This is a genomic window from Enterobacter sp. SORGH_AS_0287 (assembly GCF_031453695.1).
GTDB classification, from domain to species: Bacteria; Pseudomonadota; Gammaproteobacteria; order Enterobacterales; family Enterobacteriaceae; genus Enterobacter; species Enterobacter ludwigii.
Map to the genome: position 1 here is coordinate 461374 of NZ_JAVIZW010000001.1, position 57671 is coordinate 519044.

General features: G+C 49.2%; 56 protein-coding genes and 1 other annotated feature (2 of these 57 only partly in view). Of the genes, 45 read left to right on the plus strand and 11 right to left on the minus strand.

Annotation, left to right across the window (positions count from 1 at the left end; translation table 11 throughout):
* From QE396_RS02070 to ugd, 39 genes are all read left to right on the plus strand, one after another.
* Positions 1–920, plus strand: partial view of a polysaccharide export protein gene (locus QE396_RS02070; RefSeq protein WP_014170829.1) — the 3' portion only. 220 nt of this gene lie to the left of the window's left edge; the window shows 920 of its 1140 coding nt (coding positions 221–1140); its start codon lies off the left edge, out of view; it ends in the stop codon at positions 918–920.
* A 6-nt stretch (positions 921–926) separates the two neighbouring features.
* Positions 927–1370, plus strand: a complete 444-nt coding sequence (wzb, locus tag QE396_RS02075; RefSeq protein ID WP_014170828.1) for a low molecular weight protein-tyrosine-phosphatase Wzb — start codon at positions 927–929, stop codon at positions 1368–1370.
* Between the two features lie 2 nt (positions 1371–1372).
* Entirely contained in the window at positions 1373–3535 is a 2163-nt protein-coding gene (gene wzc, locus QE396_RS02080; protein WP_020883260.1) for a tyrosine-protein kinase Wzc, read from the plus strand.
* A 22-nt stretch (positions 3536–3557) separates the two neighbouring features.
* Entirely contained in the window at positions 3558–4400 is an 843-nt protein-coding gene (gene wcaA / locus QE396_RS02085) for a colanic acid biosynthesis glycosyltransferase WcaA (RefSeq protein ID WP_020883261.1), read from the plus strand.
* Complete coding sequence (gene wcaB, locus QE396_RS02090; RefSeq protein ID WP_014170825.1) at positions 4400–4891, plus strand: colanic acid biosynthesis acetyltransferase WcaB; 492 nt, start codon at positions 4400–4402, stop codon at positions 4889–4891. The genes wcaA and wcaB overlap by 1 nt, the downstream gene beginning before the upstream one ends.
* Entirely contained in the window at positions 4888–6105 is a 1218-nt protein-coding gene (wcaC, locus tag QE396_RS02095) for a colanic acid biosynthesis glycosyltransferase WcaC (protein ID WP_014170823.1), read from the plus strand. Before wcaB ends, wcaC begins: the two co-directional genes overlap by 4 nt.
* Entirely contained in the window at positions 6080–7300 is a 1221-nt protein-coding gene (gene wcaD, locus QE396_RS02100) for a colanic acid polymerase WcaD (RefSeq protein WP_020883262.1), read from the plus strand. Before wcaC ends, wcaD begins: the two co-directional genes overlap by 26 nt.
* Before the next feature lie 16 nt (positions 7301–7316).
* Positions 7317–8063 (plus strand): colanic acid biosynthesis glycosyltransferase WcaE, encoded by a 747-nt coding sequence (gene wcaE / locus QE396_RS02105; protein ID WP_014170821.1) that lies wholly within the window; start codon positions 7317–7319, stop codon positions 8061–8063.
* Positions 8064–8078: 15 nt separating this feature from the next.
* The gene (wcaF, locus tag QE396_RS02110; protein WP_020883264.1) at positions 8079–8627 is read left to right on the plus strand and encodes a colanic acid biosynthesis acetyltransferase WcaF; all 549 of its coding nucleotides are present in this window, start codon (positions 8079–8081) and stop codon (positions 8625–8627) included.
* A 24-nt stretch (positions 8628–8651) separates the two neighbouring features.
* Positions 8652–9773 carry a GDP-mannose 4,6-dehydratase gene (gene gmd, locus QE396_RS02115; RefSeq protein WP_014170819.1) on the plus strand — a complete coding sequence of 374 codons (1122 nt, stop codon included), beginning with the start codon at positions 8652–8654 and terminating at the stop codon, positions 9771–9773.
* Positions 9774–9775: 2 nt separating this feature from the next.
* Positions 9776–10741: a GDP-L-fucose synthase gene (locus tag QE396_RS02120; protein WP_014170818.1), complete on the plus strand. Its 966-nt coding sequence runs from the start codon at positions 9776–9778 to the stop codon at positions 10739–10741.
* Positions 10742–10743: 2 nt separating this feature from the next.
* Positions 10744–11223 (plus strand): GDP-mannose mannosyl hydrolase, encoded by a 480-nt coding sequence (locus QE396_RS02125; RefSeq protein WP_072126435.1) that lies wholly within the window; start codon positions 10744–10746, stop codon positions 11221–11223.
* Positions 11220–12443 carry a colanic acid biosynthesis fucosyltransferase WcaI gene (wcaI, locus tag QE396_RS02130; RefSeq protein ID WP_014170816.1) on the plus strand — a complete coding sequence of 408 codons (1224 nt, stop codon included), beginning with the start codon at positions 11220–11222 and terminating at the stop codon, positions 12441–12443. Before QE396_RS02125 ends, wcaI begins: the two co-directional genes overlap by 4 nt.
* Positions 12444–12446: 3 nt before the next feature.
* A complete protein-coding gene (gene cpsB / locus QE396_RS02135) occupies positions 12447–13883 on the plus strand; it encodes a mannose-1-phosphate guanyltransferase (RefSeq protein WP_014170815.1) in 1437 nt (478 codons plus the stop codon).
* Positions 13884–13992: 109 nt separating this feature from the next.
* On the plus strand, positions 13993–15363 hold the full coding sequence (gene cpsG / locus QE396_RS02140) for a colanic acid biosynthesis phosphomannomutase CpsG (RefSeq protein ID WP_020883265.1): 1371 nt from the start codon (positions 13993–13995) through the stop codon (positions 15361–15363).
* A gap of 62 nt (positions 15364–15425) precedes the next feature.
* Positions 15426–16820 (plus strand): undecaprenyl-phosphate glucose phosphotransferase, encoded by a 1395-nt coding sequence (gene wcaJ, locus QE396_RS02145; protein ID WP_014170813.1) that lies wholly within the window; start codon positions 15426–15428, stop codon positions 16818–16820.
* A gap of 1 nt (position 16821) precedes the next feature.
* The gene (wzxC, locus tag QE396_RS02150; protein WP_020883266.1) at positions 16822–18300 is read left to right on the plus strand and encodes a colanic acid undecaprenyl disphosphate flippase WzxC; all 1479 of its coding nucleotides are present in this window, start codon (positions 16822–16824) and stop codon (positions 18298–18300) included.
* Between the two features lie 17 nt (positions 18301–18317).
* The gene (gene wcaK, locus QE396_RS02155; protein ID WP_020883267.1) at positions 18318–19598 is read left to right on the plus strand and encodes a colanic acid biosynthesis pyruvyl transferase WcaK; all 1281 of its coding nucleotides are present in this window, start codon (positions 18318–18320) and stop codon (positions 19596–19598) included.
* Positions 19595–20815 carry a colanic acid biosynthesis glycosyltransferase WcaL gene (gene wcaL, locus QE396_RS02160; protein WP_014170810.1) on the plus strand — a complete coding sequence of 407 codons (1221 nt, stop codon included), beginning with the start codon at positions 19595–19597 and terminating at the stop codon, positions 20813–20815. The genes wcaK and wcaL overlap by 4 nt, the downstream gene beginning before the upstream one ends.
* 12 nt (positions 20816–20827) lie before the next feature.
* A complete protein-coding gene (gene wcaM / locus QE396_RS02165) occupies positions 20828–22219 on the plus strand; it encodes a colanic acid biosynthesis protein WcaM (RefSeq protein WP_020883268.1) in 1392 nt (463 codons plus the stop codon).
* A 177-nt stretch (positions 22220–22396) separates the two neighbouring features.
* Positions 22397–23293, plus strand: a complete 897-nt coding sequence (gene galF, locus QE396_RS02170; protein WP_020883269.1) for a GalU regulator GalF — start codon at positions 22397–22399, stop codon at positions 23291–23293.
* A gap of 349 nt (positions 23294–23642) precedes the next feature.
* Positions 23643–24728: a dTDP-glucose 4,6-dehydratase gene (rfbB, locus tag QE396_RS02175; RefSeq protein WP_020883270.1), complete on the plus strand. Its 1086-nt coding sequence runs from the start codon at positions 23643–23645 to the stop codon at positions 24726–24728.
* The gene (gene rfbD, locus QE396_RS02180) at positions 24728–25627 is read left to right on the plus strand and encodes a dTDP-4-dehydrorhamnose reductase (protein WP_020883271.1); all 900 of its coding nucleotides are present in this window, start codon (positions 24728–24730) and stop codon (positions 25625–25627) included. Before rfbB ends, rfbD begins: the two co-directional genes overlap by 1 nt.
* Before the next feature lie 51 nt (positions 25628–25678).
* On the plus strand, positions 25679–26557 hold the full coding sequence (rfbA, locus tag QE396_RS02185; RefSeq protein ID WP_020883272.1) for a glucose-1-phosphate thymidylyltransferase RfbA: 879 nt from the start codon (positions 25679–25681) through the stop codon (positions 26555–26557).
* Positions 26558–26560: 3 nt separating this feature from the next.
* Complete coding sequence (gene rfbC, locus QE396_RS02190) at positions 26561–27106, plus strand: dTDP-4-dehydrorhamnose 3,5-epimerase (RefSeq protein WP_086532312.1); 546 nt, start codon at positions 26561–26563, stop codon at positions 27104–27106.
* 2 nt (positions 27107–27108) lie between these two features.
* Positions 27109–28299 (plus strand): UDP-N-acetylglucosamine 4,6-dehydratase, encoded by a 1191-nt coding sequence (locus tag QE396_RS02195; RefSeq protein ID WP_020883274.1) that lies wholly within the window; start codon positions 27109–27111, stop codon positions 28297–28299.
* 10 nt (positions 28300–28309) lie between these two features.
* Complete coding sequence (locus tag QE396_RS02200; RefSeq protein ID WP_020883275.1) at positions 28310–29458, plus strand: LegC family aminotransferase; 1149 nt, start codon at positions 28310–28312, stop codon at positions 29456–29458.
* Positions 29459–29469: 11 nt separating this feature from the next.
* Complete coding sequence (gene neuC / locus QE396_RS02205; RefSeq protein WP_020883276.1) at positions 29470–30624, plus strand: UDP-N-acetylglucosamine 2-epimerase; 1155 nt, start codon at positions 29470–29472, stop codon at positions 30622–30624.
* A 5-nt stretch (positions 30625–30629) separates the two neighbouring features.
* Complete coding sequence (gene neuB, locus QE396_RS02210) at positions 30630–31706, plus strand: N-acetylneuraminate synthase (RefSeq protein ID WP_020883277.1); 1077 nt, start codon at positions 30630–30632, stop codon at positions 31704–31706.
* Positions 31699–32310: an acetyltransferase gene (locus tag QE396_RS02215; RefSeq protein WP_020883278.1), complete on the plus strand. Its 612-nt coding sequence runs from the start codon at positions 31699–31701 to the stop codon at positions 32308–32310. Before neuB ends, QE396_RS02215 begins: the two co-directional genes overlap by 8 nt.
* 33 nt (positions 32311–32343) lie before the next feature.
* Positions 32344–33402: a nucleotidyltransferase family protein gene (locus tag QE396_RS02220; RefSeq protein WP_020883279.1), complete on the plus strand. Its 1059-nt coding sequence runs from the start codon at positions 32344–32346 to the stop codon at positions 33400–33402.
* Positions 33402–34091 carry a cytidylyltransferase domain-containing protein gene (locus QE396_RS02225; RefSeq protein WP_007949888.1) on the plus strand — a complete coding sequence of 230 codons (690 nt, stop codon included), beginning with the start codon at positions 33402–33404 and terminating at the stop codon, positions 34089–34091. Before QE396_RS02220 ends, QE396_RS02225 begins: the two co-directional genes overlap by 1 nt.
* Before the next feature lie 12 nt (positions 34092–34103).
* Positions 34104–35357 (plus strand): lipopolysaccharide biosynthesis protein, encoded by a 1254-nt coding sequence (locus tag QE396_RS02230; RefSeq protein WP_007949889.1) that lies wholly within the window; start codon positions 34104–34106, stop codon positions 35355–35357.
* Entirely contained in the window at positions 35354–36364 is a 1011-nt protein-coding gene (locus QE396_RS02235; RefSeq protein ID WP_007949890.1) for a polysialyltransferase family glycosyltransferase, read from the plus strand. The genes QE396_RS02230 and QE396_RS02235 overlap by 4 nt, the downstream gene beginning before the upstream one ends.
* Positions 36315–37487 (plus strand): glycosyltransferase family 4 protein, encoded by a 1173-nt coding sequence (locus QE396_RS02240; RefSeq protein WP_007949891.1) that lies wholly within the window; start codon positions 36315–36317, stop codon positions 37485–37487. Before QE396_RS02235 ends, QE396_RS02240 begins: the two co-directional genes overlap by 50 nt.
* On the plus strand, positions 37480–38562 hold the full coding sequence (locus QE396_RS02245; RefSeq protein WP_020883280.1) for a hypothetical protein: 1083 nt from the start codon (positions 37480–37482) through the stop codon (positions 38560–38562). The genes QE396_RS02240 and QE396_RS02245 overlap by 8 nt, the downstream gene beginning before the upstream one ends.
* On the plus strand, positions 38562–39638 hold the full coding sequence (locus QE396_RS02250; protein WP_020883281.1) for a DUF1972 domain-containing protein: 1077 nt from the start codon (positions 38562–38564) through the stop codon (positions 39636–39638). Before QE396_RS02245 ends, QE396_RS02250 begins: the two co-directional genes overlap by 1 nt.
* 149 nt (positions 39639–39787) lie before the next feature.
* Positions 39788–41194 carry an NADP-dependent phosphogluconate dehydrogenase gene (gndA, locus tag QE396_RS02255; RefSeq protein ID WP_020883282.1) on the plus strand — a complete coding sequence of 469 codons (1407 nt, stop codon included), beginning with the start codon at positions 39788–39790 and terminating at the stop codon, positions 41192–41194.
* A gap of 227 nt (positions 41195–41421) precedes the next feature.
* Positions 41422–42588 (plus strand): UDP-glucose 6-dehydrogenase, encoded by a 1167-nt coding sequence (gene ugd, locus QE396_RS02260; protein ID WP_020883283.1) that lies wholly within the window; start codon positions 41422–41424, stop codon positions 42586–42588.
* Positions 42589–42639: 51 nt separating this feature from the next.
* On the opposite strand, the gene QE396_RS02265 is transcribed toward ugd, so the two are convergent.
* Positions 42640–43644 carry an NAD-dependent epimerase gene (locus tag QE396_RS02265; RefSeq protein ID WP_020883284.1) on the minus strand — a complete coding sequence of 335 codons (1005 nt, stop codon included), beginning with the start codon at positions 43642–43644 and terminating at the stop codon, positions 42640–42642.
* A 193-nt stretch (positions 43645–43837) separates the two neighbouring features.
* Between QE396_RS02265 and wzzB the strand changes: the two genes are divergently transcribed.
* Positions 43838–44818 (plus strand): LPS O-antigen chain length determinant protein WzzB, encoded by a 981-nt coding sequence (gene wzzB / locus QE396_RS02270; protein WP_020883285.1) that lies wholly within the window; start codon positions 43838–43840, stop codon positions 44816–44818.
* 41 nt (positions 44819–44859) lie between these two features.
* Here wzzB and hisIE read toward each other — a convergent pair whose 3' ends face one another.
* The 9 genes from hisIE to hisL form a co-directional block, all read right to left on the minus strand.
* Positions 44860–45471, minus strand: coding sequence for a bifunctional phosphoribosyl-AMP cyclohydrolase/phosphoribosyl-ATP diphosphatase HisIE (gene hisIE, locus QE396_RS02275; protein ID WP_020883286.1), 612 nt, complete (start codon positions 45469–45471; stop codon positions 44860–44862).
* Complete coding sequence (hisF, locus tag QE396_RS02280) at positions 45465–46241, minus strand: imidazole glycerol phosphate synthase subunit HisF (RefSeq protein ID WP_014170794.1); 777 nt, start codon at positions 46239–46241, stop codon at positions 45465–45467. The genes hisIE and hisF overlap by 7 nt, the downstream gene beginning before the upstream one ends.
* Positions 46223–46960 carry a 1-(5-phosphoribosyl)-5-[(5-phosphoribosylamino)methylideneamino]imidazole-4-carboxamide isomerase gene (hisA, locus tag QE396_RS02285; RefSeq protein WP_020883287.1) on the minus strand — a complete coding sequence of 246 codons (738 nt, stop codon included), beginning with the start codon at positions 46958–46960 and terminating at the stop codon, positions 46223–46225. Before hisA ends, hisF begins: the two co-directional genes overlap by 19 nt.
* Positions 46960–47550: an imidazole glycerol phosphate synthase subunit HisH gene (gene hisH, locus QE396_RS02290; RefSeq protein WP_020883288.1), complete on the minus strand. Its 591-nt coding sequence runs from the start codon at positions 47548–47550 to the stop codon at positions 46960–46962. Before hisH ends, hisA begins: the two co-directional genes overlap by 1 nt.
* On the minus strand, positions 47550–48617 hold the full coding sequence (gene hisB, locus QE396_RS02295) for a bifunctional histidinol-phosphatase/imidazoleglycerol-phosphate dehydratase HisB (RefSeq protein WP_020883289.1): 1068 nt from the start codon (positions 48615–48617) through the stop codon (positions 47550–47552). Before hisB ends, hisH begins: the two co-directional genes overlap by 1 nt.
* Positions 48614–49675, minus strand: a complete 1062-nt coding sequence (gene hisC, locus QE396_RS02300; RefSeq protein WP_020883290.1) for a histidinol-phosphate transaminase — start codon at positions 49673–49675, stop codon at positions 48614–48616. Before hisC ends, hisB begins: the two co-directional genes overlap by 4 nt.
* Positions 49672–50976 carry a histidinol dehydrogenase gene (gene hisD / locus QE396_RS02305; protein ID WP_020883291.1) on the minus strand — a complete coding sequence of 435 codons (1305 nt, stop codon included), beginning with the start codon at positions 50974–50976 and terminating at the stop codon, positions 49672–49674. The genes hisC and hisD overlap by 4 nt, the downstream gene beginning before the upstream one ends.
* 5 nt (positions 50977–50981) lie before the next feature.
* The gene (gene hisG, locus QE396_RS02310) at positions 50982–51881 is read right to left on the minus strand and encodes an ATP phosphoribosyltransferase (protein WP_000886595.1); all 900 of its coding nucleotides are present in this window, start codon (positions 51879–51881) and stop codon (positions 50982–50984) included.
* A gap of 45 nt (positions 51882–51926) precedes the next feature.
* Positions 51927–52050: a sequence feature (His leader region), on the minus strand.
* A complete protein-coding gene (gene hisL, locus QE396_RS02315; RefSeq protein ID WP_001364200.1) occupies positions 52026–52076 on the minus strand; it encodes a his operon leader peptide in 51 nt (16 codons plus the stop codon). It overlaps the preceding feature by 25 nt.
* A 174-nt stretch (positions 52077–52250) precedes the next feature.
* Here hisL and QE396_RS02320 point away from each other — a divergent pair, with 174 nt between their 5' ends.
* From QE396_RS02320 to plaP, 4 genes are all read left to right on the plus strand, one after another.
* Entirely contained in the window at positions 52251–53075 is an 825-nt protein-coding gene (locus tag QE396_RS02320) for an SDR family oxidoreductase (protein ID WP_020883292.1), read from the plus strand.
* A gap of 41 nt (positions 53076–53116) precedes the next feature.
* Positions 53117–54046: a LysR substrate-binding domain-containing protein gene (locus QE396_RS02325; RefSeq protein ID WP_020883293.1), complete on the plus strand. Its 930-nt coding sequence runs from the start codon at positions 53117–53119 to the stop codon at positions 54044–54046.
* Between the two features lie 218 nt (positions 54047–54264).
* Positions 54265–54327, plus strand: coding sequence for a membrane protein YoeI (gene yoeI / locus QE396_RS02330; protein ID WP_099458931.1), 63 nt, complete (start codon positions 54265–54267; stop codon positions 54325–54327).
* A complete protein-coding gene (plaP, locus tag QE396_RS02335; protein ID WP_014170786.1) occupies positions 54317–55675 on the plus strand; it encodes a putrescine/proton symporter PlaP in 1359 nt (452 codons plus the stop codon). Before yoeI ends, plaP begins: the two co-directional genes overlap by 11 nt.
* Positions 55676–55733: 58 nt before the next feature.
* Here plaP and sbcB read toward each other — a convergent pair whose 3' ends face one another.
* On the minus strand, positions 55734–57134 hold the full coding sequence (gene sbcB, locus QE396_RS02340) for an exodeoxyribonuclease I (protein ID WP_309952568.1): 1401 nt from the start codon (positions 57132–57134) through the stop codon (positions 55734–55736).
* A 236-nt stretch (positions 57135–57370) separates the two neighbouring features.
* Here sbcB and dacD point away from each other — a divergent pair, with 236 nt between their 5' ends.
* Positions 57371–57671 carry the start of a serine-type D-Ala-D-Ala carboxypeptidase DacD gene (gene dacD, locus QE396_RS02345; RefSeq protein WP_014170783.1) on the plus strand. It continues 866 nt past the right edge of the window, so the window shows 301 of its 1167 coding nt (coding positions 1–301); it begins with the start codon at positions 57371–57373; its stop codon lies off the right edge, out of view.

The following is a 57671-nucleotide window of genomic DNA, read 5'->3' on the forward strand; positions in this document are numbered from 1 at the left end:
TGTCTCTGGATCAGGAGATTGCCTCCTACCAGTACCGCGTGGGGCCGGGTGATGTCATCAACGTCACCGTCTGGGACCACCCTGAACTGACCACACCAGCGGGCCAGTACCGTAGCTCAAGCGACACCGGTAACTGGGTACAGTCAGACGGCACCATGTTCTATCCCTATATTGGCAAGGTACACGTTGCCGGGAAAACGCTCGCCGAAATCCGCAGTGATATTACCGGCCGCTTAGCGCAGTACATCGCCGATCCGCAGGTGGACGTTAATATCGCCGCATTCCGCTCGCAAAAAGCCTATATCTCCGGACAGGTGAATAAATCCGGTCAACAGGCCATCACCAACGTACCGCTGACCGTTCTGGATGCCATTAACGCCGCCGGCGGTTTAACCGACGGTGCCGACTGGCGCAACGTGGTTCTGACGCACAACGGCAAAGAGCAGCGCATTTCGCTGCAGGCGCTGATGCAAAACGGTGACCTGACTCAGAACCGTCTGCTCTATCCGGGCGACATTCTTTACGTACCGCGCAATGACGATCTGAAAGTGTTCGTGATGGGCGAAGTTAAGAAACAGAGCACCCTCAAAATGGACTTCAGCGGCATGACCCTGACCGAAGCGCTGGGTAATGCAGAGGGTATTGATCTGACCACCTCCAACGCCACCGGTATCTTCGTGATCCGTCCGCTGAAAGGTGAGGGCAGTGCGAAAGGTAAGATTGCCAACATCTACCAGCTGGATATGTCCGATGCGACGTCTCTGGTGATGGCAACGGAGTTCCGTCTCCAGCCATACGATGTGGTGTATGTCACCACCGCACCGGTTGCCCGCTGGAACCGTCTGATCAACCAGTTGCTGCCAACCATCAGTGGCGTTCGCTACATGACGGATACGGCGCGCGACATTCATACCTGGTAATCCGCGATGTTTAACAAAATTCTGGTGGTATGCGTGGGGAACATTTGCCGTTCCCCCACGGCTGAACGGCTGCTGAAACTCTACCAGCCCGAACTGACCGTTGAATCCGCAGGGCTGGGTGCGCTGGTCGGTAAAGGTGCCGATGAGCGCGCAACGAGCGTGGCCCGCGATCATAACCTTTCTCTCGACGGGCACATCGCCCGTCAGGTCACCGGCCGTATGTGCCGGGAGTATGATCTGATCCTGACGATGGAAAAACGCCATATCCATGCGCTGTGTGATATCGCACCGGAGATGCGCGGCAAGGTGATGCTGTTTGGTCACTGGGACAATGAACGCGAAATCCCCGATCCATATCGCAAAAGCCATGAGGCCTTCGAGGCGGTATACACCTTACTTGACCAGTCTGCCCGTCAGTGGGCGCAGGCACTGAAAGCTCAGCAGGGATAACAATGACAGAAAAAACAAAACCTTCTGCCGCCCCGACTTCGGGCAGTGATGAAATCGATATTGGTCGCCTGGTCGGCACCGTCGTAGAGGCAAAGTGGTGGGTGCTTGGGATCACCGCCGTGTTTGCCGCGGCGGCCGTCGTCTATACGCTGTTTGCGACGCCCATCTACAGTGCCGATGCGCTGGTGCAGATTGAGCAGAATACCGGTAACTCGCTGGTGCAGGACATTGGCTCCGCACTGGCGAACAAACCGCCGGCCTCCGATGCGGAAATTCAGCTGATCCAGTCGCGCCTGGTTCTGGGTAAAACCGTTCACGACCTCGGCCTTGATATCTCCGTCACCAAAAATACCTTCCCGATCTTTGGTGCCGGCTGGGACCGTTTGATGGGACGCAGCAACGACACGGTCAAAGTGACTGACTTTGTGCTGCCAAAAGGAAGCGCGGATCAGACCTTTACCCTGACGGTGTTAGGCCCGAAACAGTACCAGTTGACCAGCGATGCGGGCTTTAGCGCGCGCGGTGAAGTGGGGCAGATGCTGACGAAACAGGGTGTCAGCATGATGGTCAGCGCGATCCACGCCCAGGAGGGCGGTGAATTTACCGTGACCAAATTCTCCACGCTGGGAATGATTAACAATCTGCAGAACAACCTGACCGTCACCGAAAACGGCAAGGACACCGGTGTCCTGAGCATGACCTTTACCGGTGAAGATAAGGATCAGATCCGCGACATCCTCAACAGCATCACCCGTAACTATCTTGAGCAGAACGTTGAGCGTAAATCGGCTGAAGCGGCGAAAAGCCTGGCATTCCTCGCCAAACAGCTTCCGGAAGTCCGCGCCCGTCTGGATGATGCCGAGAACAAGCTGAACGCCTATCGTCAGGATAAAGACTCTGTCGACCTGCCGCTGGAAGCGAAATCCGTTCTCGACTCGATGGTTAACATTGATGCCCAGCTTAACGAGCTGACCTTCAAAGAGGCGGAGATTTCCAAGCTTTATACCAAGCGTCACCCGGCCTACCGTACGCTGCTGGAGAAACGCCGCACGCTGGAAGAAGAGAAGGCGAAACTCAACGACCGCGTCACTGCGATGCCTAAAACGCAGCAGGAAATCGTACGTCTGACCCGCGATGTGGAATCCGGACAGCAGGTGTACATGCAGCTGCTGAATAAACAGCAGGAGCTGAAAATCACCGAAGCCAGTACCGTTGGTGATGTGCGCATCGTTGACCCGGCCATCACCCAGCCTGGGGTGCTGAAGCCGAAGAAAGCCCTCATCATTCTCGGCAGCATTATTCTGGGTCTTATCCTCTCTATCGTTGGCGTGCTGCTTCGCTCGCTGTTCAACCGTGGAATCGAAAGCCCGCAGGCACTGGAAGAGAGCGGTATCAACGTCTACGCCAGCATCCCGCTGTCGGAGTGGCAAAAATCGCGTGACAGCGTCAAAACCACCAAAGGCGTTAAGCGTTACAAACAAAGTCAGCTGCTGGCCGTGGGTAACCCAACCGATCTGGCCATCGAAGCGATTCGTAGTCTGCGTACCAGTCTGCACTTCGCCATGATGCAGGCCAAAAACAACGTCCTGATGCTGACCGGTGTCAGCCCGTCAATTGGTAAGACCTTTGTCTGTGCCAACCTGGCGGCGGTAGTGAGCCAGACCAATAAACGGGTGCTGCTGATCGACTGTGATATGCGTAAGGGCTATACCCACGAACTGCTGGGTACCAATAACGTCAACGGGCTGTCGGAAATCCTGCTGGGCAAAGGTGAGATTAGCCAGAGTGCAAAACCGACGACGGTGCCGAAGTTTGACCTTATTCCGCGTGGTCAGGTGCCGCCAAATCCATCAGAGCTGCTGATGAGTGAACGTTTTAGCGAGCTGGTGGAGTGGGCGAGCAAAAACTATGACCTGGTGTTGATTGATACCCCACCGATTCTGGCGGTGACCGATGCCGCCATTGTGGGCCGCCATGCCGGCACCACGCTGATGGTGGCGCGTTACGCAGTGAACACGCTGAAGGAAGTGGAAACCAGCCTGAGCCGCTTCGAGCAAAACGGAATTGAAGTGAAAGGGGTGATCCTGAACTCCATCTTCCGTCGTGCGACCGGTTACCAGGACTACGGTTACTACGAGTACGAATACAAGTCTGACAGTCACTAATCGTTAGCTTTCGGGGAAGACCATGACTACACAACGCCCTTTAGTTTCTATTTATATGCCGACATGGAATCGTCAGCAGCTGGCGATCCGCGCAATAAAATCTGTGCTGCGACAGGATTACGATAACTGGGAACTGATCATCGTTGATGACTGTTCTTCCTCGTACGAACAGCTGCAAAAGTTTGTGACTGACCTTAACGACCCGCGCGTGGTTTACACGCACAACGAGATTAACTCCGGTGCGTGCGCGGTGCGTAACCAGGCGATTATGCAGGCTAAAGGCCAGTATCTGACCGGCATCGACGATGATGACGAATGGACGCCGAACCGTCTGTCGGTCTTCCTGTCGCACAAAGCACAGCTGGTGACGCATGCGTTTTTGTATGCCAACGACTATGTCTGTCAGGGGGAAGTTTACTCGCAGCCTGCCAGCCTGCCGTTGTATCCGAAATCGCCTTACTCACGCCGCCTGTTCTATAAACGCAACATCATTGGTAATCAGGTCTTTACCTGGGCGTGGCGCTTTAAGGAGTGCCTGTTCGATACCGAGCTGAAGGCTGCGCAGGATTACGACATCTTCCTGCGCATGGTGATGGAGTATGGCGAGCCGTGGAAGGTGGAAGAGGCGACGCAGATCCTGCATATCAATCACGGGGAGATGCAAATCACCTCGTCGCCGAAGAAATTCTCTGGTTACTTCCACTTTTACCGCAAGCACAAGGACAAGTTCGACCGTGCCAGCCGGAAGTATCAGCTGTTTACCCTCTATCAGATCCGCAATAAGCGCATGAACTGGCGCACGTTGCTCACGTTGTTGTCCGTGCGTAACGGCAAGCGTCTGGCTGATGGACTTCGGGGGAAATAATGTTTCTGGAAGATTGCCGCGCTAACAGCTGGAGCCTGCGCCCGTGCTGCATGGTTCTGGCGTACCGCATCGCGCATTTTTGCTCGGTGTGGCGCAAGAAAAATGTTTTAAACAATCTCTGGGCAGCACCGGTGCTGGTGCTGTACCGCATCATTACTGAATGTTTTTTTGGTTATGAAATTCAGGCCGCTGCCACCATTGGTCGCCGTTTTACCATTCATCACGGTTATGCCGTGGTGATCAACAAATTCGTTGTAGCCGGTGATGATTTCACTATTCGCCACGCGGTCACCATCGGTAACCGTGGGCCCGACAGCCTGGCCTGCCCGGTGATTGGCAATAACGTCGAGCTGGGCGCGAACGTGGTCATCATTGGCGACATCACGATTGGTAACAACGTCACGATAGGCGCAGGGAGCGTGGTGCTGGACAGTATTCCGGATAACGCGCTGGTGGTGGGTGAGAAAGCCCGCGTGAAGGTGATCAAATGAACATTCTGCAATTTAACGTCCGTCTCGCAGAGGGCGGGGCGGCCGGTGTGGCGTTGGATCTTCATCAGCGCGCGCTGCAAAAAGGACTTCAGTCTCGTTTTATTTACGGTTATGGCAAAGGCGGTAAGAAAAGCGTCAGCCACGATAACTACCCGCAGGTGCATAAGCACACGCCGCGCCTGACTTCCGTGGCCAACATTGCCTTGTTCCGCCTGTTTAACCGCGATCTGTTTGGCAATCTTAATACCCTTTATCGCACCGTGACGCGCTCCCAGGGGCCGGTTGTACTGCATTTCCATGTGCTTCACAGCTACTGGCTGAACCTGGAAGAGGTGGTGGCGTTTTGCCAGAAGGTGCAGGCCCACAAACCGGATACCCGCTTCGTCTGGACGCTGCACGATCACTGGAGCGTGACCGGTCGCTGCGCCTTTACCGACGGGTGTGAAGGCTGGAAAAGCAACTGCCAGAAGTGCCCGACGCTGAGCAACTACCCGCCGGTGAAAGTGGATCGTGCCCATCAGCTGGTGGCCGGAAAGCGCCAGCTGTTCCGCGACATGCTCTCGCTCGGCTGTACGTTTATCTCCCCAAGCCAGCACGTTGCCGATGCCTTTAACAGTCTGTATGGGGCAGGGCGCTGTCAGATCATCAATAACGGTATCGACGTGGCGACGGAAGCGATTCTGGCCGAACTTACCCCGGTTGCAGAAACCCCGGGTAAACCAAAAATCGCTATCGTTGCGCATGACCTGCGTTACGACGGCAAAACCAATCAGCAGCTGGTGCGCGACATGATGGCGCTGGGTGACAAGATTGAACTGCACACCTTCGGCAAGTTCTCGCCGTTCGAAGGGGCTAACGTGGTGAATCACGGGTTTGAAACCGACAAGCGCAAACTGATGAGCGCCCTCAATGGGATGGATGCGCTGGTATTCAGTTCGCGCGTGGATAACTACCCGCTGATCCTGTGCGAAGCGCTCTCCATCGGTGTGCCGGTGATTGCCACCCACAGCGATGCGGCACGCGAAGTGCTGGAAAAATCGGGCGGGACCACGTTTGCGGAGCATGAGGTGCTGCCCCTGGTGCAACTGCCGAAGGCGCAGATCGCGCAGGCCGTTTTTGGCACCGACCTGGAATCGTTCCGCAACCGCAGCCGCAAGGCCTACAGTGGACAACAGATGCTGGAGGAATATGTCTCGTTCTATCAGAGTCTGTAGTTATCTGCTGCTGCCGCTGATTTACCTGCTGGTCAACGTCAAAATTGCCCAGCTTGGCGAAAGCTTCCCGATAACCATAGTGACCTTCTTGCCCGTTCTGCTTCTGCTGTATGTCGACAAAATCAACCTCAAGAAGCTGATGATGGCCTTAGGGCTGGGCGTGGGTCTGACGCTATTTAACTACATCTTTGGTCAGTCTCTGGATGCCAGTAAATACGTCACCTCCACCATGCTGTTTGTTTATATCGTCATTATTATTGGCATGGTCTGGAGTATTCGTTTCAAGGTTATTTCGCCACACAATTATCGGAAAATCCTTAGGTTCTTTTATATTGCCGTTGCGTTAATTGTTATGCTTGCTGCACTGGAAATGGCACAAATTATTTTGACCGGTGGCAGTAGCCTGATGGAGATAATTTCGAAATATCTCATTTACAGTAACAGCTATGTATTGAACTTCATCAAGTTTGGCGGAAAACGTACGACAGCCCTCTATTTTGAACCGGCGTTTTTTGCTCTGGCACTAATCTCAATTTGGCTCAGCATCAAACAGTTTGGTATCAAAACCCCTAAGACCGATGCTATGATTCTTGCAGGAATTGTTCTGTCAGGATCGTTCTCAGGGGTAATGACATTTATCCTGTTTTACCTGCTGGAGTGGGCGTTCCAGTACCTGAACAAAGATGCGATTAAGAAAAAACTGCCGCTGGCGATTATCTCTCTGACGGTATTTATGGTTGGCGTGATATTTGCCTTCCCATACATCTCAGAACGTCTGGGAGATTTGGGAACCGAAGGCTCGTCATCCTATTATCGTATCATTGGTCCGCTGGTGATGGTGGGTTATTCCTTAACCCATATCGATGGTGTAGTAAGATTCGGCTCACTTTACGAATATGTTGCATCATTCGGAATCTTTAACGGTGCGGATGTCGGTAAAACCATAGACAATGGCCTGTATCTGTTAATTATCTATTTTTCGTGGTTCGCCGTACTGTTGACACTGTGGTATCTGTTTAAAGTTTTCAAAATGATGATTAACGCGTTTGGTGATAACCAGAACTTTCGCGTGCAGCTTTATCTGTTTACACCGGTGTCGTTGTTTTTTACCGGGTCAATATTTAGCCCGGAATATGCTTTCTTGATTGTCTGTCCGTTTATTCTGCGCAAAGCGCTTAATATTACGAACGTATGACGAAATGAGGTGATTTATGTTTCTTAGCGTCATTACTGTCGCTTTTCGTAATTACGAAGGGGTGGTAAAAACCTGGCGCTCGCTGCGCAACCTGGCGCGCGATCCAAGTCTCACCTTCGAGTGGATTGTGGTCGATGGCGGCTCGAACGATGGTACGGCGGAGTTTCTGGAAAAACTCAACGGTGAGTTCAACTTACGTTTCATCAGCGAGAAAGATAAAGGCATCTACGATGCGATGAATAAAGGCATCGACATGGCGCAAGGCCGTTATGCCATCTTCCTGAATTCCGGTGACGTATTCCATGAGGATGTGGCGTTATTTGCCCGTCAGCTGGCGCGCCAGAAAGAGGATGCGATGTACATTGGCGACGCGCTGCTCGATTTTGGCGATGGGCATAAAGTTTGCCGCAGTGCGAAACCCGGCTGGTATATCTACCACAGTTTGCCTGCCAGCCATCAGGCCATTTTCTTCCCGGTAAAAGGTCTGAAAAAACAGCCTTACGATCTGCAGTATAAAGTTTCTTCAGATTATGCGCTGACCGCCAGCCTGTATAAATCAGGTTACCCGTTCCGTCGAATTAAAGGGCTGGTATCTGAATTTTCAATGGGCGGTGTGTCAACGTCTAATAATCTGGAACTGTGCCAGGATGCCAGAAATGTGCAGCGTAAAATATTAGGCGTGCCGGGGTTCTGGGCGGAATTATCTTATTTATTACGTCTGCGTACCACGGGTAAAACGAAAACCTTATATAACAAAGCCTGAATATAAGGAAACGTAATGCAGGATCTTAAAGGTTTCTCCGTGCCGAAAGGCTTTCGGGGCGGGAGCGGTATTAAAGTGCAGTTGTGGTGGGCCGTACAGGCCACCTTATTTGCCTGGTCACCGCAAATACTGTACCGCTGGCGAGCTTTTTTATTGCGTCTGTTTGGCGCAAAAATCGGAAAAAACGTAGTTATTCGCCCGTCGGTAAAAATTACCTACCCGTGGAAATTAACGCTTGGGGATTATGCGTGGGTAGGGGATGACGCGGTGTTATATACCCTTGGCGATATTACGATTGGCGCAAATTCAGTGGTTTCACAGAAGTGTTATTTGTGCACCGGCAGTCACGATTTTATGAGTCAGCATTTTGATATTACCGCCACTCCGATTGTGATTGGCGAAAAATGCTGGCTGGCGACAGATGTTTTTGTTGCACCTGGTGTTTCTGTTGGCGATGGCACGGTAGTCGGTGCCCGCAGCAGCGTTTTTAAATCGCTACCGGCAAATAAAATTTGCCGTGGCAACCCCGCAGTGGTGATACGCGAACGCGTTGAAACTGATTAAATTCATAAGTAGAGGAATATAAACATGTCTAAAGTCGCTCTCATCACCGGCGTTACCGGACAGGATGGTTCTTACCTGGCAGAACTGCTGCTGGAAAAAGGTTATGAAGTACACGGTATTAAGCGTCGTGCTTCTTCATTCAACACCGAACGTGTGGATCACATTTATCAGGATCCTCATGCGGCGAACCCGAAATTCCATCTGCACTACGGCGACCTGACCGATACTTCCAACCTGACCCGTATTCTGCAGGAAGTGCAGCCGGATGAAGTGTACAACCTGGGCGCGATGAGCCACGTTGCGGTCTCCTTCGAATCTCCGGAATACACCGCTGACGTTGACGCAATGGGTACGCTGCGTCTGCTGGAAGCGATTCGCTTCCTCGGCCTTGAGAAGAAAACCCGTTTCTACCAGGCATCCACGTCTGAGCTGTACGGTCTGGTGCAGGAAATTCCTCAGAAAGAGACTACCCCGTTCTATCCACGTTCTCCGTACGCCGTAGCGAAACTGTACGCGTACTGGATCACCGTGAACTACCGTGAGTCCTACGGCATGTATGCCTGTAACGGCATTCTGTTCAACCACGAATCCCCACGTCGCGGTGAAACATTCGTTACCCGTAAAATCACCCGCGCTATCGCTAACATCGCACAGGGTCTGGAATCTTGCCTGCACCTCGGCAACATGGATTCCCTGCGTGACTGGGGCCATGCCAAAGACTACGTAAAAATGCAGTGGATGATGCTGCAGCAGGAAAAACCAGAAGACTTCGTTATCGCAACCGGCGTGCAGTACTCCGTACGTCAGTTCGTTGAGATGGCTGCCGCTCAGCTGGGTATCAAACTGCGCTTCGAAGGTACCGGCGTGGAAGAGAAAGGCATCGTGGTTTCCGTAACGGGCCATGACGCACCGGGCGTGAAACCGGGCGACGTGATTGTACAGGTTGACCCACGTTACTTCCGTCCTGCTGAAGTGGAAACCCTGCTGGGCGACCCAACCAAAGCACACGAAACACTGGGCTGGAAACCAGAAACGACTCTGCAGGAGATGGTTTCCGAGATGGTTGCCAAAGATCTTGAAGCAGCGAAAAAACACTCCCTGCTCAAGTCTCATGGCTACGAGGTTGCCATCGCGCTGGAGTCCTGAGAATGACAAAACAACGTATTTTTGTCGCGGGTCATCGCGGAATGGTGGGTTCCGCGATTGTTCGCCAGCTTGAACAGCGCGGTGATGTCGATGTGATTGTCCGTACCCGTGACGAGCTGAACCTGCTCGACAGCAAAGCGGTACAGGACTTCTTCGCCAGTGAACGTATTGACCAGGTGTATCTGGCGGCGGCGAAAGTGGGCGGCATTGTTGCCAACAACACGTATCCGGCGGATTTCATCTACGAGAACATGATGATTGAGAGCAACATCATTCACGCAGCGCATCTGCACAACGTGAATAAGCTGTTGTTCCTCGGCTCATCCTGTATCTACCCGAAAATGGCGAAGCAGCCGATCGCTGAGAGCGAACTGCTGCAGGGCACGCTGGAAGCAACCAACGAGCCGTATGCGATTGCCAAGATTGCCGGGATCAAGCTGTGCGAATCCTACAACCGTCAGTATAACCGCGACTATCGTTCGGTGATGCCGACCAACCTGTACGGACCGCATGACAACTTCCACCCGAGCAATTCACACGTGATCCCGGCGCTGCTGCGTCGTTTCCACGAGGCAACGGCCGAAAATGCACCGGATGTGGTGGTGTGGGGCAGCGGGACGCCAATGCGTGAATTCCTGCATGTGGATGACATGGCGGCTGCCAGCATTCACGTAATGGAGCTGGATCGTGAGGTGTGGCAGGAAAACACCGAACCGATGCTGTCACACATTAACGTCGGTACTGGCGTGGATTGCACCATTCGCGAGCTGGCGCAAACCATCGCGCAGGTGGTGGGTTACAAAGGCCGCGTGGTCTTTGACGCCACCAAACCGGACGGCACGCCGCGCAAACTGCTGGACGTGACCCGTCTGCATCAGCTGGGCTGGTATCACGAGGTATCTCTGGAGCAGGGGCTGGCAAGCACCTACCAGTGGTTCCTTGAAAACCAGCACCGCTTCCGGGGGTAATGATGTTTTTAAGTCAGGAAGATTTTGCCACGGTAGTGCGTTCCACTCCGCTCATCTCAATTGATTTGGTGGTGGAAAACGAACGCGGCGAGTTCTTGCTGGGAAAACGAACCAACCGTCCTGCACAGGGCTTTTGGTTCGTGCCCGGCGGGCGCGTGCAGAAGGATGAGACGCTGGAAAATGCTTTTGAGCGTCTCACTCTGGCGGAACTGGGCCTGCAACTGCCGATGGCGGCAGGCCAGTTTTACGGGGTCTGGCAGCACTTCTATGACGATAACTTTTCGGGCACCGGTTTCACCACGCACTATGTGGTGCTCGGTTTTCGCCTGAAGGTGAGTGAGGCAGACCTGCGTCTGCCTGATTCTCAGCATGACGACTACCGCTGGCAGACGCCAGAGGCGTTGCTGGCCAGTGACAATGTGCATGACAACAGTCGTGCCTATTTCCTGGCCGATCGTCAGTCCGGAGTGCCGGGCTTATGAAAATTCTGGTGTACGGAATCAACTATTCGCCGGAGTTAACCGGCATCGGTAAATACACCGGCGAAATGGTCGAGTGGATGGCGAGCCAGGGACATGACGTACGGGTCATTACCGCGCCGCCATACTACCCGGAATGGAAAGTAGGTGAGCGCTATTCAGGCTGGCGCTACCGTCGCGAAGAGGGTGCCGCGACCGTCTGGCGTTGCCCGCTGTACGTGCCGAAACAGCCCTCAACGCTGAAGCGGTTACTTCATCTGGGCAGCTTTGCCCTGAGCAGTTTCTTCCCGCTGATGGCGCAACGTCGCTGGAAGCCGGATCGCATTATCGGTGTGGTGCCAACGCTGTTCTGCACCCCAGGCATGCGCCTGCTGGGCAAACTCTCCGGCGCGCGCACGCTGCTTCACATTCAGGATTATGAAGTGGACGCCATGCTCGGCCTGGGAATGGCCGGCAAAGGTAAGAGCGGGAAGGTGGCGAAACTCGCCAGCGCCTTCGAGCGCAGCGGCCTGCATAACGTGGATTATGTCTCGACCATCTCGCGCTCAATGATGAACAAAGCGCAGGAGAAGGGCGTACCGGCGGAAAAAGTGATCTTTTTCCCCAACTGGTCTGAAGTGGCGCGTTTTCGCGACGTAACAGACAGTGACGCTCAGGCGCTACGCGCTCAGCTCGGTCTGCCTGACGACCAAAAAATCATTCTTTACTCAGGCAACATCGGCGAGAAGCAGGGGCTTGAGAGCGTCATCGACGCCGCACAGCAACTGAGCCATCAACCCTGGATGTTTGTCATCGTCGGGCAGGGCGGCGGAAAAGCGCGACTGGAAAAAATGGCCAACGAACGCGGCCTGACGAACGTGAAATTTTTCCCGCTTCAGTCTTACGAGGCACTGCCTGCGTTGCTGAAGATGGGCGACTGCCATCTGGTAGTACAAAAGCGCGGCGCGGCAGACGCGGTGCTGCCGTCCAAGCTGACCAACATTCTGGCAGTGGGCGGTAACGCGGTGATCACGGCGGAAGCCGAAACAGAATTAGGCCAGCTGTGCGACAGCTATCCGGGGATCGCCGTTTGCGTGGAACCGGAATCGGTCCCGGCGCTGGTCACTGGCATTGAACGGGCACTTGCCATGCCAAAAACGAACACGGTGGCACGTGAATATGCCGAACGCACGCTCGAGAAAGAGAACGTGCTGAGCCAATTTATTGCAGATATACGGGGATAAATCATGAGTCAAACCACTTTGTATCCGGTTGTGATGGCAGGTGGCTCTGGTAGCCGGTTGTGGCCGCTGTCCCGCGTGCTCTATCCAAAACAGTTCCTCTGCCTGAAAGGGGAGCTCACCATGCTGCAGACGACGGTTAACCGCCTGCAGGGTGTGGAGTGTGAAAGCCCGGTGGTGATTTGTAACGAACAACACCGCTTTATTGTCGCCGAGCAGCTGCGCCAGCTGAACAAACTCACAGAAAATATCATTCTGGAGCCTGCCGGACGTAACACCGCCCCCGCGATTGCGCTGGCGGCGCTGGCGGCCAAACGCAGCAGCCCGGATTGCGATCCGCTGATGCTGGTTCTGGCGGCAGACCATGTTATTCAACAGGAAGAGTCGTTCCGCGAGGCGGTACGCGCGGCTATTCCTTACGCCGAAAACGGCAAACTGGTGACTTTCGGCATCGTGCCTGACCTGCCGGAAACCGGCTACGGGTATATTCGTCGTGGCAATGTGACCCCGGGCGAAGGCGACAGCGTAGCGTTTGACGTGGCGCAGTTTGTCGAAAAACCGAATCTGGAAACCGCGCAGGCGTATGTGGCCAGCGGTGAATATTACTGGAACAGCGGGATGTTCCTGTTCCGCGCTGGCCGCTACCTGGAAGAGCTGCGCAAATATCGCCCGGATATTCTGGACGCCTGCGAGAAAGCGATGGCGGTAGTGGATCCGGATCTCGATTTTATCCGTGTTGACGAAGCGTCTTTCCTCGCCTGCCCGGAAGAGTCAATTGACTATGCGGTAATGGAACGCACGGCCGATGCCGTTGTGGTACCGATGGATGCGGGCTGGAGTGATGTTGGCTCCTGGTCCTCCCTGTGGGAGATCAGCGCCCATACCCCGGAGGGTAACGTCCACCACGGTGATGTTATCAGCCACAAAACGGAAAACAGCTATGTCTACGCCGAGTCCGGTCTGGTGACCACAGTTGGCGTGAAGGATCTGGTGGTCGTACAGACGAAAGACGCCGTGCTGATTGCTGACCGTAATGCCGTGCAGGACGTTAAAAAAGTGGTGGAGAAGATCAAGGCCGATGGTCGCCATGAACACCATATCCACCGCGAAGTGTATCGTCCGTGGGGCAAATATGACTCCATCGATGCCGGTGAACGTTACCAGGTGAAACGCATCACCGTGAAACCGGGTGAGGGGCTGTCGGTACAGATGCACCACCACCGTGCCGAGCACTGGGTCGTGGTGGCGGGTACCGCCAAAGTCACGATTGATGGCGAAGTGAAACTGCTGGGCGAAAACGAGTCAATCTATATTCCGCTGGGGGCCACGCACTGTCTGGAAAACCCGGGGAAAATTCCTCTCGACTTAATTGAAGTGCGCTCCGGTTCGTACCTGGAAGAAGACGATATTGTCCGTTTCCAGGACCGTTACGGGCGGGTATAGCGCCGTCTCTAAAGCCGGATAGCGTTTCGCGCATCCGGCCTGCGAATGAATAAAAACAAATTTGCCTGTTAATCGGGCGGGCCAACTGTTGCCTGAAAAAGGGGTCATCATGGAAAAATTAACCTGTTTTAAAGCCTACGATATTCGCGGCAAGCTGGGCGAAGAGCTGAATGAAGACATTGCGTGGCGCATTGGCCGCGCATACGGCGAATATCTTAAGCCACAAACGATTGTCCTGGGCGGCGATGTGCGCCTGACCAGTGAGTCCCTGAAGCTGGAGCTGGCAAAAGGGCTGCAGGATGCGGGAGTGGACGTGCTGGATATCGGCTTGTCCGGCACCGAAGAGATTTACTTTGCCACCTTCCACCTCGGCGTGGACGGCGGTATCGAAGTGACAGCCAGCCATAACCCGATGGACTACAACGGTATGAAGCTGGTGCGCAAGGGCGCGCGTCCTATCAGCGGCGATACCGGTCTGCGTGACGTGCAGCGTCTCGCCGAAGCTAACGATTTCCCGCCGGTGAATGAAGCGAAACGCGGCAGCTATAAGCAGATCGACCTGCGTAAAGCGTACATCGACCATCTGCTGGGCTACATCAACGTTGCAAACCTGAAACCGCTGAAGCTGGTGATCAACTCCGGTAACGGCGCGGCCGGCCCGGTGGTGGATGCGCTCGAAGCCCGCTTTATGGCCCTGAACGTCCCGGTAACCTTCGTTAAGGTCCATAACACCCCGGACGGCAACTTCCCGAACGGTATCCCGAACCCGCTGCTGCCGGAGTGCCGCGACGACACCCGTAACGCGGTCATCGAACACGGTGCCGATATGGGTATCGCCTTTGACGGCGATTTCGACCGCTGCTTCCTGTTCGACGAAAAAGGCCAGTTCATCGAAGGCTACTACATTGTCGGTCTGCTGGCGGAAGCGTTCCTCGAGAAGAACCCGGGCGCGAAGATCATTCACGATCCGCGTCTGTCCTGGAACACCGTGGATGTGGTGAACGCCGCGGGCGGCCAGCCGGTGATGTCCAAAACCGGTCATGCCTTCATCAAAGAGCGTATGCGCGAAGAAGACGCCATTTATGGCGGCGAGATGAGCGCCCACCACTATTTCCGTGATTTTGCCTACTGCGACAGCGGGATGATCCCGTGGCTGCTGGTGACCGAGCTGCTGTGTCTGAAAGGGCAGACCCTTGGCGAGCTGGTACGCGACCGCATGGCGGCCTTCCCGGCAAGTGGCGAAATCAACAGCAAACTGGCGCAGCCGGCCGAGGCCATTGCCCGCGTGGAGCAGCATTTTGCCCTCCATGCGCTGGAAATTGACCGTACCGACGGCATCAGCATGGCGTTCCCGCAGTGGCGTTTTAACCTGCGCTCTTCAAATACCGAGCCGGTGGTGCGCCTGAACGTGGAATCCCGCGCGGATACCGCGCTGATGGAAGCGCGAACGAAGGACATTCTGGCGCTGTTGAATCAGTAAATAGCTTTCCCCCTCACCCTGATGTGGGGTGAGGGGGCAGGTGTTGAACTAAAGGAACAACGATGACGAATCTAAAAAAACGCGAACGAGCGAGAACGAATGCATCGTTAATCTCCATGGTGCAGCGTTTTTCTGATATCACCATCATGGTCGGCGGATTATGGGTGGTGAGTTGGGTAAGCGGGCAATCCTTCTTCTACATGCATCTGCTCATGGCGCTGATTGCGCTGGTTGTGTTCCAGATGATCGGGGGGATGACCGACTTCTACCGTTCGTGGCGTGGTGTGAAAATGACCACCGAACTGATGCTGTTGCTGCAGAACTGGACATTAAGCCTGATCTTCAGCGCAGGGCTGGTGGCATTCAGCCATGATTTTGATAATCGCCTGGTGACGTATCTGTGCTGGTACCTGATTACCAGCGTCGGCATGGTCGTATGCCGCACTCTGATCCGTTTTGGCGCCGGCTGGCTGCGTAACCGCGGTTATAACCGTCGCTTTGTCGCCGTGGCGGGGGATTTGCCGGTAGGGAAGGTGCTTCTCGATAGCTTCCGCAAAGAGCCATGGTTAGGTTTTGAAGTGGTCGGGATTTATCACGACGCGAAGCCTGGCGGCGTGCCTTCAGACTGGGCCGGTAATTACGAACAGCTTATTGAGGACGCGAAAGCCGGCAAAATTCATAACGTCTACATCGCGATGCAGATGAAAGATGAATCCCGCATTAAGAAACTGATGCGTGAACTGGCCGATACCACCTGTTCGGTGATCCTGATCCCGGACGTCTTTACCTTTAACATCCTCCATTCCCGTATTGAAGAAGTGAACGGCGTGCCGGTCGTGCCGCTGTATGACACCCCGCTGTCGGGTATCAATCGCGTGCTCAAGCGCCTGGAAGATATCGTGCTCTCTTCACTGATCTTACTGCTGATCTCCCCGGTGCTGTGCTGCATTGCTCTGGCGGTGAAGCTGAGCTCTCCGGGCCCGGTTATTTTCCGTCAGACCCGCTACGGCATGGACGGTAAGCCCATCATGGTGTGGAAATTCCGCTCAATGAAGGTGATGGAGAACGACAAGGTCGTGACCCAGGCGACGCAGAACGATCCTCGTGTTACGCGGGTGGGGAACTTCCTGCGCCGTACCTCGCTGGATGAGCTGCCGCAGTTTATCAACGTCTTTACCGGTGGCATGTCGATTGTCGGACCCCGTCCCCATGCCGTGGCTCACAACGAACAGTACCGCTCGCTGATTGAAGGCTACATGTTGCGCCATAAAGTGAAGCCAGGCATTACCGGCTGGGCGCAGATCAACGGCTGGCGCGGCGAGACCGACACGCTGGAAAAAATGGAAAAACGCATCGAGTTCGACCTGGAGTACATCCGTGAATGGAGCCTCTGGTTCGATATCAAGATCGTCTTTCTGACCATCTTCAAAGGTTTCGTGAACAAAGCGGCGTACTAAGATGAGCTTACGTGAAAAAACCATCAGCGGCGCCAAATGGTCAGCGATGGCGACCATTGTCATCATTGGCCTCGGCCTGGTACAGATGACGGTGCTGGCGCGCATTATCGATAACCACCAGTTCGGTCTGCTGACCGTCTCGCTGGTGATTATCGCGCTGGCCGATACGCTGTCTGACTTCGGCATTGCTAACTCGATTATCCAGCGCAAAGAGATCAGCCATCTGGAACTGACCACGCTCTACTGGCTGAACGTTGGGTTGGGGGTGTTCGTTTTCGTGCTGGTGTTCCTGTTGAGCGATACCATCGCCAGCGTGCTGCACAACCCCGATCTGGCACCGCTGATGCGTACGCTCTCGTTTGCTTTTGTGGTGATCCCGCACGGGCAACAGTTCCGCGCGCTGATGCAGAAAGAGCTGGAATTCAACAAGATTGGGATGATCGAGACCAGCGCCGTTCTCGCAGGGTTTACCTTTACCGTGGTCAGCGCCCATTTCTGGCCGCTGGCCATGACCGCTATCCTCGGATATCTGGTTAACTCTGCCGTGCGTACGCTGCTGTTCGGCTACTTTGGCCGCAAGATTTACCGTCCTGGGCTGCATTTCTCTCTCGCTTCGGTGTCATCCAACCTGCGTTTTGGCGCGTGGCTCACCGCCGACAGCATCATCAACTATGTCAACACCAACCTCTCCACGCTGGTGCTGGCACGCATCCTCGGCGCGAGCGTCGCGGGCGGGTACAACCTGGCGTACAACGTCGCGGTAGTACCACCAATGAAGCTCAACCCGATTATCACCCGCGTACTGTTCCCGGCGTTCGCCAAAATTCAGGACGACACCGAGAAGCTGCGCGTTAATTTTTACAAGCTGCTCTCTGTGGTGGGCATTATCAATTTCCCGGTTTTGCTGGGGCTGATGGTGGTCTCGAGCAACTTCGTGCCGCTGGTGTTTGGCGAGAAGTGGAACAGCATTATCCCGATCCTGCAGCTGCTGTGCGTGGTGGGGCTGCTGCGATCCGTTGGCAACCCGATTGGCTCACTGCTGATGGCTAAAGCGCGGGTTGATATCAGCTTCAAATTCAACGTGTTTAAAACGTTCCTGTTTATTCCGGCGATTATCGTCGGTGGACATATGGCCGGCGCCATTGGGGTCACGCTTGGTTTTCTGCTGGTGCAGATCATCAACACCATACTGAGCTACTTCGTGATGATCAAGCCGGTGCTGGGCTCCAGCTACCGGCAGTACATTCTGAGCCTGTGGCTGCCGTTTTATCTGTCACTGCCTACCCTTGTGGTGAGCTATGGACTGGGCATCGTGCTCACTGGCCATCTGCCGCTCGCGGCCATGCTGGCAATACAGGTCGCAGCAGGTGCACTGGCGTTTGGCGTGATGATTGTGCTGTCACGTAATGCGCTGGTGGTGGAGATGAAGCGCCAGTTTTGCCGTAACGAAAAAATGAAAACGCTGCTTCGCGCAGGCTAGTTATTTAAGAGGCCATTATGAAATTACTTATTCTTGGCAACCATACCTGCGGCAACCGTGGCGACAGCGCCATTCTGCGCGGTTTATTGGATGCGATTAACACCCTTAAGCCTGAGACTGAAGTGGACGTGATGAGCCGTTATCCGGTCAGCTCTTCCTGGTTATTGAACCGCCCGGTAATGGGCGACCCGCTCTACAGCCAGATGAAGCAGCACAACAACGCCGCCGGCGTGATGGGACGCGTGAAGAAAGTTCTGCGCCGTCGCTATCAGCACCAGGTGTTGCTGTCCCGTGTAACTGATACCGGCAAGCTGCGTAACATCGCCATTGCTCAGGGCTTCACGGATTTCGTTCGACTGCTGTCGGGCTACGACGCCATTATTCAGGTCGGCGGATCGTTCTTCGTCGATCTTTACGGTGTGCCTCAGTTTGAGCACGCACTTTGCACATTCATGGCGAAAAAACCGCTGTTTATGATTGGTCACAGCGTCGGGCCGTTCCAGGATCCGCAGTTTAACCAGCTGGCAAACTATGTCTTCGGCCACTGCGATGCTCTGATCCTGCGTGAGTCGGTAAGCCTCGATATGATGAAACGCAGTGAGATTGACACCTCTAAAGTGGAACACGGGGTGGACACCGCCTGGCTGGTGGATCATCAGGACGACAGTTTCCAGGCGAGCTACGCAGTGCAGCACTGGCTGGACGTGGCGGCGAAACAGAAAACGGTCGCCATCACCCTGCGCGAACTTGCACCGTTTGATAAACGTTTAGGCACCACCCAGGCGGCGTATGAGAAAGCGTTTGCTGACGTAGTGAACCGTGTGCTGGACAGCGGATACCAGGTGCTGGCGCTTTCAACCTGTACCGGCATCGACAGCTATAACAAAGATGACCGCATGGTGGCGTTGAACCTGTGCAACCTGGTAAACGATCCGTCCCGTTATCACGTGGTGATGGACGAACTGAACGATCTCGAGATGGGCAAATTGCTCTCAGCCTGTGACCTCACCGTGGGCACGCGTCTGCACTCGGCGATCATTTCGATGAACTTTGGCACGCCGGCCATTGCGATTAACTACGAGCACAAGTCAGCCGGCATTATGCAGCAGCTTGGCATGCCTGAAATGGCCGTTGATATTCGTCATCTGCTGGATGGTTCGCTTGGCGCGATGGTGGGCGATACCCTGGGGCAATTGCCTGCCATCAATGAACGCCTGGCCGTCGCGGTGAAAGCCGAGCGCGAGAAGGGAATTGGGATGGTGAAATCGGTGCTCGACCGCGTCCGGGAGGGGAAATGAAGGTTGGTTTCTTCTTACTGAAATTTCCGCTGTCGTCTGAAACCTTTGTGCTGAACCAAATCACCGCGTTTATCGATATGGGATACGACGTGGAGATCATCGCCCTGCAAAAGGGCGATACACAAAATACCCATGCGGCGTATACGCAGTATGGGCTGGAGGCGAAAACCCGCTGGCTGCAGGACGAGCCCTCAGGGAGAGTAAATAAGCTGCGCCACCGGGCCAGCCAGACCTTACGCGGGATCCATCGTGCGTCGACCTGGCGCGCGCTGAATGTTTCCCGCTATGGCGCGGAATCGCGTAACCTGATCCTGTCCGCCATTTGTGGTCAAACGGCGCAGCCGTACCGCGCCGATGTGTTTATTGCTCACTTTGGCCCGGCGGGCGTGACCGCCGCCAAACTGCGTGAGCTGGGGGTGATTGACGGTAAGATTGCGACCATCTTCCACGGTATCGACATCTCCAGCCGCGAGGTATTGAACCACTACACGCCGGAGTATCAGCAGCTTTTCCGCCGTGGCGACATGATGCTGCCCATCAGCGACTTGTGGGCCGGGCGTCTGAAAAACATGGGCTGTCCGCAGGAAAAAATCACCGTTTCGCGTATGGGCGTGGATTTAGAGCGCTTTACTCGCCGCCCGGTCAAGGTACCGGGAAAACCGCTGCAGATTATTTCTGTGGCGCGTCTGACGGAGAAAAAGGGTCTGCACGTGGCCATCGAAGCCTGCCGCCAGCTGCGAGCGCGCGGCGTGGATTTCCGCTATCGCATTCTCGGTATTGGCCCGTGGGAGCGTCGTCTTCGCACGCTTATCGAACAGTATCAGCTGGAAGATTACGTGGAGATGCCAGGTTTTAAGCCAAGCCACGAGGTGAAGGCCATGCTGGATGAGGCGGACGTATTCCTGCTGCCTTCCGTGACCGGCGCCGATGGCGATATGGAGGGGATCCCGGTTGCGTTAATGGAGGCGATGGCCGTCGGTATTCCGGTGGTGTCGACCCTGCACAGCGGGATCCCGGAGTTAATCAAGTCTGATTACTCCGGCTGGCTGGTACCGGAGAATAATGCGATGGCCCTTGCGGATCGCTTAGCCGAATTTAGCGGCATCGACCAACAGGCGCTGGAGCCCGTTATCCACAACGCCCGACAAAAAGTTGAAGCAGATTTTAACCAGCAGGTGATTAATCGCCAGTTAGCGAGCCTGCTGCAAACGTTGTAACGCCGAGGTTGTATGCTGAAAAAGATTACCCGACGCACCTTTGTCTCTTCATTATCCGTCCTGGCGGCTACGCCGCTGCTGTCGTCCCGCATTGCGCGGGCGGCAACCGGAAAGACGGTCTCTGTTAACCAGTACAACAACAACGACTGGATCGCCGCCTTTAAGCAGGCATTTAACGAAGGCGACACCGTTGTTGTCCCTGCCGGGCTCACCTGTAAAAACATCAATACGGGCATTTTCATTCCTGACGGTAAAACGCTGTTGATCCGCGGTGCGTTAACGGGAAATGGTCGCGGACGCTTTGTGCTGCAGGAAGGCAGTAAAGTGATTGGTGAAGGTGACGGCCGCACGGAGAACATTACGCTGGACATTCGCGGTTCAGACTGTGTGATCAAAGGGCTGGCAATGAGCGGCTTTGGACCGGTGACGCAGATCTACATTGGCGGCAAAAAGCCGCGCGTCATGCGCAACCTGCTGATTGATAACATCAGCGTAAGCCAGGCGAACTACGCCATCCTGCGCCAGGGATTCCATAATCAGATAGATGGCGCGCGCATCACCAACAGTAAATTCAGCCATCTCCAGGGCGACGCGATTGAGTGGAACGTCGCCATTAATGACCGTAACATCCTGATCTCCGATCATGTGATTGACAACATTAACTGTACGAACGGCAAGATCAACTGGGGCATCGGCATTGGTCTCGCCGGCAGCACCTACGACAACGATTATCCGGAAAAGCAAACCGTGAAGAACTTCGTGGTGGCAAATATCACCGGCAGCAACTGTCGTCAGTTAGTCCACGTCGAAAACGGTAAGCACTTTATTATTCGCAATATTAAGGCCAAGAATATCACTCCTGACTTCAGCAAGAAGGCGGGAATAGACAACGCCACGGTAGCCATTTATGGCTGTGATAATTTCATAATTGATAATGTCGATATGGTCAATAGTGCCGGCATGCTGATCGGCTACGGTGTAATAAAGGGCGACTATCTCTCGATACCTCAGAACTTTAAGCTGAACGACATTCGCCTGGATAATCGCCAGCTTGCGTACAAACTGCGCGGAATACAAATTTCCTCCGGCAACGCCACCTCCTTTGTGGCCATCACCAACGTTGGGATGCAGCGGGCTACGCTTGAGTTGCACAACAAACCACAGCACCTCTTCTTGCGTAATATCAACGTGATGCAGGAAGCTGCCGTCGGCCCGGCGCTGAAGATGAATTTCGACCTGCGTAAGGATGTCCGAGGCAAGTTTATGGCTAAAGATGAGACCTTACTGTCGCTGGCGAACATCAAGGCTGTGAATGAGAAAGGGCAGAGCTCCGTGGATATTGACCGCGTGGACCAGCAGGTGGTGAATACGGAGCGGCTGAATTTTGCGCTCCCGCACAGATAATCGACAATGGTCTTTTTTTGCGACTATTCCTGGCACAGAAACGCGATCTATTCAGATTACAACTACTGTTTTTTGTGATGTGGTCCCCTAACATCATATAAGAATCACGGCAAATCATGCTGGCGAAAACAGGTTAAAGAGCTATAATTCGTCAACCATTTTAAGGTGGAAGAAATAATGATTAATTTGAAAGCAGTCATTCCGGTAGCAGGCCTGGGCATGCATATGTTGCCAGCCACAAAAGCCATTCCTAAAGAGATGCTGCCGATTGTCGACAAACCGATGATTCAATACATTGTCGATGAAATTGTTGCTGCAGGGATCAAAGAAATCGTCCTGGTTACGCACTCCTCCAAGAATGCGGTAGAAAACCACTTCGACACCTCTTACGAACTCGAAGCGTTGCTTGAGCAGCGCGTAAAACGCCAGCTGCTGGCTGAAGTGCAGTCTATCTGTCCTCCTGGCGTAACCATCATGAACGTGCGTCAGGCGCAGCCGCTGGGTCTGGGCCACTCCATTCTTTGCGCGCGCCCGGTCGTGGGTGACAACCCGTTCATCGTTGTTCTGCCGGATATCATTATCGACAGCGCATCTGCCGATCCGCTGCGTTACAACCTGGCGGCAATGGTGGCGCGCTTCAACGAAACGGGCCGTAGCCAGGTGCTTGCTAAGCGCATGAAAGGCGATCTCTCCGAGTACTCTGTTATCCAGACTAAAGAAGCGCTGGAGACGGAAGGGCAGGTGAGCCGTATCGTTGAGTTTATCGAGAAACCGGATCAGCCGCAGACGCTGGATTCTGACCTGATGGCCGTTGGCCGTTATGTTCTCAACGCGGATATCTGGGCCGAGCTGGAAAAAACCGAGCCGGGTGCCTGGGACCGTATCCAGTTGACCGATGCGATTGCTGAACTGGCTAAGAAGCAGTCTGTTGATGCGATGCTGATGACCGGTGACAGCTACGACTGCGGTAAGAAACTGGGCTATATGCAGGCATTTGTGAAGTATGGCCTGCGTAACCTGAAGGAAGGTCAGAAGTTCAGAAGCCGGATTGAGAAGTTGCTGGCTAACGACTGATTCCTCTCTGACTTTTGAATAAGCGGCAGTTATCATTTGGCTATGTAAAACATAACCAAAATGGTGACTGCCGTTTTTTGTTATTAATTATAATGATAACATGGGGTTATCTGATTCAAATGTGGACTGATTTGTAACGATTTGTGCTTGTTTCTAAGACCATTTAGGATGACAATTAACGCCAGTTTTTGTCTGAGATCAGACCATAAAATCATTTTTTCAACATTCGCTCAGTGCACTGGTAGCTGTTAAGCCAGGGGCGGTAGCGTGCATAATTCCTGAACTCTATATTAAGAATAGGGTTCAGAGCGCCAATATCTCGACATATCCAACAGACGGAATAGATAACGTGAAAATTCTTGTGACGGGCGGTGCCGGTTTTATCGGTTCAGCGGTTGTGCGGCATATTATTAAAAATACCCAGGATGAAGTCGTCAATGTGGATAAACTGACATATGCAGGTAACCTGGAGTCACTCACCGACGTCAATGGTAGCGATCGTTATGTCTTTGAACATGCAGATATTTGCGATAAAGCGGCCATGGATCGCATTTTCGCCGAGCACAAACCGAATGCGGTGATGCACCTTGCGGCAGAGAGTCACGTTGACCGATCTATTACCGGCCCCGCTGCGTTTATTGAGACCAACATTGTGGGTACCTATGTCCTTCTGGAAGCCGCGCGAGCTTACTGGTTGACGCTGGATGACGCGGCCAAAGCGGCGTTTCGTTTCCACCACATCTCTACGGATGAAGTGTACGGCGATTTGCCGCATCCTGATGAACATCCTGCGTCTGCTGAGCTGCCGCTGTTTACCGAAACCACAGCCTATGCACCAAGCAGCCCGTATTCCGCCTCTAAGGCGTCCAGCGATCACCTCGTACGCGCATGGCTGCGTACCTACGGTTTCCCAACAATCGTGACCAACTGCTCAAATAACTATGGCCCGTATCACTTCCCTGAAAAGCTGATCCCGCTGGTGATTTTGAATGCGCTGGACGGTAAAGCGCTGCCAATTTACGGCAAAGGCGACCAGATCCGTGACTGGCTGTATGTTGAAGACCATGCTCGTGCGCTGTACACCGTTGTAACCCAGGGTAAACCGGGTGAAACTTATAACATCGGTGGGCATAACGAAAAGCAGAATCTGGATGTGGTACACACCATTTGCGATCTGCTGGATGAAATCGTGCCGAAAGAAGGTTCCTATCGCGATCAAATTACTTACGTCGCTGACCGCCCCGGGCATGACCGCCGCTACGCGATTGATGCGCATAAAATTGGTGTTGAGCTGGGATGGAAGCCTGAAGAGACGTTCGAAAGCGGTATCCGTAAGACCGTGGAATGGTATCTGAGCAACCAGGACTGGGTTAACAACGTTAAAAGCGGTGCTTACAAGACCTGGATCGAACAGAATTACGGAGAACGTCAATAATGAACATTCTTCTGTTCGGCAAGACAGGGCAGGTGGGTTGGGAACTCCAGCGCGCACTCGCACCGTTAGGAAACGTGATTGCACTGGATGTGAAGTCGGAAGAGTACTGTGGTGATTTTAGTAACCCTGAAGGCATCGCTGAAACCGTCCGTGTAATTAAGCCTGACGTCATCGTCAATGCAGCGGCGCATACCGCAGTCGATAAAGCTGAATCAGAGCAGGAATTCGCACAGCTGCTCAACGCAACCAGCGTCGAGGCAATTGCGAAAGAAGCGGCTAAAATCGGTGCCTGGGTTGTACACTATTCTACGGATTACGTCTTTCCAGGCGATGGCGAAACGCCATGGCGCGAAACGGATGCGACCGCACCTCTTAATGTGTATGGACAGACCAAGCTCGACGGTGAAAAAGCGCTCCAGGCACATTGCGCTAAACACCTGATTTTCCGCACAAGTTGGGTTTACGCCGGCAAAGGCAATAACTTTGCAAAAACAATGCTTCGCCTGGCTAAAGCGCGTAAAGAACTCTCCGTAATCAATGATCAGGTTGGTGCGCCAACAGGCGCTGAGTTACTGGCTGACTGTACCGCGCATGCTATCCGTGTGGCCATGGTAAAACCTGAAGTGGCTGGCCTCTATCATCTCGTTGCATCAGACACGACCACCTGGTATGACTATGCCGCGTTAGTCTTCGATGAAGCCAGAAAGGCGGGAATTGAACTGGAAATTGAAAAGCTCAATGCCGTTCCTACCACCGCGTATCCTACGCCTGCGCGTCGTCCTCAGAATTCGCGTTTAAATACAGAGAAATTCCAGCGCAACTTTGGCCTGGTTTTACCGGCATGGGATGTTGGCGTTAAGCGAATGCTCACCGAGCTTTTTTCCGCTGAATCAATCTAATATTAAATAATTGCCCGGCTTCGGGCAATTTGCATTTATAGAGAAATTACAATGGCTACGCGTAAAGGTATTATTCTTGCTGGTGGATCTGGCACTCGTCTCTACCCAGTTACTATGGCAGTGAGCAAGCAATTGCTGCCAATTTATGACAAACCAATGATTTACTATCCGCTGTCAACGCTGATGTTGGCAGGGATCAAAGATATTCTCATCATCAGTACGCCGCAGGATACCCCGCGCTTTTCACAACTTCTGGGCGACGGCAGCCAGTGGGGATTGAACCTTCAGTATAAAGTCCAGCCAAGTCCTGATGGACTGGCACAGGCCTTTATTATTGGCGAAGAGTTCATCGGTGACGACAGCTGTGCGCTGGTGCTGGGCGATAATATTTTCTATGGTCATGACCTGCCAAAACAGCTGGAAGCCGCAGTTGATAAAGGCGAAGGTGCTACGGTATTTGCTTATCATGTTAATGACCCTGAGCGTTATGGTGTGGTGGAATTTGACAAAGATGGCACTGCTATCAGCCTGGAAGAAAAGCCACTGGAGCCGAAGAGCAACTATGCCGTAACAGGGCTTTACTTCTACGATAACGATGTAGTGGAAATGGCGAAGAACTTGAAGCCTTCAGCGCGCGGTGAGCTGGAAATTACCGATATCAACCGAATTTATCTGGAGCAGGGGCGTCTGTCTGTTGCGATGATGGGGCGTGGCTATGCGTGGCTGGATACAGGAACACACCAAAGCCTGATCGAGGCGAGCAACTTTATTGCCACAATTGAAGAGCGTCAAGGTTTAAAAGTTTCTTGTCCGGAAGAAATTGCTTTCCGAAAAGGTTTTATCGATGCGGAGCAGGTCAAAAAACTTGCAGAACCACTGAAAAAGAATGCTTATGGTCAATATCTGCTCAAAATGATTAAAGGTTACTAATTAATGAATGTGGTAAAAACTGATATTCCCGATGTAATGATTTTTGAGCCGAAAGTATTTGGTGACGAACGCGGTTTTTTCTTTGAAAGCTTTAGCCAAAAAATTTTCGAGGAAGCAGTTGGGCGAAAAATTGAATTTGTACAGGATAACCATTCGAAATCGTGCAAAGGCGTTTTGCGTGGACTGCACTATCAGTTAGAACCGCATGCGCAAGGTAAATTGGTTCGCTGTGTTGCGGGGGAAGTATTTGATGTCGCAGTGGATATTCGTAAAGCCTCCCCTACTTTTGGCAAATGGGTAGGAGTAAATCTTTCTGCTGAAAACAAAAGACAATTGTGGATCCCTGAAGGATTTGCGCATGGTTTTTTAGTATTAAGTGATTCTGCTGAGTTTGTTTATAAAACTACAAATTATTATGCACCGAAGTATGAGGCTGGAATAATTTGGAATGATAAAAGTATAAATATTGAATGGCCATCAATTGATGTTATTTTATCTGAGAAAGATAAACAAAACTCGCAGTTTCAAAAAGCTATTGGAGTAAAATAAAAATGATCGATATTTTAAAGTTAATCGGTAGAAATAAAGCATTGCTCGATACTGATGTTGTTAATCATGAGAACGAACTGAGAAAGATTGTTTCAGCTTCAAAGTTTCTGGTGCTTGGTGGAGCAGGGTCGATAGGTCAGGCGGTAACTAAAGAAATATTTAAAAGAAATCCTAAAAAGTTACATGTTGTTGATATCAGTGAGAATAATTTAGTTGAACTTGTACGTGATATCCGGAGTTCATTTGGATATATCAATGGGGATTTTAAAACCTTTGCTTTAGATATTGGTTCTATCGAATATGATGCATTCATTAAAGCTGATGGTAAATATGATTATGTTTTAAACTTATCTGCTTTGAAACATGTTCGTAGTGAAAAAGACCCTTACACGTTAATGCGTATGATAGATGTTAATGTGTTTAATACTGAGAAAACAATCATTCAATCTCATTTACACGGAGCTAAAAAATATTTCTGCGTCTCAACGGATAAGGCCGCAAATCCCGTCAATATGATGGGGGGCTCTAAACGCATCATGGAAATGTTTTTAATGGAACAAAGTAAGAATATAAATATTTCAACGGCTCGATTTGCGAATGTGGCCTTTTCCGATGGTTCATTATTGCATGGTTTTAATCAGAGGATACAGAAAAGACAACCAATTGTAGCGCCTAATGATATTAAACGTTATTTTGTCACTCCGCAGGAATCAGGTGAATTATGCTTGATGTCATGTATATTTGGAGAGAATGGGGATATATTTTTCCCAAAACTAAGTGAAGAATTAGATTTGATAACTTTTTCAGAAATAGCAGTATTGTATTTACAACAATTAGGTTTGAAACCATATTTATGTAACACAGAGGAAGAAGCCAGAGACTTTGCAAAAAATAATATCGGCAAAGATTTTTGGCCGTGTTTGTTCACTCCTAGTGATACGACAGGTGAAAAAGATTTCGAAGAATTTTTCATGGCTAATGAAACTGTCGATATGAATAAATATAATAATATTGGCATTGTTAAAAATTCATCTTCTCTTGACACTAAAAAAATCCAGAATTTCCGTAAAAAGATTCATGATATGAAAAAAGATTTATCCTGGACTAAAGATGAAATCGTTTCTTTGTTTCACGAGACTATTAGTGGTTTCGGACATCAAGAAAAAGGCAAATATTTAGATGGCAAAATGTAAAGGTTGAAACATGAACGCTGATATCCTGGTAACTTTTATTAGAGATCTGTATAAAACGGATGATTTCATTCCTCTCCATGTGCCAACATTTAAGGGAAATGAAAAGGCATATGTTGCAGATACTATTGAATCAAGTTTTGTTTCTAGCGTTGGGAAGTATGTGGATGAGTTCGAAAGAAAAATCGAATCTTACACAAAAAGCCCTAGGGCAGTAGCAACTGTAAATGGTACCGCTGCGCTACATGCGGCACTCTATCTTTCTGGAGTGCAGCGTGGTGATTTAATCATTACACAAGCATTAACTTTTGTTGCAACATGCAATGCGATATATCATTTAGGTGCAGAGCCTGTTTTCATCGATATATCACCTATCAGCATGGGCCTTTGTCCAATAGCAATGAATAATTGGCTTGATGAAAATGCTGAGCGCACAGAATTAGGGGCTATTCACCGTAAAACGGGTAAGAAAATTAGAGCGGCAGTGCCTATGCATACATTTGGTCATCCTGTTGAATTGGATGAATTACTTCAAGTATGCCAAAAGTGGGGGATTGCTTTGATAGAGGATGCAGCAGAAAGCCTTGGTTCTTTTTACAAAGGAAAACATACTGGCACGATCGGTAAGTATGGATGCCTAAGTTTCAATGGTAACAAAATTATAACTACCGGTGGCGGTGGCATGATCTTATGTCACTCAGAGGAAGAAGGTAAAAGAACTAAACATGTAACCACAACGGCGAAGATACCACATCCCTACGAATTCAATCATGATGAGCCAGGGTTTAATTATCGTATGCCAAATATTAATGCTGCTCTTGGTTGCGCACAAATAGAAAATATTAACTTGTTCTTGTCTCAAAAAAGAGAACTTGCGAAGAAATATCAAGAGTTTTTTGCTAATAGTGAATTAAAATTTGTTTCTGAACCTGAATATGCACGCTCTAATTATTGGCTAAATGCTGTTGTATGCGACACAAAAGAAACCAGAGATAGACTGCTTATTGATATGAATCAAAATGGAATAATGATTAGACCAGTGTGGAAATTAATGCATCGTTTACCGATGTATAATGGATACATTCGTGACGATTTGAAACAATCTGAAATCATCGAAGAAAGGTTAATAAATCTTCCAAGTACACCTATTAATAGTTTGTAGGAAAGTTTGGTATGACAAAAAAAATTGCTGTCTTTACTGGTACAAGAGCTGAATATGGTTTGCTATATTGGTTAATGCAAGACATTAAAGATGATAATGCTCTTGAACTCCAGGTTTTAGTCAGCGGGATGCATTTGTCTCCTGAATTTGGCTTAACATGGCATCAGATAGAAGAAGATGGTTTTAAGATTGATGAAAAAGTAGAAATCTTACTATCTTCGGATAGTGCTGTTGGGGTAGTGAAAAGTATAGGGCTTGGCCTAATTGGATTTGCCGATGCATTAACCAGGATGAAACCTGATCTGATTATCATTCTAGGAGATCGGTATGAAGCTTTTGCGGCAGCTCAGGCAGCGATGTTTTTAAAAATACCAATCTTTCATTTACATGGTGGAGAAATTACTGAAGGTGCCTATGATGATGCGATTAGGCATGCAATAACGAAACTAAGTTATTTGCACGGAGTATCAACTGAGGAATATCGAACAAGAGTCATTCAATTGGGCGAGGAACCTAATAGAGTATACAATGTTGGCGCGTTAGGCCTTGAACATCTTCACCGTACAAAACTACTAAGTTTAGATGCATTAAGTAAATCATTAAAATTTTCGCTTGATCGCCCTTATTTTCTTGTCACATACCACCCTGTTACTCTTGCAAATGAATCTCCAAAGCGTTCATTTGAAGCATTATTAGATGCACTTGATGAGTTTAAAGATCACAAAGTGATTATTACTTACCCGAATTCGGATGACGGTGGTAGGCAAATAATTCCAATTCTAGAAAAATATGCGAAAACTCAAGTGGAAAGAGTCTATGCCATTCCATCTTTGGGACAGCTACGCTATCTTTCTGCCTTAAAATACAGTTCAATGGTAATTGGGAATTCTTCAAGTGGTATTATTGAGGCGCCATCGTTTTGTGTCCCGACAATAAACATCGGCTCTCGGCAAAATGGCAGATTAGCGGCAAATTCAGTCATTAATTGTCAACCAAATAAATATGATATAGTTGAGGCAATTAAAACAGCTGTTCAAATGAAAGATGAATTTAATTCTCTAAAAATTGATAATCCTTATGGGGAAGGTGATTCGAGTAAGAAAATCATTAATGCTATTAAGGCCCTCGACTTTCAACCCATGAAAAAATTTCACGATTTAGGATAATTATTATGACTCTTATCATTGCAGAGGCCGGTGTAAATCACAATGGTCAGCGTGACCTGGCTTTTCGTTTGATCGATGCAGCACACAATGCTGGTGCAGATATAGTTAAGTTTCAAACATTTAAATCTCAAAATCTGGTTACAGCAAGTGCTGCTCAAGCTGAATATCAAGTTACAAATACTAATAAAACTGAATCACAGCTAGCCATGTTAAGCCGATTAGAGCTATCTTATGAAACCCATAAGGAACTAATTGACTATTGCAATCAATTAGGAATTGAATTCTTATCAACTGCATTTGATGAGGATAGTTTAAAATTTTTGGTGAATGACTTAAAATTAAAAACATTGAAAATACCTTCAGGGGAGATAACAAACGCTCCCTTTGTATTATCACATGCATTGACCGGCTGCAATATTATGCTATCTACCGGAATGGCAACATTGTCCGAAATTGAAGATGCTCTGGGTGTACTGGCATTTGGATTTACTTCTAGTGGGAATGTAATACCTTCACGCACCGAATTTCAAAAAGCATATTCATCGGATGCAGGACAGCGTGCTCTGAAAGAAAAGGTACGTATATTACATTGTACTACTGAATACCCTGCACCAATGAATGAAATAAATCTTAAGGCGATGGATTCTTTGGCTGTAGCCTTTGGCTTACCGACCGGTTATTCAGACCATAGTCAGGGTATTACTATCCCAGTAGCAGCTGTTGCCAGAGGTGCAGTGATAATCGAAAAACATTTTACTCTTGATAGAAATATGGAAGGACCAGATCACAAAGCGTCTTTAGAACCAGACGAGCTTGCTGAAATGGTTAAGGCAATTAGAAACGTCGAATTAGCTTTAGGTGATGGAGTAAAAAGACCAACAGCCTCGGAGCAAAAAAATAAATCGATAGCACGACGCAGCATTGTTGCTGTGAAAGATATTAGTGCGGGATCTTATTATAGCAACGAAAATATTTCGGTCAAACGTCCCGGAGATGGTATTTCTCCGTATGAATTCTGGGATATGCTAGGGAAAATGGCAAAAAAAGATTATTGCGAAGGTGACAGAATTAGCAATGACTAAAACAATTGCACTATTGGGGGGGGGAGGGCATGCCTCCGTAATAGCAGATGTCTTGCTCAAGCTTGAGTATAAAATAGAAGTTATTGTTGATAAACAGCTAACTTTAAATCGTGAAATTTTTAAAGGAATTCCCGTTATTTCTGATGATCTTTTTTTCAGTAAATATTTACCAGGGACAATTAAAGTTGCTAATGGATTAGGCTTTGTGCCTGGTTCTTGTAAAAGAAATACGATCTTTGCAAAATTAAAAGCTATGGGTTATGTGTTCGAAACAATAGTATCTAAGGACGCCTTAGTTTCATCGTATTCAGAATTAGACGAAGGTGTGCAAGTTTTACCCGGAGCAATAATTCAGCCCGGCGTTAGGCTGGGTGAGAATACGATTATCAATACACGCGTTATCATCGAGCATGATACAATTATCGGTAATAACTGCCATATCTCCCCTGGTGGGGTCTTATGCGGTGGTGTAAATTGTGGCGACAATGTATTTATAGGCGCTAATGCGACTGTTATACAAAATATAAATATTGGAGACGAAAGCATTGTTGGTGCTGCAGCTCTTGTCCGGAAAAATATTCTTCCTAAATCAACTTTTTACTAAACATTATGATTACTCTTTAGTCAGGGGGATACAATGAAAAAAAAATGGCAAAAAGTTCTTATATCACCAAATGACAGTATTCGAAGTGCACTGAAAATTATTAATGACGAAGCCTTACGGATAGGCCTTGTTATAGATGATGAGAGTAGGTTACTTGGAGTGCTGACCGATGGAGATATCCGTCGTGGAATTTTGAAAAATGTTGACCTTGATGCAAATGTAAGCTGCGTGATGAATAAATCACCCGTTACTGCAACTGTTGAAACAACGAAAACACAGCTGATTCAGCTCATGTCTAATAGATCTATTTTGGCGATACCAATTATTGATCCTCAATCTGGGAAAGTTCTTGGGCTAGAAACGTATGAAACAAGTATTGAGAAACGTAGCTATAAAAACCCAATTTTTATCATGGCGGGAGGATTTGGCACTCGGTTAAAACCCTTAACAGATAATTGCCCAAAACCAATGCTTAAAGTTGGTGATAAACCAATTTTAGAGACACTTTTAACTCAGTTTATCGCCTCTGGATTTGAGAATATATATATATCTACGCATTACATGCCAGAGTATATTTCTGATTATTTTGGTGATGGCTCTAAATGGGGTGTGAAGATAACCTATGTATATGAGGCAGAGCCATTAGGTACTGGCGGTGCACTCGGGCTTTTACCTAAAGATATTGATGATTTGCCGTTGATCATGATTAATGGCGATGTGCTTACTACGTTAAATATTGAGAAGCTATTGCAATTTCATATTGAATCAAAATCAATAGCGACAATGTGCGTGCGAGAATACGAATATCAAATTCCATATGGAGTTGTGCGAGGAAAAGGTAATGTTATTACGGACATGGTTGAGAAGCCAATTCAGAAGTTTTTTGTAAATGCCGGGATTTATGTCGTTAATCCAGAAATATATAAAAATGTTGCAGCAAATATAAAGATTGATATGCCAACTTTATTAGAGCAACAAATAAAAATGGATAAACAAGTAACAATGTTCCCAATCCATGAATACTGGTTAGATATTGGCCGTATGGACGACTTTTATAAAGCGCAACAAGATATACAAGGGTTGTATTTATAATGATGAAGATAGCGATAATTCCTGCAAGAGGCGGGAGTAAAAGGCTTCCGGGTAAGAACATTAAAAACCTTTGTGGCCGCCCTTTAATTGAATGGACAATAGATGCGGCCTTAAAATCTGAGCTATTCGATAGGATAATAGTTAGTACGGACTCAGAGCAGATTCGAGATATCTCTATACGAGCTGGAGCGGAAGTTCCTTACCTTCGTTCGCCTGAACTTTCATCTGATACAGCAACGACAAATGATGTGGTAACAGATATAATTAGATGGCTAGAAGAAACTGGCGTTGAAGTTTCTACTGTTATGATATTACAGCCAACTTCTCCACTAAGAACCGAGACTGATATAGCAAAAGCTTTCGATTTAATGAATGAAAAAAAAGCTAGGGCTATAGTTTCAGTATGTGAAGTCGAACATCCTATCCAATATTGTAATACCTTGCCTAATGACTTATCAATGGATAATTTCATCCCGGCTATTAATATTCAACGTTCTCAAGACTTACCCACATATTATAGGCTAAATGGCTCCATTTATTTGTTTAATAGAGATTATGTTTCTAATATTAATAATCTCTACAGCAAGGGAACATTTGCATATATAATGAATCGGTTTAATTCCATTGATATTGATGAGCAAATAGATTTTGAATTGGCTGAAATACTACTGTCTAAAAGAGTTGATTAATACAGGTATCCTATGTCATTTCTAAAGAAATCATCAGTATATTTGATTTCAAACATATTAAATGCATCAATACCCTTTATTCTATTACCAATTTTGACTCGATATCTTACGACATCTGAGTATGGAAAAATTGCTATTTTCCAAACCATCATTACAGGACTGGTTTCAGTTATAGCATTCAACACTCTTGGTGCAACCGCTCGGGTTTTTTTCGATAAAAAAGATAAACATTATCTAAAGAACTACAATGGTGCTTGTTTTTGTCTCTTGATTTTAAGTTTAGCAATTATTATTCCTTTAACTTTTATTTTTTCAACAGGTCTGGTATTTTTTACTGGAATAGATAGGAACTGGATTCTCGCGGCTATATTTATAAGTGGCATAAATTTTGTAGTTCAATTTCGGTTAAACCAATGGCAGATTACTGAAAAAGCAATATCATTTGGCTTGTTGCAAATTGGGCAAAGCCTTCTTCTTTTTATATTTACATTAATATTTGTTGTTTTTCTTGCGCGACATGCTGAAGGGCGAATTGAAGCGCAGATGTATTCAATGATGATTATTTTTGTAATTACTATTCTTCTGATCCAAAAAGATAAACTGCTCAGTTTTAGAAATATCAAGAAAGGCATGTTTTTAGATGCATTAAGCTTTAGCGTCCCTCTAATACCACATGTTTTTGGCATGTATCTTATTAGTTCAGTTGATCGGTTTTTCATAAACTCGAAATTGGGATCTGATCAAGCTGGTATATACATGGTTGCAATGCAATTGAGTATGGGAATGGTGATTGTTTTCGATGCTGTAAATAAAGCATTTATGCCATGGCTTTTTAAGGAATTAAGCAATAGTTCTTTTATTCAAAGAAAACATATCGTTAGCAAAACATATTATTACTTTATTTTATTAATCTTTATTGGTATTTTATCATTTTTAATTTCTCCATATGTTTTAACTTTAATTGCTGGTGAGAAATATAAGGCTGGAAAGTTGGTTATAGGGTGGTTATGCTTAGGGCAAGTTTTTCTTGGCATGTATTTAATGGTAACCAATTATTTGTTTTATGCAAAAAAAACAGGACAGTTATCAGTATTAACTATAGCCTGTGGCGTATTTAACGTAATTCTCCTCTTGTGCTTAATTGCTCCATTGGGTATCGAAGGAGTAGCAATTTCCTTTGCAGTTTCGATGCTTTTACGTTTTTTGGGAACTTGGTTCCTTGCTTATAAAACAAAACTTGTACCATGGACTTTAGGGAATGTATGATGGAAAATAGTCGTAAGTCACCATTATCTAAATTTTGCGTTATTAATAATATTCATGGTCTTTTCATATATTATCTTTTAAATCCTGAAGATTTTAAAAAAACAACCTTTGTTATTTCGGATGGGATTTCGAAAGATATTCAAAAGAAATTACCCACAACAATTGTCTTTCCTTCATTTAATAATTACCCTAAATTAATTAGCCTCTTGCTAAGAGTCATTTATTATAATTACAAAAAAATTTTGCTGCATTTTAGTAGACAAAATATTCAAGTATATGGGCATGATCACTTATATTTCTCTCAACTATATATCAAACGCAGTAACAGCTTTATCTTAATTGAAGATGGGTTGGCAAATTACTCCTCTACGAAGGTTAGTCGTTATTCTTTTATTAGAGAAATTTTATTCGGTTCAAAAGGTCCATTTTTTGGATGGAGTGATGATATTGATAAAATAATTCTTTCAGGCATTGTTACCATACCGGAAAGAATCAGCAATAAAGTTACTGAGATTGATATTACAAATGAATGGAACCACCTAACATTCATACAGAAAAATTATTTTTTAGATCTATTTTCTGAAGAACCTTATATTCCTCTCTCTAAGGTTGTTATTTTCACTCAGCCTTTTTCTGAAGACGGGATGATGACTGAGCATGAAAAAATTGAAATCTATAAAATTATTTATGAACATTATTGTAGTATTTATAGTAAAAACGAAATTTGCATAAAATCTCACCCACGAGAACAAACTAATTATTCTAAATATTTTGACTGTGCTTCAATTCAATCGAAGATCCCTGGTCAGATAATGATTTTAATTGATCAACCTGAGGTATTAGCAACAATCTATTCAAGCGTAGGTTTTGTAAAAGGTAGTGCTCAAGCGCATGTATGGGGAACCTCTTTTAACGAGTTTCTTTTGAAAAAAGTAGGTAAGTTTGAAGGAAACTATAATGGATTTAAAAGAAATGAGAAAAATTGTTGTTATTCATCCATTGGATGATAGTTATGGGGCAACGAAGATTTTATCTTATGTAATCTCTATTTTGTCAAATTATTTTTTGATTGAAGTATGGTATAAAAATGATAAAAAGTGCCTGGAGGCCTTTCTCCTACAACAGTCAAGTAAAATGGAAAATATAAACTATAATAGAGTTACTAGTATTCCTGTTGTGCATAGTAAAATTTTTACTGCAAATGGTGTTTTTTGTCTTTTTAAAGATTTCATAGAGTTCAGTTTTCATCTCTTCAGAAATAAAAAAAAGTATGATTTAATTTATATTAATACATATGCTGCTGGTTTGGTTGCATTTGTCTGTAAATTATTGCGCGCAAAAAATATTATCCATTGCCATGAGAATCAGAAACAAAAATTTTCAGGCAGGGCGTTGGCTTTTTTGGTAAGAAAAAGCGCAAATCAAATCATTTGTGTATCTAATGTTGTGAAAGAGTATGTTACTAATGGCGATAAGAAAATATGTGCCAGTGTTGTGAAAAATGGGGTTTCCGATATTTTTGAAAATTCTATTAATGAAAAGCGCATTGATCAAGCTAATCCAAAATTTCTTATAGTAGGTAGAGTTATGCCTGAAAAAGGATATTGGTTGTTAGCCGATGCAGTTAAAAAACTCACAAATAATGGAAACCAAAGTATTCAAGTTGATGCTTATGGAGATGCACCACCTAATCGTTCTTACTTACTCGAAGAGTATCGTAATTATCTAAAAGAAAATGATATAGATCACCACATCAGGTTACTCGGTTTCAGTGAAAGCGCTGATCGCGAAATGTTTAATTATGATATAGTTTTGGTCCCATCGGTCATGAGTGATCCTTTTCCGACAACAGTGTTGGAAGCAATGCGAGCGAAGTGCGTAGTGATTACAACTTCACACGGAGGAGCTGCAGAAATAATTAGCAATAATTATAATGGAATACTTATCGATAAAGACGATAGTGATGCTTTTGCTGAAGTATTAAAAAATATATGCCAGCAAAACGTTGATGTTGAGCTCTTGGCTTCGAGAGCCAGAGATTATTACACCAGTAACCTTACTAAAGCTCACTTTGAAAAGAATATCCTTAATCATGTTCAAAAATTCATAAAAGATCATATCGATGAATAACATTTTTAAAACAGTGTTTTTATTATTAACTGCAATTTATCTCTTTTCAATGACATTTGATGGTGTATTAATTCGACAAGTTGTAACTGTCCTTTTTTTGGCATTTTCTCTTTTACTATTTATCTTTGATAAGACTTACTTTTCTCCAGGCATTATTGTTGGAATCGCTATTCTTATAATCATTTTCTCTGTATCAGCTTTATTATCACCAAACGATGACTGGAAACTAAAAGTCTACTTTATATTTTCTGGTGTGGCTTTTTTAGCATTTTCATACGCTTTGTATATTTTAGATTATAAACGCTATTTCTTTCACTTTTTTGTGTTGGCTTGCACGTTAATTATTATTAGGCTGCTAATTACTCATGATGAAAATATAATTTTCTTTGAGGCTAGTAGGAATATTGTAGCAACTTTTATTATTTTCCCAGTTGTTGGTAGTTTTTTGTTCACTTTACAAAATAGAAGTTTACTACCAATGGCTATTATTACTGTATTTATGTGCTTTATATTAAAAGGAAGAACTGCTTTATTAATATCTGCTGTAATTCTTTGCGTTGCGTTATATAAAACTTTTGGTTTGAAAGGAATGGTGATTGTTATACTGATTTGCTCGCCTTTCATGATGTTTATTGATGTAGGTTCTCTTAACGAAAGGATTGCTGATAATACTAACTTTTCTGAAGGGTTAAAAACTACACGAAGTGTTATTTATAATGAGTATTTTTCTAATTTCAGTTTGACAGATTTTGTTTTAGGTCGTTCATTTAATGGAATGGAAATAATCAATATATTAAATAATAACCCTCATAATTCTTTTATATTAATACATTCATTATTTGGTTTTCTACCTGTCTTATTACTTCTAATCCTTTTTTTATTTGTGACATTAAAAACACTAGTTCGTTATGGTGCAATATGTGCTTTGCTGTTTGCATTAATTCCTATTAAAGCAATGACAGATAGTGTGATTTTTTTCAATTTGTTAGATGTTTTTTATATGTTCCCTATTATGTTGTTAATGAATGGAAAGCGAACAATTAATTCAGTTGGCGCGAAGAATGAAGGTTATTAATGAAAAAAATATCTATAATTGGTATTGTTGGTATTCCAGCCTCTTATGGTGGGTTTGAGTCACTTGTAGAGAACCTGACGAGATTTTCTAGTGATGATATTGACTATCAAGTTTATTGCTCATCAAAGCAACTTCCAACTCGCTTGGAACACCATAATGGAGCTACATTAAAATATATTCCTTTAAAAGCAAACGGAATTCAAAGTGTTGCATATGATATTGTTTCGATCATGCATACCTTGAAAACTAAACCAGATGTAATACTGGTACTTGGCGTTTCTGGTGCAATTTTTTTTCCAATATTTAAGCTTTTTAGTCGTAGCAAAATCATTACCAATATTGATGGATTGGAGTGGCGGCGTGAAAAATGGGGCAAATTTGCGCGTTTATTCTTAAAGTTTTCCGAATATATAGCCATTAAATTTTCTGACGTAATTATCACCGACAATCAAGCTTTGTCTGATTATGTTTATAGCAAATATAATCTACGGAGCGAAGTTATTGCATATGGTGGTGACCACGCAATTAGTGTTGATGAGCTTTTAGAGCCAACTGGAACTGATTATTTTCTCCATGATGATGAAGAATTCTTCCTAAGCATCTGTCGGATAGAGCCTGAAAATAATATACATTTAATTCTTGATTCTTTTACTAAAACTGAAAAAAAGATCAAGTTCATTGGCAATTGGAACTCGAGCGAATATGGACGTGCGCTAGTTGAGAAATACAATCATTTCTCTAATATCGAGCTAATAAATCCAATTTATGATATAAAATTGCTTTATCAAATAAGGATGTCTTGTTCTGGCTATCTTCATGGACATTCTGCTGGAGGTACGAACCCATCCTTAGTTGAAGCAATGCATTTTGGTAAACCAATATACGCATTCGATTGCAGCTTTAACCGTTTCACAACCGAAGGGCAAGCTTTTTATTTCACTGATAGTGATAATCTTGTACAACTTTTGAATGATCCTCAGCTTAAAATTTATGAAAATTCTGCTGCAATGCAGGAAATTGCAGAGCGTAGATATACATGGCAGATTATAACCAGTCAGTACGAAAGCCTGTACTAAAAGTAAGGTTGACATGCAATGCATTGATAATAAATAATTTTATTTAAAGAGCATCTTCCACTACCTTTCTCCATAAATCCTGAGTTAACATCATAGATACATTCAAGCCGCGTATTTTTCGTGGCGACCATCCCTGACAGGAGTATGTAATGTCCAAGCAACAAATCGGCGTTGTCGGTATGGCAGTGATGGGGCGCAACCTGGCGCTCAACATCGAAAGCCGTGGTTATACCGTCTCCGTTTTCAACCGCTCCCGTGATAAGACCGAAGAAGTGATTGCTGAGAACCCGGGCAAGAAACTTGTTCCTTTCTATACGGTGAAAGAGTTTGTTGAGTCCCTGGAAACGCCTCGTCGTATCCTGTTAATGGTGAAAGCGGGCGCAGGTACCGATGCTGCTATCGACTCTCTGAAACCTTTCCTCGAAAAAGGCGACATTATTATTGATGGCGGTAACACCTTCTTCCAGGACACCATTCGTCGCAACCGTGAACTGTCTGCTGAAGGTTTTAACTTCATCGGTACCGGTGTTTCCGGTGGTGAAGAGGGCGCACTGAAAGGCCCATCTATCATGCCTGGTGGTCAGAAAGAGGCGTACGAACTGGTTGCGCCAATCCTGACAAAAATCGCTGCGGTTGCTGAAGATGGCGAGCCGTGTGTGACCTATATTGGTCCAGACGGTGCGGGCCATTACGTGAAGATGGTTCACAACGGCATCGAATACGGCGATATGCAACTCATCGCAGAAGCTTACTCTCTTCTGAAAGGCGGCCTGAACCTCTCTAACGAAGAGCTGGCTGAAACCTTTACCGAGTGGAACAAAGGTGAGCTGAACAGCTACCTGATTGACATCACCAAAGATATCTTCACCAAGAAAGATGAAGAGGGTAAATACCTGGTTGATGTGATTCTGGACGAAGCTGCGAACAAAGGTACCGGTAAATGGACCAGCCAGAGCTCTCTGGATCTGGGTGAACCGCTGTCTCTGATCACCGAATCCGTCTTTGCACGTTACATTTCTTCCCTGAAAGAGCAGCGTGTTGCGGCGTCCAAAGTATTGTCTGGCCCACAGGCTAAATCCGCCGGTGAAAAAGCTGAATTCGTCGAGAAAGTTCGCCGCGCTCTGTACCTGGGTAAAATCGTCTCCTACGCGCAGGGCTTCTCTCAGTTGCGTGCCGCGTCAGACGAGAACAACTGGGATCTCAACTACGGTGAGATCGCGAAGATCTTCCGCGCAGGTTGCATCATTCGTGCACAATTCCTGCAGAAAATCACCGATGCTTATGCGGAAAACGCGGGTATTGCTAACCTTCTGCTGGCGCCATACTTCAAGAAGATTGCCGACGAATACCAGCAGGCGCTGCGTGACGTTGTGGCTTACGCTGTGCAGAACGGTATTCCGGTTCCGACCTTCTCCGCAGCAGTGGCGTACTACGACAGCTACCGTGCTGCCGTTCTGCCTGCGAACCTGATTCAGGCACAGCGCGACTATTTTGGCGCGCATACCTATAAGCGTACTGATAAAGAAGGTGTATTCCATACCGAATGGATGGAATAAGTTAAATAACGCGTTGTAATTAAGGCCCGGAGCTCGTCTCCGGGTTTTTTTTACGCAAAATTTGGCTCGCGATACTCGAAGTAGTCTGAATGTCATCCTGCGAGCAGGGATTACTCCTGGTTTGCCTTGACAGTTCTGTTGGCCAGGAGGTACAAAGCCCAACAGTCAGGTTTATCGCGATGGTCAGGCGGCCATCAGTACAGTTAACTCACAGAAGTCATTAGCGAATGAAAATAACAATCTCCGGAACAGGCTATGTCGGTCTCTCAAACGGCATTCTGATTGCCCAGAACCATGAAGTGGTTGCGCTGGACATCGTACAGTCCAAAGTGGATATGCTGAATCAGAAGAAATCGCCGATTGTAGACAAAGAAATCCAGGATTACCTTTCGAACAAACCGCTGAATTTCCGTGCTACCACCGATAAAGAAGATGCTTATCGTGATGCGGACTTTGTCATCATTGCGACCCCAACAGACTACGATCCAAAAACTAACTATTTCAACACTTCGACGGTTGAAGCGGTGATCAAAGACGTTATCGCGATTAATCCGAATGCAGTGATGATCATTAAGTCGACCATTCCGGTCGGTTTCACTAAATCAATCAAAGAAGAGTTGGGTATTGATAATGTCTTCTTCTCGCCAGAGTTTCTGCGCGAGGGCAGGGCGTTATACGATAACCTGCACCCATCCCGTATCGTGATCGGTGAGCGCTCTGAGCGTGCGGAGCGTTTTGCTGCTCTCCTTCAGGAAGGCGCAATCAAGAAAGATATCCCGGTGCTGTTTACCGATTCCACTGAAGCCGAAGCGATCAAGCTGTTCGCGAATACCTACCTGGCAATGCGCGTGGCTTACTTCAACGAGCTGGACAGCTATGCCGAGAGTCTGGGCCTGAATACCCGCCAGATCATCGAAGGCGTGTGCCTCGACCCGCGTATCGGCAACCATTACAACAACCCGTCGTTTGGCTATGGCGGCTACTGCCTGCCAAAAGATACCAAACAGTTGCTGGCGAACTATCAGGCTGTGCCAAACAATTTGATTTCCGCGATTGTGGATGCCAACCGCACGCGTAAAGACTTCATTTCCGATTCCATTCTCGCGCGTCAGCCGAAAGTGGTGGGCGTATATCGCCTGATCATGAAGAGCGGTTCTGATAACTTCCGCGCCTCTTCCATTCAGGGGATCATGAAGCGTATTAAGGCCAAAGGCGTTCAGGTAATTATTTATGAGCCAGCGATGCAGGAAGATGAATTCTTCCATTCCCGTGTTATTCGTGACCTGGATGCGTTCAAACAGGAAGCGGATGTGATTATCTCTAACCGTATGGCGGAAGAACTGGCCGACGTGGCGGATAAAGTGTATACCCGCGATCTGTTTGGTAGCGACTGAGTCTCTGCTTAAGGCGCATAAAAAAACCGGCACTTGCCGGTTTTTTTGTTTTTATACTTTGTAGAAGTCGCGATACCAGTCAACGAAATTCTTCACGCCTTCTTTAACGGAAGTCTGCGGTTTGAAGCCAATAACGTCATACAGCGCTTTAGTATCTGCGCTGGTTTCTAGTACGTCACCCGGCTGGATTGGCATCATATTCTTTTCTGCTTCTATCCCGAGCGCCTCTTCAAGAGCCGTAATGTAATCCATCAGTTCAACCGGAGAGCTGTTTCCGATGTTATAGACGCGATAAGGCGCAGAGCTGGTTGCCGGTGAACCGGTTTCAACGGTCCAGTTTGCATCGGCCTGAGGGATAACATCCTGCAGACGGATAATGGCTTCGGCGATATCATCAATGTAAGTGAAGTCGCGCTTCATCTTACCGTAGTTGTAGACATCAATGCTTTTGCCTTCAATCATCGCTTTAGTGAACTTAAACAGCGCCATATCCGGACGACCCCACGGACCGTACACGGTAAAGAAACGCAGGCCCGTCGTGGGCAGGTTGTACAGGTGGGAATAGGTATGCGACATCAGTTCATTGGCTTTTTTGGTCGCGGCATAAAGTGAGACAGGGTGGTCGACCGAATCGTCAGTCGAAAAAGGCATCTTGCGATTCAGACCGTAAACGGAGCTGGAAGATGCATACAGAAGATGTTGTACCTTGTGATGGCGACAGCCTTCCAGCACGTTGAGATGCCCTACCAGGTTGGCATCTGCATAGGCGTGAGGGTTTTCAAGCGAGTAGCGTACACCTGCCTGTGCGGCCAGGTGGATGACGCGATCAAATTTCTCACGGGTGAACAGTGTGGCCATGCCTTCACGGTCGGCCAGGTCCAGCTTGTGGAAGGCGAAATTGTCAGATGTCAGCAGATCCAGACGTGCCAGCTTAAGATTGACATCATAGTAGTCATTCAGGTTATCAATACCGACGACCTGATGACCGGCATCCAGGAGTCGTTTGCTGACATTTGCGCCGATAAAGCCTGCTGCACCCGTTACCAGAAATTTCATACCTTCCCTCATAAAAATGTGTTCTTACTGATGCCATAACGCATCACATTGCGTCTATCATAGCGCGGCGGATGCCAGTTACATAACCCATCTTTCCGATTTAACTCATCGGATTCTTATAGAAAAATCCGTAGCAACAGATACACTATGTGAACATGTTTATTTTTGCCCTTTTTTATCTGTTAGGGATTGTATGACGCAGAACAACAATAGCCTGGTCAGCAGAAGTAATGACCGGGAGCAAATTGATTTACTTGATATAGTGCTGCAACTGTGGCGTGGAAAGTGGTTAATTGGAGCTTTTATCGCTTTTTTTATCCTACTGGCGGGCGTTTATATCACCACAGCTAAAGAAAAATGGACATCGTCCGCGATCATTGCTCAACCTGATGCCGCTCAGATTGCAACGTATGCAAACGCGTTGAATATCCTTTATGGTGGAGCCGCACCATCGATTCTGGATATCCAAACTCGTGCAATTAGTCGTTTTAATTCATCTTTTTCAGCATTAGCGCAGGCGCTTGAAAATCAGGAAATGCCGGAAAAGCTGACCATCGATTCCACGGTTAAGGGACAAGCATTTCCATTGACCGTCAGCTATGTAGGTGAATCTGCTGAAGCAGCTCAAAAGCAGCTAGCCCAGTATATTCAACAGGTTGACGAGCAAACCGCGAAAGAGTTAACCGTAGACCTTAAAGATAACATTAAGCAGCAGATCACAACACTGAATGACTCGCTGGAGAACCAGGAGAAAGTCTCGCAGGAACAAAAAGATCTGCGCATTAAACAGATTACGGAAGCGCTGAAGAACGCTGAAGCGGCCAAAATCACTTCTCCACAGATTCAGCAAACTCAGGACGTGACGCAGGAAACCATGTTCCTGTTAGGCAGCGAAGCGTTGAAATCGATGATTGAAAACGAAGCTTCACGTCCGCTGGTGTTCTCTGGAGCGTACTATCAGACTAAGCAGAACTTGCTGGATATCGAGAAGTTGAATGTTAACCCGGACACCATTCATGTCTATCGCTATGTCATGAAACCGGATCTTCCTATCTATCGTGACAGTCCGAAAAAGGCCATCACTCTGATCCTTGCTGTCCTGCTTGGCGGGATTATCGGTTCGGGTGTGGTGCTGGGCCGCAACGCATTGCGGAACTACAAACTAAAAGCGTGATTCTCATCAGATAAAAAAACCGGGGACATTCCCCGGTTTTTTTATTTATGTCTCTTACGTAGATTCTCAATCACCACCGTCAAATCCAGCTCCTGATCCTGCAGCAGCACCAGCAGGTGATACATCAAATCCGACGCCTCGTTGGTCAGCTCCTCGCGGTCATGTACGGTCGCGGCCAGCGCTGTCTCAACGCCTTCTTCCCCCACCTTTTGTGCGATACGTTTGGTTCCGCTGGCGTAGAGTTTCGCCGTATACGAACTTTCAGGATCCGCTGTTTTACGCTCAGCGAGTAACTGTTCCAACTGATACAGGAACAGCCACTGGTGGCTTGCGTCGCCGAAGCAGCTGCTGGTGCCCTTGTGGCAGGTTGGGCCGATCGGATTCGCCAGTACCAGAAGCGTATCGTTATCGCAGTCCGGCGTAATGCTGACCACATTCAGGAAATGGCCAGAGGTTTCCCCTTTGGTCCACAGGCGCTGTTTGGTGCGCGAGAAAAAGGTGACCTTACCGCTGTGGAGCGTTTTTGCCAGCGCGTCCTGGTTCATATACCCCAGCATCAGCACTTCACCTGAAACAGCATGCTGTACAACCACCGGCAGTAATCCGTCAGTTTTTTCCCAGTCCAGCTGCGCCTGTTGTTGCTCTGTTAACATACCCTGATCTCCACGCCCTGGTCGGCCAGGTACGTTTTTAACTCACCAATATTAATAATCTGTTTGTGGAACACGGAGGCCGCCAGCGCGCCGTCAACGTTTGCATCGCGGAAGGCTTCGAGGAAGTGTTCCATGGTGCCTGCACCGCCGGAAGCAATCAGCGGTACGTGGCAGACCGCGCGGACTTTTTTCAGCTGCTCAAGGTCATAGCCGTTACGCACGCCGTCCTGGTTCATCATGTTCAGCACAATTTCGCCCGCGCCACGTTTCTGGACTTCCTGCACCCAGTCCAGCGTCTCCCATTGGGTCACGCGGGTACGGCTCTCATCGCCAGTATACTGGTTGACGTGATACTTGCCGGTGGCTGCGTCATACCAGGTGTCGATACCGACAACAATACACTGTACGCCAAAGCGATCGGCCAGACGGGTAATCAGCTCCGGGTCTGCCAAAGCAGGGGAGTTAATGGAAATCTTATCGGCACCAAAGGAGAGGATTTTTGCCGCGTCTTCCGCAGATTTAATCCCGCCTGCCACACAGAAGGGAATATCAATCACTTCTGCCACGCGCGCCACCCAGCTTTTATCCACAACGCGGCCATCGCTGGAGGCGGTGATATCGTAAAACACCAGCTCATCTGCGCCTTCTTCAGCGTAGCGTTTTGCCAGCGGGACGATATCGCCAATGATTTCATGGTTGCGGAACTGCACGCCTTTCACTACCTGGCCGTCACGTACGTCCAGGCAAGGGATTATCCTTTTTGCCAGCATTGAATCGCCTCCGTCACAGTAAATTTACCTTCCAGCAGGGCCCGGCCCACAATCACGCCCTGTACGCCCGTTCCGCGCAGCGCGGCAATATCAGTGATATCACCAATACCGCCCGACGACTGGAAGGCCACCTGCGGATAACGCGCGCAGATTTCTTGATATAAAGAAACGTTAGAGCCTGCCAGCGTGCCGTCGCGGGAGATATCGGTGCACAGCACGTGCTTCAGGCCAACGGGCAGATACCTCTCAACCAGCTCTTCCAGCGTCACCCCGGAGTTTTCCTGCCAGCCGCTGACTGCAACCTGCTTGTTACCCTGTTCGTCGATACGAACATCCAGCGCCAGCACCAGCGCGTCAGCGCCAAAGCGGCGGAACCAGGCTTTAACCTTTTCAGGATCGTTAACGGCAGTCGAGCCGACGACCACACGCGCCACGCCAGCGTCCAGCAGCGCCGCAACGTCATCTTCCGTACGCACGCCACCGCCTATCTGGACGGGCACATCCACGCCGGCCACCAGTTTTTTAAGAAGTGGGATTTGACGTTTTGTCGGATCTTTTGCGCCAGTCAAATCCACCAGGTGCAGCACCTGCGCACCCTGGGCGGCGTAATCCTGCAGACGTGGCAAGGGGTCGTTACCGTAGTCGCGTTGCTGCCCGTAATCGCCCTGATGGAGACGGACAACCGTGCCGTCGATTAAATCTAAAGCGGGAATAATCATTACATCTCCAGGAAGTTTTTCAGCAACTGTGCGCCTGCGGCACCCGAACGTTCCGGGTGAAACTGCACGCCGAAGAAGTTATCTTTCTGCACCGCCGCGGTAAATGCTTCGCCGTAATTGCACTGGGCAATGGTGTACGGATTTACCGGCATGGCGTAGCTGTGCACGAAGTAAAAATAGGCCCCGTCTTCAATGCCGCGAAACAGTCTGTCACCGGCTTTGGCATAAACACGGTTCCAGCCCATGTGCGGCAGAGGCAGACCGTGATCGGTCATTTTCGGCACGTCTTCGTCGATAATCCCGAGCAGATCAACACCGTTGCTCTCTTCACTGCGTCGGCCCAGCAGCTGCATGCCGAGACAAATTCCCAGCACCGGTTGAGTACAGGCTTTGATGAGACTCACCAGCTCGCGCTCGTGGATCTGATCCATCGCCGCCTGCGCTGTCCCTACGCCGGGCAGAAAAAGCTTATCGGCGCGCAGTACGACGTCCGGGTCGCGACTCACGTCCGGTGCATAGCCGTGACGGGCAATTGCCGACTTTACGGAGTTCAGGTTGGCGCATCCGGTATCCAGAATCACCACATTCATTACAGCACTCCTTTCGATGAAGGCAGGGCGTCACCTTCCACGCGGATCGCCTGGCGAAGGGTACGGCCGAAGGCCTTGAAGAGACTCTCTACGCGGTGGTGGTCGTTCTTGCCCTTGGTCTTCAGGTGCAGCGTCAGGCCCATGGTGTAGGACAATGAGCGGAAGAAGTGCTCCACCATTTCGGTGCTCAGATCGCCCACGCGCTGGTAGTTGAAGTCTGCTTTATATTCCAGGTGCGGGCGTCCGGAGATATCCATGGCGCAGCGCGCCAGACATTCGTCCATCGGCAAAACGAAGCCAAAACGGTTAATACCGCGCTTATCGCCGAGCGCCAGCTTCAGCGCTTCACCCAGCGCCAGGCCGGTATCTTCCACGGTGTGGTGATCGTCGATATACAAATCGCCTTTCACGGCGATCTCCATGCGGAAACCACCGTGGGTCGCGATCTGGTCCAGCATATGGTCAAAGAAACCCACACCGGTGTGGATCTTGCTGCCGCCTTCACGATCCAACCAGACCTTAACGTCGATTTGCGTCTCTTTGGTGTTGCGCTCAACGTGCGAGTAGCGGTCACGCTGGGTCAACTGCTCACCAATTTTTGCCCAGTTAAGGGTGGAACGGTCATAGCGCAGCCCGGAGATACCCATGTTCTCCGCCAGCGTAATATCGGTCATGCGATCGCCAATGACATAGCTATTGGCTTTATCCAGCACGTCATCCGTCAGGTAGCGTTCGACCAGCTTTACCTTCGGCTTGCGGCAGTCACATTCATCGGCAGGCAGGTGTGGGCAGATCAGCACCTCATCAAATTCAACGCCCTGAGAGGTCAGCACCTGCATCATCAGGTTATGCGGGCCGTCAAAATCCGCCTGCGGGAAACTGTCGGTACCCAGCCCGTCCTGGTTAGTGATCATCACCAGCTTATAGCCGGCTTTCTGCAGCTTGAGCAGCACCGGGATTACATCGGGTTCAAAAGCCAGTTTGTCGAAACGATCGACCTGAAAATCGGTTGGCGGCTCCGAAATAAGGGTACCATCACGATCGATAAAGAGGGTCTTCTGGCTCATACTTTCTCCGCTTTCAGGGCGTCAATCACGCGCTGACTCTCTGCTCGGGTGCCTACGGTAATACGCAAACAGCCGCTTAAGGATGGTTGTTTATTTTGGTCTCGTAAGATAATGCCCTGATCCCATAAAGATTTAAATACGGCACTCGACGCGGTAAAGCGTACCAGGATGTAGTTGGTTTCAGAGTCGAATACCTGCTCCACGCAGGGAATATCTTTCAGGGCCGTGACCAGATACTGCCGTTCTTCAAGGATTTGCGCCACGCGTTCGCGCATCGCCTTGAGCCCCTGAGGGGCCAAAGCCTGCGCCGCAATGTCGGCAACCGGCGTAGAGAGTGGATATGGCGCAATCACTTTCATCAGCAGGTCGATGACTTCTTTATTGGCCAGCGTAAAGCCGCAGCGCAGGCCAGCGAGGGCGAAAGCTTTTGACAGCGTACGCAGTACAACCAGGTGCGGGTACTCCTCGAGCCAGCCAGCCAGCGTCGCCTGCGGGCAGAACTCAATATAGGCTTCGTCAGCCACCACCAGCGCTTTACCGCGCGTCATCTCCAGCAGGGTTCGAATGTCCTGCGGGTTGATAATCTGCCCGGTCGGGTTATTTGGACTGCAGACGAACACCACTTTCACGCCGTCAAGATTATCGGCAATCCCCTGTAGGTCGAGCTGCCAGTCTTCCAGCGAAAGCACGTTACGGCACGCCACGCCAAAGGTTTCTGCACTGACGCTGTACATTCCGTAGGTTGGCTGGCAGTACATGACAGCATCTTTGCCCGGTTCGCAGAAGGCTCGGATCAGCAGTTCAATGCCTTCATCTGCACCCCGGCTGACCAGCACCTGCTCAGGCTTTACGCCTGCGTACCGGGCGTAATTTTCGATAACCGTTTTCGGCTGGCATTCCGGATAGCGGTTCAGCGTTTGCTGCGACAGCTCGAACTGTACGGCCGTCGGGTATTCGTTGGCGTTCAGCCAGACATCACCGTTGCCACCCAGACGACGAGCAGACTGATAAGGCGTCAGGCGACGGACATTTTCGCGGGCTAATTCTTCAATGCTCATGCTTGCTCCTTCAGGGCTGCAACGCGCAGCGTAACGGCGTTTTTGTGGGCGGTCAGACGTTCGGCAGTGGCCAGGGTCTCAATGGTGGAGGCCAGAGAGGCAAACCCCTCGCGGGACAGCTCCTGTACGGTCATGCGTTTCTGGAAATCCGCCAGCCCGAGGCTCGAACAGGTTGATGTATAGCCGTAGGTTGGCAGAACGTGGTTGGTGCCGGAAGCGTAATCGCCGGCGGATTCCGGTGACCAGTCGCCAAGGAAGACCGAACCTGCGCTGGTAATGCTGTCAACCAGATCGCGCGCATTTCGGGTCTGGATAATCAGGTGTTCCGGGCCGTACTGGTTGGAGATGGCAATGCACTGCGCCAGATCGCGCGCCACAATCAGGCGGCTTGCTGAGAGTGCCTGGCGTGCCGTGTCGGCGCGCGGCAGGTCGGCAAGCTGACGTTCAACGGCTTCACCCACGCGTTTTGCCATATCCGCATCCGGCGTCAGCAAAATAACCTGTGAGTCCGGGCCATGTTCTGCCTGGGATAACAGATCGGAGGCGACGAAGTCCGGCGTTGCACCGCTGTCGGCAATCACCAGCACCTCAGAAGGACCGGCAGGCATATCAATTGCGGCACCGTCCAGACGCTGGCTGACCTGACGCTTTGCTTCGGTCACATACGCGTTGCCCGGGCCAAAAATTTTGTCCACTTTAGGAATGGATTCGGTACCAAACGCCAGCGCGGAAATTGCCTGTGCACCACCCACTTTATACACCGCCTGTACGCCACACAGTTTTGCCGCATAGAGAATTTCATCGGCAATCGGAGGCGGCGAGCACAGTACTACTTTCTGACAACCGGCGATGCGTGCCGGGGTTGCCAGCATTAATACGGTAGAGAACAGCGGGGCGGAACCGCCGGGGATGTAAAGCCCCACCGACGCAACCGGACGCATGACCTGCTGGCAGCGTACGCCGGGCACGGTTTCCACATCGACCGCCTGCAATATCTGCGCGGTGTGGAAGGTATCAATGTTTTTCACCGCGACGGCCATCGCCTGTTTAATCTCGTCACCGAGGCGGCTTTCCGCGTCCGTGATTTCCTGTTCTGTTACCTTTAAAGCGCTAACCTCGGTTTTATCAAACTTTGCGCTGTATTCCCGCAGCGCATCGTCGCCACGGGCTTTGACGTTATCAAGGATCTCGGCCACGGTGCGGGTAATGCTTTCTGAAGCGGAAATCGCCGGACGCATCAGCAGCGCGCGCTGTTGTTCTTGCGAACAATCGTTCCAGTTGATGATTGTGTTAAAGCTCATGGCCATCACTCCATCATCTTCTCAATTGGCAGCACCAGAATTGAGCTTGCGCCCAGCGCCTTCAGTTTTTCCATGGTTTCCCAGAACAGGGTTTCGCTACTGACCATGTGCATGGCGACGCGCTGCTGGTCACCGGCCAGAGGCAGGATGGTCGGGCGCTCTGCGCCTGGCAGCAGGGCAATGACCTCATCAAGACGTTCGGTTGGCGCGTGCATCATGATGTATTTCGATTCACGGGCCTGAATCACGCCCTGAATACGGGTCAGCAGTTTGTCGATCAGTTGCTGTTTCGCATCGGCCATTTCGCCGTCGCGCTGGATAAGGCACGCTTTGGATCGGTAAATCACTTCCACTTCGCGCAGACCGTTTGCTTCCAGCGTGGCGCCCGTAGAGACGAGGTCACAGATGGCGTCAGCCAGACCCGCGCGCGGCGCCACCTCAACAGAGCCGTTCAGCAGGCAGGATTTAAACTGCACGCCTTTCTGATCCAGGTAACGTTTTAACAGGTGAGGGTAGGAGGTGGCGATACGTTTGCCGTTCAGCGCGGCCGGGCCGTCCCAGGCTTCATCGACAGGCGTGGCCAGCGAGAGGCGGCAGCCGCCGAAGTCCAGACGACGCAGGGTAAAATAGCGTGGATCTTCACCCTGGGCACGGCGGGTCAGGAGCTCTTCTTCCAGCACGTTTTCACCGATGATGCCGAGGTCAACAACGCCATCCATCACAAGGCCGGGAATATCGTCATCACGCACGCGCAGAATGTCGATGGGCATATTTTCAGCCAGGGCAATCAGGCGCTGGGTGTGCAGGTTGATTTTAATCCCACAGCGGGCGAGCAGTTCGCGTGAATCATCACTCAAACGGCCTGATTTTTGAATAGCTATGCGTAAACGTGAGTTATCTAACATTCTGTTTTCCTCGTTAACCTGTTTTAACCTGTCTGAATTTGGTCCAAAAAAAAGCCCCCGGAAGAAGATCTTCCGGGGGCTTTTTCATGCGTTCATGCACCACTGGAAGATCCAAACGTCTTCCAGCACACATCGCCTGAAAGACTAGTCAGGATGATGGTGATGATGGTGGTGTTTAAATTGAACGCGTGTCATAAAATTCTCGATGAATGCTTATTCATTTGATGTCTTTTAACCTAAACCAGTTGTATGACTGATTGCAAGGGCTTTTTTTGATCATTAATTCATTTCATATTGACGCTATGAATTGTGTGTTCTGTCGGGCTGGCGTAGCCTTAAGAAAGACGAGTAAAAGTCAGGAGAATTCGCATGAAAAAGGTCGCGATTGTCGGTTTAGGTTGGCTGGGAATGCCGCTGGCGATGTCATTAGCCGCAAAAGGCTGGCAGGTGACCGGAAGCAAAACCACGGCGGATGGGGTAGAAGCGGCGCGCATGTGCGGTATTGACGGCGTCGAGCTGCGTCTGGAACCTGAACTGGTGTGTGATGCTGACGATCTGGACACGCTGATGAACGTTGATGCGCTGGTGATTACGTTACCGGCACGGCGCAGTGGCCCGGGCGAATCATTTTATCTGCAGGCGATGCAGGAGATTGTCGACAGCGCGCTGGCGCATCACGTCCCACGCATTATTTTTACCAGCTCAACCTCGGTCTACGGCGATGTTGATGGCGTGGTGAAAGAGACCTCTGAGCGTCATCCCGTTACCACGAGCGGTAAAGTGCTGAAAGAGCTGGAAGACTGGCTGCATCATCTTCCCGGCACCCAGGTCGATATCGTACGGCTGGCAGGTCTGGTTGGCCCCGGGCGACATCCAGGGCGCTTCTTCGCGGGAAAATCCGCGCCAGACGGACAACATGGCGTCAATCTTGTGCATCTTGATGACGTAATTGCCGCAATAGAACTACTCTTACAGGCTCCAAAAGGTGGGCACATCTATAATATATGTGCGCCTTCTCATCCAGCGCGTAGCACGTTTTACCCGCTGATGGCACGCCAGCTGGGTCTGGTTCCGCCTGTTTTTGGTGAAGCAAAGGACGAAAGTAAAGGCAAAATTGTTGATGGCAATCGCATTTGTCATGAACTGGGGTTTGAGTATCAATATCCCGATCCGCTGGTGATGCCGATGGAATAAGTTTCTCAGCGGAAACGATCGCACACCGGAAGGGGGCGAACATGAAACCGCTGCTGGATGTTCTGATTATTCTGGATGCACTGGAAAAAGAGGGGAGCTTTGCCGCTGCTTCGGCAAAGCTCTTCAAAACCCCGTCGGCGCTGAGCTATACCGTTCATAAACTGGAAAGCGATCTTAATATCCAGATCCTCGATCGCTCTGGTCACCGCGCCCGTTTTACCCGTACCGGGCAGATGCTGCTGGAGAAGGGGCGCGACGTCCTGCATACCGTTCGCGAACTGGAAAAACAGGCCGTCAAACTGCACCAGGGTTGGGAGAACGAACTGGTCATCGGCGTTGATGATACTTTTCCGTTTTCTCTTCTGACGCCGCTGATTGAGGCGTTCTATCAGCACCACAGCGTAACCCGGTTAATCTTCATTAATGGCGTGCTGGGCGATTCATGGGATGCCTTAACTCAGGGCAGGGCCGATATTTTTGTCGGTGCGCTGCATGAACCGCCCCAGTTAAGCGATTTCGGTTTCGCCCGGCTGGGTGTGCTGGAGCAGGTTTTCGCCATCGCGCCACACCATCCGCTCGCGCAGGAGCCGGAACCCCTTAGCCGGCGCACGATTAAAGGCTACCGCGCCATTGTGGTCGGTGACAGCTCGCGTCCCGACTGTGCGGCCTCCACGCAGTTGCTTGATGAGCAGGAGGCGATCACGGTGTTCGACTATAAAACCAAGCTGGAGCTGCAAATCAGTGGCCTGGGGTGCGGCTATTTACCCCGCTATCTGGCGCAGCGGTTTTTAGACAGCGGTGCGCTTGTTGAAAAACAGGTGCTTGCACAAAGCAGCAATGAATCGGTGTGGGTCGGCTGGAATGAACAAACTGCGGGGCTGGCAAGCGCGTGGTGGCGGGACGAAATTTTAGCAAATAGTGCTATTGCTGCCGTTTACTCGCAAAGCAGCGTCGAGAAATCAGCCAGTTAGAAAAAAGAAAATCGCCCCGGGCGTTGCAAAGTATTGCCTTTTGTATCCGATGTGGGGCAAAATGCGCCGCTGCAACCAAATGAATAATCGACGATATAAAAGGCGTCGGTTATTTTTTTTTGCACGTATGAAACGAAACTAAAAACCAAGAGGCCGGGCTTCGTACCGGATAGATATTTACTAAAATCCGACAGTTGTTGTCGCTGAGGAATACAGAAATGGGGCAATTTTTCGCTTACGTGGCGGTTATCACCGTAAAGGAGAATAACTATGTCGCATAACGCAACTCCAAACACCTCTCGCGTGGAATTACGTAAAACCCTTACGTTAGTTCCGGTTGTTATGATGGGCCTTGCCTATATGCAGCCAATGACGCTGTTCGATACATTCGGTATCGTATCAGGCCTCACAGACGGTCATGTGCCGACGGCTTACGCCTTCGCACTGATTGCGATCCTCTTTACCGCGCTGAGCTACGGTAAACTGGTCCGTCGCTATCCGTCTGCCGGTTCCGCCTACACCTATGCCCAGAAATCCATCAGCCCGACCGTTGGCTTTATGGTGGGCTGGTCTTCGCTGCTCGACTATCTGTTCGCGCCGATGATCAACATTCTGCTGGCTAAAATTTATTTTGAAGCACTGGTGCCGTCGATCCCTTCGTGGATGTTCGTCGTGGCGCTGGTGGCCTTTATGACGGCGTTCAACCTGCGCAGCATCAAGTCCGTTGCGAACTTTAACTCCGTTATTGTTGTGCTTCAGGTCATCCTGATTGCCGTGATTCTGGGCATGGTTATCTTTGGTGTCTTCCACGGTGAAGGCGCAGGTACCCTGGCGAGCAGCAAGCCGTTCTGGTCTGGTGATGCGCATGTGATCCCGATGATTACCGGGGCAACCATTCTGTGCTTCTCCTTTACCGGTTTTGACGGCATCAGCAACCTGTCTGAAGAGACCAAGGACGCAGAGCGTGTTATCCCGCGTGCTATCTTCCTGACGGCGCTGATTGGTGGTCTGATCTTTATCTTTGCGACCTACTTCCTGCAGCTGTACTTCCCGGATATCTCTCGCTTTAAGGATCCGGATGCCTCTCAGCCAGAAATTATGCTCTATGTGGCGGGTAAAGCGTTCCAGGTTGGCGCGTTGATCTTCTCCACCATCACGGTACTGGCATCCGGCATGGCCGCGCACGCAGGCGTTGCACGTCTGATGTACGTAATGGGTCGTGACGGCGTATTCCCGAAAAGCTTCTTCGGCTACGTTCACCCAACCTGGCGTACGCCGGCGATGAACATCATCCTGGTCGGCGCTATTGCTCTGCTGGCGATTAACTTTGACCTGGTGATGGCAACTGCGCTGATTAACTTCGGTGCGCTGGTGGCGTTCACATTTGTTAACCTGTCGGTTATTTCTCAGTTCTGGATCCGTGAAAAGCGTAATAAAACGCTGAAAGACCACTTCCAGTATCTGTTCCTGCCGATGTGTGGTGCGCTGACCGTGGGTGCGCTGTGGGTTAACCTGGAGGAGAGTTCCATGGTGCTTGGCCTGATTTGGGCGGGTATCGGCCTGGTTTACCTGGCGTGCGTCACGAAGAGCTTCCGTAACCCGGTTCCTCAGTACGAAGACGTTGCGTAAGAGCTAAGTAAAAAAAACCGGAGACCATCGCCTCCGGTTTTTTTTCGCCCAAAATCTGTCAGACGATTTCCTGCGCATACTGATACAGCGCTTTTAACAGCGCCTGCTTTTCAGCATTTCCTTCATACTGGCTATACAGCATCTCCAGCTCCTGCGCGTAGCTCTGCAGAAACTCCGGTGTAAACACATTACGACGATGCTGAAGCCAGCGCGCCTGTTCGGTTTCATCCAGCGTGCCAGGATAGTTGCGCGCGCGGTAATTAAACATCAGTTTTTCGATACGTGCGTCCGCGAAGGTAATATCCAGCGCGGGTAAGTTACGCGGTTCGGTTTGCAGAACAATATTCATTGCCGCACGGTCTGCGTCGCTGAAAAAGCCGTTGTACAATTGTGCATCGACGTTGTCTGACGGAATAAAGGGTTCGGCTTCGGCAAAGATCGCCACCGCTTTCTCACGTACCTGCGGGTTTTCACGCAGCACCTTGAGGTTATCCAGGCAACGCTGACGGTTAATCCCCAGCCTGTCGGCATCCTCTGCGCGCAGCGTATTGGCCTGGGCCAGGACCGGACATTTATTGATATGGACCAGTTTGACCGGCACCGCGGGCAGATCGCCAAGTTCATCTTTTGGGGTATAGAGCCGTTCGCGCAGCGTATCGCTGTCGAGATCGAGCAGCGGTGTAATATCACCGGCTAAATCCACCATAATCACGGCATTACGGTTATCCGGATGCCAGGCCAGCGGAGCGACCCAACTGGTATTGCCGCGCCAGGCGCCAAACATACCGGAGATATGTACCAGCGGTTTCATCTGCGGCACATCAATCAGCGTGGTGAGTTTCTGCTTGCTGCGGTGGCTCAGCAGATAGTCAAACAGCCGTGGCTGAGCGGTTTTCACCAGCTTTGCCATAGCAATGGTGGCGTAGACATCGGCCATCGCATCGTGGGCATTGCTGTGCTCAATACCGTTCGCGCGCGTCAGGTGTTCCAGTCTGAAGCTCGGCAGCCCTTCATCATTCTCAGGCCAGTTGATGCCTTCCGGGCGCAGCGCATAGCAGGCACGCATAATGTCGAGCAAATCCCAGCGCGAGTTGCGGTTCTGCCAGCTCCAGGCATAAGGATCGTAGAAGTTGCGGTAGAAGATATTGCGCGTCACTTCGTCATCGAAACGGATGTTGTTGTAACCGACCACGCAGGTATTCGGGACGGTGAAGAGGTCGTGAATGCGCCGGGCGAATGCGGCCTCGTTCACGCCTTTGTCCCGGGCTTCCTGTGGGGTGATCCCGGTGACCATTACCGCGCCGGGCTGGGGCAGGTAGTCATCGGCCGGCTTACAGTAAAAGACCTCAGGCTCGCCAATGATGTTGAATTCGTCGTCGGTACGGATGGCCGCAAACTGTGCCGGTCTATCCAGCGCCGGGTGGGTGCCAAAGGTTTCGTAGTCGTGGAACAAAAAAATGTAGGGCGCGCGGCTGAATCAGACACCAGTAATACCATCCTGTTAAAAAATGACGTCTCTATGGTAAACGATCGTGCAGGTCAGTCCGAATAAAAAGCGCCATCACCGTGCAAATTTGCGAGGGCGCTTCAGCGTAAAATCTGCTTTCTGTCACATTTTTTTGCAATTAAGCCAGGTAACGACAACAGAACTCCCGTAAAAAGGTCATCGATTTTTAATGACCTGAGGATATACCGTTGAAACGCCGTCTGTTTATTGCTGTTTCTTTACTCGCTTCGAGTGTCTCTTCTGCCTTCGCGGCCGATCCGCTGGATTTTTCGCCGCAGCCTCCGGCCATTCAGGCGGGCTCCTGGGTGCTAATGGATTACACGACTGGTCAGATCTTAACGGCGGGCAACGAACATCAACAACGTAATCCGGCGAGCCTGACCAAGCTGATGACGGGCTACGTTGTCGATCGGGCCATCGACAGCCACCGCATTACCCCGGATGACATCGTTACTGTTGGCCGCGACGCGTGGGCAAAAGGGAACCCGG

Bases quoted from the DNA above. Each gene is read 5' to 3' on its own strand.
- QE396_RS02215 (WP_020883278.1), top strand. From the start codon at position 31,699: ATGACTAAAACAATTGCACTATTGGGGGGGGGAGGGCATGCCTCCGTA.
- rfbA (WP_020883272.1), top strand. From the start codon at position 25,679: ATGGCTACGCGTAAAGGTATTATTCTTGCTGGTGGATCTGGCACTCGT.
- QE396_RS02325 (WP_020883293.1), top strand. From the start codon at position 53,117: ATGAAACCGCTGCTGGATGTTCTGATTATTCTGGATGCACTGGAAAAA.
- QE396_RS02220 (WP_020883279.1), top strand. From the start codon at position 32,344: ATGAAAAAAAAATGGCAAAAAGTTCTTATATCACCAAATGACAGTATT.
- QE396_RS02240 (WP_007949891.1), top strand. From the start codon at position 36,315: ATGGATTTAAAAGAAATGAGAAAAATTGTTGTTATTCATCCATTGGAT.
- wcaM (WP_020883268.1), top strand. From the start codon at position 20,828: ATGCTGAAAAAGATTACCCGACGCACCTTTGTCTCTTCATTATCCGTC.
- QE396_RS02245 (WP_020883280.1), top strand. From the start codon at position 37,480: ATGAATAACATTTTTAAAACAGTGTTTTTATTATTAACTGCAATTTAT.
- wcaC (WP_014170823.1), top strand. From the start codon at position 4,888: ATGAACATTCTGCAATTTAACGTCCGTCTCGCAGAGGGCGGGGCGGCC.
- wzc (WP_020883260.1), top strand. From the start codon at position 1,373: ATGACAGAAAAAACAAAACCTTCTGCCGCCCCGACTTCGGGCAGTGAT.
- QE396_RS02125 (WP_072126435.1), top strand. From the start codon at position 10,744: ATGTTTTTAAGTCAGGAAGATTTTGCCACGGTAGTGCGTTCCACTCCG.
- hisF (WP_014170794.1), bottom strand. From the start codon at position 46,241: ATGCTGGCAAAAAGGATAATCCCTTGCCTGGACGTACGTGACGGCCAG.
- QE396_RS02120 (WP_014170818.1), top strand. From the start codon at position 9,776: ATGACAAAACAACGTATTTTTGTCGCGGGTCATCGCGGAATGGTGGGT.
- wcaD (WP_020883262.1), top strand. From the start codon at position 6,080: ATGTCTCGTTCTATCAGAGTCTGTAGTTATCTGCTGCTGCCGCTGATT.
- QE396_RS02250 (WP_020883281.1), top strand. From the start codon at position 38,562: ATGAAAAAAATATCTATAATTGGTATTGTTGGTATTCCAGCCTCTTAT.
- QE396_RS02320 (WP_020883292.1), top strand. From the start codon at position 52,251: ATGAAAAAGGTCGCGATTGTCGGTTTAGGTTGGCTGGGAATGCCGCTG.
- hisD (WP_020883291.1), bottom strand. From the start codon at position 50,976: ATGAGCTTTAACACAATCATCAACTGGAACGATTGTTCGCAAGAACAA.
- hisH (WP_020883288.1), bottom strand. From the start codon at position 47,550: ATGAATGTGGTGATTCTGGATACCGGATGCGCCAACCTGAACTCCGTA.
- wcaF (WP_020883264.1), top strand. From the start codon at position 8,079: ATGCAGGATCTTAAAGGTTTCTCCGTGCCGAAAGGCTTTCGGGGCGGG.
- ugd (WP_020883283.1), top strand. From the start codon at position 41,422: ATGAAAATAACAATCTCCGGAACAGGCTATGTCGGTCTCTCAAACGGC.
- neuC (WP_020883276.1), top strand. From the start codon at position 29,470: ATGACAAAAAAAATTGCTGTCTTTACTGGTACAAGAGCTGAATATGGT.
- wcaK (WP_020883267.1), top strand. From the start codon at position 18,318: ATGAAATTACTTATTCTTGGCAACCATACCTGCGGCAACCGTGGCGAC.
- wzzB (WP_020883285.1), top strand. From the start codon at position 43,838: ATGACGCAGAACAACAATAGCCTGGTCAGCAGAAGTAATGACCGGGAG.
- QE396_RS02235 (WP_007949890.1), top strand. From the start codon at position 35,354: ATGATGGAAAATAGTCGTAAGTCACCATTATCTAAATTTTGCGTTATT.
- wcaB (WP_014170825.1), top strand. From the start codon at position 4,400: ATGTTTCTGGAAGATTGCCGCGCTAACAGCTGGAGCCTGCGCCCGTGC.
- QE396_RS02230 (WP_007949889.1), top strand. From the start codon at position 34,104: ATGTCATTTCTAAAGAAATCATCAGTATATTTGATTTCAAACATATTA.
- hisA (WP_020883287.1), bottom strand. From the start codon at position 46,960: ATGATTATTCCCGCTTTAGATTTAATCGACGGCACGGTTGTCCGTCTC.
- QE396_RS02265 (WP_020883284.1), bottom strand. From the start codon at position 43,644: ATGAAATTTCTGGTAACGGGTGCAGCAGGCTTTATCGGCGCAAATGTC.
- wcaA (WP_020883261.1), top strand. From the start codon at position 3,558: ATGACTACACAACGCCCTTTAGTTTCTATTTATATGCCGACATGGAAT.
- hisC (WP_020883290.1), bottom strand. From the start codon at position 49,675: ATGAGCATTGAAGAATTAGCCCGCGAAAATGTCCGTCGCCTGACGCCT.
- QE396_RS02195 (WP_020883274.1), top strand. From the start codon at position 27,109: ATGATCGATATTTTAAAGTTAATCGGTAGAAATAAAGCATTGCTCGAT.
- hisIE (WP_020883286.1), bottom strand. From the start codon at position 45,471: ATGTTAACAGAGCAACAACAGGCGCAGCTGGACTGGGAAAAAACTGAC.
- wcaI (WP_014170816.1), top strand. From the start codon at position 11,220: ATGAAAATTCTGGTGTACGGAATCAACTATTCGCCGGAGTTAACCGGC.
- QE396_RS02200 (WP_020883275.1), top strand. From the start codon at position 28,310: ATGAACGCTGATATCCTGGTAACTTTTATTAGAGATCTGTATAAAACG.
- QE396_RS02225 (WP_007949888.1), top strand. From the start codon at position 33,402: ATGATGAAGATAGCGATAATTCCTGCAAGAGGCGGGAGTAAAAGGCTT.
- hisB (WP_020883289.1), bottom strand. From the start codon at position 48,617: ATGAGCCAGAAGACCCTCTTTATCGATCGTGATGGTACCCTTATTTCG.
- gndA (WP_020883282.1), top strand. From the start codon at position 39,788: ATGTCCAAGCAACAAATCGGCGTTGTCGGTATGGCAGTGATGGGGCGC.
- rfbD (WP_020883271.1), top strand. From the start codon at position 24,728: ATGAACATTCTTCTGTTCGGCAAGACAGGGCAGGTGGGTTGGGAACTC.
- galF (WP_020883269.1), top strand. From the start codon at position 22,397: ATGATTAATTTGAAAGCAGTCATTCCGGTAGCAGGCCTGGGCATGCAT.
- neuB (WP_020883277.1), top strand. From the start codon at position 30,630: ATGACTCTTATCATTGCAGAGGCCGGTGTAAATCACAATGGTCAGCGT.
- hisG (WP_000886595.1), bottom strand. From the start codon at position 51,881: ATGTTAGATAACTCACGTTTACGCATAGCTATTCAAAAATCAGGCCGT.
- rfbC (WP_086532312.1), top strand. From the start codon at position 26,561: ATGAATGTGGTAAAAACTGATATTCCCGATGTAATGATTTTTGAGCCG.
- wcaL (WP_014170810.1), top strand. From the start codon at position 19,595: ATGAAGGTTGGTTTCTTCTTACTGAAATTTCCGCTGTCGTCTGAAACC.
- wcaJ (WP_014170813.1), top strand. From the start codon at position 15,426: ATGACGAATCTAAAAAAACGCGAACGAGCGAGAACGAATGCATCGTTA.
- gmd (WP_014170819.1), top strand. From the start codon at position 8,652: ATGTCTAAAGTCGCTCTCATCACCGGCGTTACCGGACAGGATGGTTCT.
- wzxC (WP_020883266.1), top strand. From the start codon at position 16,822: ATGAGCTTACGTGAAAAAACCATCAGCGGCGCCAAATGGTCAGCGATG.
- cpsB (WP_014170815.1), top strand. From the start codon at position 12,447: ATGAGTCAAACCACTTTGTATCCGGTTGTGATGGCAGGTGGCTCTGGT.
- plaP (WP_014170786.1), top strand. From the start codon at position 54,317: ATGTCGCATAACGCAACTCCAAACACCTCTCGCGTGGAATTACGTAAA.
- wzb (WP_014170828.1), top strand. From the start codon at position 927: ATGTTTAACAAAATTCTGGTGGTATGCGTGGGGAACATTTGCCGTTCC.
- wcaE (WP_014170821.1), top strand. From the start codon at position 7,317: ATGTTTCTTAGCGTCATTACTGTCGCTTTTCGTAATTACGAAGGGGTG.
- cpsG (WP_020883265.1), top strand. From the start codon at position 13,993: ATGGAAAAATTAACCTGTTTTAAAGCCTACGATATTCGCGGCAAGCTG.